Consider the following 53,962-nt stretch of genomic DNA (forward strand, 5'->3'; position numbering starts at 1 on the left):
GCGGTTCAGGTTCCGCGCGTCGGCCGGCCACGTGGTGGGCGTCGGCATCGGCGGCTCGACGCTGCGCGCCATGGTGTCCGATCTCGGTGGCGACATCGTGGCCACCCATCGCGCGCTCAACCACGCGTCGATGCCCGCGGCGGAGCGGATCGACGCCATCGTGGAGCTGGTGTCCATCGCCGCCGCCCAGGCGGGGCTGGCCGTGTCGGAGCTGGCCGCCGTGGGCGTCGGCACGACGGGGGTGGTGGACGGCGGCGGGCGGGTGGTCAAGAGCGTCGTGCTGCCCGGCTGGAGCGGCTTCGACCTGCAGGGCGAGCTCGGCCGCAGGCTGCCGGCCCCCGTGCTGGTCGAGAACGACATGCGGCTGGCCGTGCTGGCCGAGCACTGGCGCGGCGAGGCCAGGGGCCACCAGGACGTGGTCTACCTGTTCGCCGGGGACCGGCTCGGCCTGGGCCTGCTGATCGGCGGGCGCCCGCACCGGGGCGCGCACGCCGCGGCAGGGGAGATCGGACGGCAGTCCGGCGACCACTGGCAGGCGTTCAGGCACCTGACCGACTACGCCATGGCCGCGGAGCCGGGCGAGCTGCGCACCCACCGGCAGGTCGCCGAGTTCGCGGTGTCACGGGCACAGGAGGGCGACGAAGCCGCGGCCAAGGCCGTCGAGGCGTTCGCGAGCCACCTGGGCGAGGGCCTGCTCACGCTGGTCAACCCGCTCGATCCGGAGCTGGTGGTGATCGGCGGCGGCCTGTCCAGGGCGGGCGGCCTGGTGGTCGGGCCGATCCAGGCGTTCTTCGACGACCGGTGCCTCTACCCGCCCAAGGTCGTCGCCTCCAGCCTGGGCGGCGAGTGCGTCACGCTGGGCGCGGTCAGGTGGGCATTGGATCACGCCGAGCAGGCCCTCTTTATGTAGACAGCTTGAATAATTCGGTCACTCAACAGGACATGAGATTTCGTACGGCATGGCCGTACAGGGGGAAAGAGGACAAGTGGAAGACCTACGCCTCGGAGTCGTCGGCCTCGGCCTGCGCGCCAGCCTGGCCCTGGCCGCGCACCGGCCCGGCCAGGGTTCCGTCGTGACCGCCGTGTGCGACACCGACCCGGTGACGCTCAAGGAGCAGGCCGCGCGGTTCGGCGCCCCCGTGGCGGTGCCGGACCACCGAGAGCTGCTCGACCGCGACGACCTCGACGCGATCATCGTGCTGACGCCCGACGACACGCACGAGCGCGTCGCCGTCGACTGTCTCCAGGCGGGCAAGGCCGTCTACCTGGAGAAGCCCCTCGCCATCACGGTGGACGGCTGCGACAACGTCCTGCGCGCCGCCCGCGACACCGGGACCCGGCTGTACGTGGGCCACAACATGCGCCACATGGGCGTCGTCAGGCTGATGCGCGACATCATCCGGCGCGGCGACATCGGCGAGCCGAAGACCGTCTGGGTGCGCCACTTCGTCTCGTACGGCGGCGACTACTACTTCAAGGACTGGCACGCCGACCGCACCCGCACCACCGGCCTGCTCCTGCAGAAGGCCGCGCACGATCTCGACGTCATCCACTGGCTGGCCGGCGGCTACACCACCCGCGTGAACGCCCTCGGCGACCTCATGCTCTATGGCGACCTGCCACGCCGCGAGCCCGGCACGCCGCGGCCCGAAGGCTGGCTGCGCGACTTCGACTGGCCGCCCACCCGGCGCGGCGACCTCAACCACGTCATCGACGTCGAGGACGTGTCGGTCATGAACATGCGGCTCGACAACGGCGTCATCGCCGCCTACCAGCAGTGCCACTTCTCCCCGGACTACGTGCGCAACTACACCGTCATCGGCACGGAGGGCCGTCTGGAGAACTTCGGCGACGGCCCCGGTGACACCGTCAAGGTCTGGAACACCGGCCCCACCGGCTATCGCGCCGACTGCGACATCGCCTACAGGGTCCCCCATGCCACCGGCATCCACGGAGGCGCGGACACCGAGATCATCGCCGAGTTCTGCCGGTTCGTCAGGGAAGGCGGCCGTACCGACACCTCACCGGTGGCCGCCCGCATGAGCGTGGCCGCCGGCTACATGGCCACCATGTCGCTGCGCGACGGCGGCATGCCGTACGACATCCCCCCGCTGGACGCGGAGTTGGCCGCCTACTTCGACAACAGCCAGCGCTGACCCCGGTCCCATCGCGTGGGCGCTTGCCCGGAAGCGTCCACGATGCCAACACTCTACGTAGTCATGGCGAGACTTTTAGTTGGAATCCCAAGCTTGGAAGGGGCGTACTAACTGTGCAACACTGTTGCAAGGTTGGTACATGGTGGGTCGAGGAAGACATCAGGACAACGAGATCAACGCGGCCTTCAAGAAGGTTCGCAGGATCCAGGGATTGACAGTGGTGGAGATCCGCAAGGGCCACTGTTGGGGGTGGGTCGCATGCGTTTGCGGAGTGAAGCCCTACAGGGTGTGGTGCACGCCACGCAACCCGGGAGATCACGCCAAGGGGATCCTGCAGTGGATCTCCGACCACACGGAGTGCGGCGAGAGCGAGGAGACGTCATGACTACGTGGAACTTCCGAGTAACGCTGAATCGGGAGCCCACCGACGACGAGGCTGACGCACTCTACGAAGCCGGCCTGGATGACTGCGCGATCGCGGGAGGGCCTCACGGGAGCATCGGCCTGATGTGCGACCGCGAGGCCGAGAGCCTGATCGAGGCGGTCATCTCCGTGCTCGTCCAGATCAGAGCCGTCGAAGACCTGTGGGCCACGAGCGTTGGCCAGGGCGACGGGGTGACGCTGGGCGACGCGGCTCGCCGGCACGGAGGGCGCACACAGGCCAGCCTGCGGCAGTTGGCCAGCGGCCAGCGTGGCCCCGGAGGGTTCCCCGCGCCGATCATCGAGGCCGACAACATCAGCGTCTACTCCTGGTCGGAGATCGCCGAGTGGTTGCGCACCGAAATGGGTGATGACATCCCACCGGTGGACCGGGCCCTGGCGGTGGCGGACGCGGCGGTCAAGCTGGTCTGCCGGGCGAGGCGCGTGCACCGCGAGAGTGAGGTGCGCCGCCTGGTCGAAGTCGCCTGAGACGAAGGCGTGCCATCCGACAACACCCATCGTGCGAAACGCCGGCTGCGCGTAACGCGGGCACGAAAACGCCCACCGCGGGAAAGCGGCGGGCGGGTTCGGGGGCCGGCTCAGCGGTCGGTCTGGCGCGGTTCCTTTTCCAGGTCAGGGAAGGGGGTCGGCTCGTTGACGGCCTGGGTGAGCTGGCGGGGGCCGTTGGGGCTCTCGGCTTCCTGGGCGTCGGCGACGGCCTCGGCCGCCGCCTCGGAGGCCTTGGCGATCTCGGCGTCCATCGCCGAGGTCTCCGGCACCTCGTCGCGGGTCGCGGCCGAGCGGGGCAGGACCTCGGTGAAGGCCTTGGAGACGCCCTGCAGGGCCGAGGTGACCTCGCTGGGGATGACCCAGAAGGTGTTGTTCTCGCCCTGGGCGAGCTGCGGCAGCACCTGGAGATACTGGTAGGCGAGCAGCTGGGGGTCGGGGTCGTTGCGGTGGACCGCCTGGAAGACCTGGTCGATGGCCCGGGACTGGCCCTCGGCCTCCAGGATGGCCGCGGAGCGGGTGCCTTCGGCGCGCAGGATGCGGCTCTGCTTGTCGCCTTCGGCGGTGAGGATCTGCGACTGGCGCTGGCCTTCGGCGTTGAGGATGGCGGCCCGCTTGTCGCGCTCGGCCCGCATCTGCTTCTCCATCGCGTCCTTGATGGTCTTGGGCGGGTCGATGGCCTTGACCTCGACGCGGTTGACGCGGATGCCCCACTTGCCGGTGGCCTCGTCGAGCACGCCGCGCAGCTGGCTGTTGATGGTGTCACGGGAGGTGAGCGTCTTCTCCAGGTCCATCGAGCCGATCACGTTACGCATCGTGGTGACGGTGAGCTGCTCGATCGCCTGGATGTAGTTGGCGATCTCGTAGGCCGCCGCCCTCGGGTCGGTGACCTGGAAGTAGAGCACGTTGTCGATCTCGACGACCAGGTTGTCCTCGGTGATGACCGGCTGCGGGCGGAAGGTCACGACCTGCTCGCGAAGGTCGATCATCGGGTAGACGCGGTCCACGTACGGGATGACGAAATTCAGGCCGGGCTTGAGCGTGCGGTTGTAGCGGCCGAGGCGCTCGACGTTGCGTGCTCTGGCCTGCGGGACGATGCGTACGGCTTTCAGTACGGTGAAAACTGCGAAGAGTATGACAAAAAGGCCGACAATGAGCAGCGGATCCATGGGTCACTCCCGGGGATATACGAGGGCGGTCGCTCCGTCGATTTCGATGACGTCGACGGTGGCGCCGGTGGGGATCACTAGAGTCTCGTCGTAAGCACGCGCGGACCACTCCTCGCCGGCGAGGCGGATCCTGCCATCGCGACCGGTGACTTCGGACAGCACATAGGCGGGCTTGCCGACGAGGGCCTCCACCCCGAAGCGGCGCACCTGCGGCTGGCGGATGTGACGCTGGGCCATGGGCCTGATGACGACCAGTCCCGCCGTGGACGACAGGGCGAACACGAGCAGTTGCAGGGGCACCGGCAGCCCTATGGCGGCGGTCGCCGCAGTCAGGAGTGAGGCGACCCCGAGGAGTCCAAGGGCGGCGGTGAGGGTGAAGATCTCGGCCACGCCGAGGACGACTGCGAGGATTACCCAGATGATCCATTCATCCATGCTCCGCCTCCTATAGGGATAACGGCCATGGATACGCAACCGTTCCCCTCCTACACCGTAATGCCGGATTTACTGCTACGGCAGGGGGTGTGACGGCTTTCGCGCGGCCGAAACCAGAGCGCTTCCGCTGCGCCATTTCTCCCACGGGAGTTGCCAATAGCCCCAGCCGTTGTGCCATTCGAGCTCGCGGGTGGTGCCGGTGATCGTCACGGGGTCGCCGCGCAGCGAGTTGGCGTAGAACCAGGCCGCCTGGTCGGGGCGGGCGTTGATGCAGCCGTGGCTGACGTTGGCCCTGCCCTGGGCCCACACGTTCTCCTTGGCGTGCACGTACTCGCCGCTGTTGGAGATGCGGACGGCGTGGTCGATCAGCAGGTCGTAGAAGCCGGGTTCGCCCTCGACGCGGCCGGGGGAGATCATGCGGACCGGGTTGCCCTTGTCCATGGTCAGGTGGACGCCGCTGGTCGTGGTGTATTCGTGGGTGGTGGCCATGCCGGCGCTGATGGCCATGTCCTGCACCGTCTGGCCGTCGCGCCGGACGGTCATCCGGTGGGTCTCGGCGTCGACCGCGGAGGTCTGCTTGCGGCCGACGGCGAAGGTGAACGTCTGGTCGGCGACGCCGTAGACGCCGGTGGCGGGGCGGATGCCGGCCAGATGGGCGGTGACCGTGACCCGCTGCCTGGCGGGCCAGAAGTGCCTGGTGCGGTAGACCGCCTGAGTGTCGCTCGTCCACCGCCAGGCCCCTTCGACGGGGGTGGCCGTCTTGACCTCCAGCGCCCGCTCGACGGCGGCCTTGTCGCGCACCGGGGTGTCGAAGTCGAGGATGATCGGCATGCCGACGCCCACGGTCTCGCCCGGCAGCGGCGCGGTGGCCGCCAGGCCGAACGTGCTCTCGGCCGTACGGGTGCGAAAGCGGCCCATGGCGACCGTCGTGGGTCCGCTCGGCCCCGCCGCCATGACGGTCACGGTGTATTCGGACCCCGGCCTGAGGGTCCAGTCGGAGCGCCAGGTGGTGCGGGCGGCGTCGAGCGTGCCGGACACCGGGCTGCCGGCCGCGTAGGCGAGGACCTTGCCGAGCGTGCCGCCCTGGGCCCTGACCACGAGCCCCTGCTCGGGGCGGGCCCGCTTGGCGTCGAAAGGCGGGGAGACGTGCACCACGGGCGGGCTGGGCGGCGGGCCCTGCGCCGTCACGGAGCCGCAGCCGCCTGTGGTGAGCAGGGCGGCCAGGCAGATCGTCGCGGCACGCCGCAGCATGTCACTCCTGCTTTCCTGGGGACGGGGACCCTCAAGATTAGCGGGGAGTCATGCGACAGGCACCCTGAGTCACTTATCCGATGGTTCCGGAAACCTCCCCGAGGGTGATCTCGCCCGCGGTGGCGCGGATGGTCACGGTGTCGCCGTCCTGAAGGAACGTCCTGGTGTCGCCGTTGGCGAGCTTGATCGGGTCGGTGCCGTTCCAGGTGAGCTCGATGAGCGAGCCCCGCTCCTCGCGCTGCTCGCCGGAGACCGTCCCGCTGGCGAACAGGTCGCCCGTGCGCAGCGACGCGCCGTTCACGGTCAGGTGGGCGAGCATCTGGTCCGGCGTCCAGTACATGCCCCGGTACGGTGGGCGGGAGATGACCTCGCCGTTGAGCGACACCTCCAGGGTGAGATCGAGCCCCCAGTCGTCGTGCCTGCGCAGGTAGTCCAGCGGCGCGGGGTGCTGTGCTCGGCCGGCAGTCCTGGGCAGCGCCTCCAAGGGGGTGATCCACGGCGAGATCGAGGTGGCGAACGACTTGCCCAGGAACGGCCCGAGCGGCACGTACTCCCACCCCTGGATGTCGCGTGCGCTCCAGTCGTTGACCAGCGTCACGCCGAACACGTGCTCCTCGAACGGGCCGGCGGGGGAGCCCTGCTCGGACGGCGCGCCTACCACGAACCCCAGCTCGGCCTCGATGTCGAGCTTGGCGGACGGGCCGAACACGCCCGCGCCGAGCTGGCCGTGCGGCCGCCTGACCGGGGTGCCGGACACCACCACGGTGCCCGCCCTGCCGTGGTAGCCGACCGGCAGGTGGCGCCAGTTGGGCAGCAGCGGCTCGGCGTCCGGCCGGAAGATCCTGCCCAGGTTGCTCGCATGCTCCAGCGAGCAGTAGAAGTCCGCGTAGTCGGCCACCTCGAACGGCATGTGCAGGCGCACCCCGTCCAGCGGGATCAGGTGGGACTCGGCGACGGACAGGTCGCTGGAGAGCTTGTTCTGGACGACCGTCCTGGTGTCGTGCCAGGCGGTGCGCCCGCGGGCCAGGAACGGGTTGAGCGTCGGCGCGGCGAACACCTCGTCGTGCAGCGCGGCGGCCAGGTCGAGCACTCTGTCGCCGTAGCGCACGCCGACTCTGGGCGCCTCGCCCCGCCGGGAGAAGACGCCGTACGGCAGGTTGTCCAGACCCCAGCTCACACTTCCCCCTCGATCAGTCCCAGAGCGCGCATGTCCTCGATGGGCGTCACCGTGCTGCACGAGCCGTAGCTCACCAGCAGGTGGCGTGCCCGCTTGGCGGTCTCCTCCGACACGGCCTGCGCCATCCGCACGAGGTGGCCCACGTCGGTGGAGCGCAGGACGGGCGCCGGATCGCGGTGCTCGACGGCCTCGCAGACCGCCAGCAGCAGGTTGAGGAAGCCGTGGCGGTCGACGCCGAGCGACGGGTCGAAGTGGCGGACGGCATGGTGCAGCCCGGCCGTGGCCTTGAACGGGATGTCATTGTCCACGCAGAACCGGATGAACCCGGCGAGCTGCTCCACGGGCGGGAAGGCGCCGGCCTCCAATCCGCCGCAGCGCACCTTCAGGCCCACCCCCTCCGGCACGTCGGGGACGTACTTCCTGGGCGGCACCTCGACGAACAGCCGCACGCCGGGCGGCAGTTCGCCCAGCTCGCGGGCGACCTGGTCGACGCCGCGGTCCTCGGGCGGGCGCACCTCGACGAAGTCGACCGGCAGGTCGTCGAACGGAGGGATGTGCTCGGTGTCGACGATCAGGCCGATCCGCCGAGGCAGGAACGGCTCGCGGCGCAGCCCGTCGAGCCGGCTGGCCGGGCACAGGAAGCGGTGGGTGAGTATCAGGGTGCCGCGCTCAAGGTCGCGTTCGTGGCGGCCCAGAGCCTCGGACATGTGCAGCGAGGTCGGCGGGAACAGGCCCGCGTCGTCGACCAGAGCGGTGTAAAGAGTCATCGTGACCAGGTCCAGGCGTAGCCGGGGTCTTCGCAGGACAGCGCGCCCTGCCCGAGGTCGAGCGGCCGGAAGGTGTCGACCATCACCGCCATCTCGCTGGTGGTGGTGACGCCCTTGGCGACGGCGTCGATCACCGCCTCCACCGCTCCGGGCTGCGGTCCGTGCGTGAAGCCGGCCGGATGCAGCGAGATCGAGCCTACGTCGATGCCGGAGCCCTTGCGCGCGGAGTAGTCGCCGCCGACGTAGAACATGAACTCGTCGGAGTCCACGTTGTGGTGGTTGTAGGGGATAGGTATGGAGTCCGGGTGGAAGTCCAGCGGGCGCGGGCAGAAGGAGCACACCACGAATCCCGGCCCTTCGAAGGTCTGGTGGACCGGCGGTGGCGCGTGGGTCCGCTTCACGATCGGCTCGAAGTCGTCGATGTTGAACGCGTACGGGTAGAGGCAGCCGTCCCAGCCCACCACGTCGAAGGGGTGGTGGCGGTAGACGAGCCTGGTCAGCCCGCCCCGGGTGCGCACCAGCACCGGCACCTCCTCGCCCTCGACGGTCAGGGGCTCGGCGGGACCGCGCAGGTCGCGCTCGGAGTAGGGGGCGTGCTCCAGGAACTGGCCGTACTGCGACAGATAGCGCTTGGGCGGCCTGATGTGCCCGGACGCCTCGATGGCCAGCACGTTGACCTGCCCGTCGGGCACCCACCGGTGGATGGTGCCGGTCGGGATGACGACGTAGTCGCCGGGGCCGGCCTCGATCACGCCGTAGGTGGACTCGAAGCGGACGCTGCCCGCCTGTACGTACACGCACTCGTCGCCCATCGAGTTGCGGTAGAGCTCGCTGGGCCGGTCGCTGGTGGCGTACGACAACCGGACGTCGCCGTTGCCGGCCAGCAGGACCCGTCCCGAGACCAGGTCACCCGCGCTGGACAGCTGCTGGGTCCGGAAGTGGCGGGGCGACAGGGGCAGGTTGGGCTCGAGCCGCGTGTCGGCGGTGGCCGTGACGGCCTCGGCCTTGACGATCGCGGTGGGCAGATGGCGGTGGTAGAGCAGCGAGGAGTCCGACGAGAAGCCTTCCTCGCCCATCAGCTCCTCCGCGTAGAGCCCGCCGTCGGGCCGCCTGAACTGGACGTGGCGCTTTCGAGGCACCTCTCCCACGACGCGGTAGTACGGCATCTACCCCTCCACAGGCTGTCCGTTTATCGGACGTTTCTGTCCTCTATGTGTGACAACGTTCCGTCATCGCCCTGGACATGTCAACCCAGGGCCTCGGCCAGCTCGGCCGCGGCCGCGACGACCCGCGCGCCGGTGGACTCCTCCAGCGGCCCGAACGTCACCACCCCGACCGAAGCCTCCAGCCAGGGCAGCCCCGTCACCGGCGCCGCCATCCCCCGCGCGCCCTCCTGCAACTGCCCCTCGGTCAGCAGATAATCGGCCCGGCCCTCGCGCAGGGCCAGGATCGCCCGCCCGGCAGCGCCTTTCGCCAGCGGATGGCGCGACCCCTCGCGGTAGGCCACGTGCATGTTCGTCCAGGACGGCTCGACCACCGCCACGGCGAGCCCGTCGTCGCCCTCGGCCACGGTGAGATGCGCGGTCGCGCCCACCTGCTCGGCCAGCCGTCGCAGGGTCGGCAGCGCCGCCGCGCGCAGCAGAGGCTGTACGGCCTGCGCCAGCGCCAGCACCCCGAACCCCAGATGCACCCGGCCTTCGGCGTCGCGGCGGACGAACCCCTCGTTGAGCAGCGTGGTGAGGAGCCGGTACACCACGGGACGGCTCAGCGACAGCTCGGAGCTCAACTCGGTGGGCGTCCGGCCGCCCTTGCCGTCGGAGAGCAGCCTCAGCAGGCGGAGCCCGCGCTCCAGGGTCTGGGCGGATTCAGCGACCATGGTCCCGATTATCTATGCGTGAGTTCGGGGTGACGCTACGCGGTGAAAGGGGTACGTACCGGTACAGAAGCACCGGGGGGTAAAGATGCGGCAAACGTGGATACTCCTGGTTGCCGGTTTGGCCATGTGCGCCCTACTCCCCGCCCTGCCGTCCACCGGCACGAGGGCGATCTACATGGCCCGGGGCGTGCCTGCGGCGACCCCGTCCGAGCGGCTGGTGGAGGACACCTTCTATGTCACCGAGGGGATCGAGGTGATCAGTCGCCTGCTGCCCCTGGAGAAGGGGGTCGACGTCCGGGCCGCGACCGAGCTCGTGCCGGGCGTCGGGGTCGACGCGAGCGGCAGGCTGTACGGCACGCCGGACCGGCCCGGCACCTACAGCGCGGCCATCCGGCTCTGCGCGGGGCGGGTCTGCGCGGAGGAGCAGGTCACGTTCGTGGTGCTGCGCAACGTGCCGTGGAGTCCCCGGGCGCTGACCTTCCCCGGCAGGACCGGTGAGCCGCTGGAGGGCCGGATCCAGATCGCCGGCGGCCCCTCCGGCGTGCTGCCCACCTTCAGCGTGACCGACTACGACACCCTGCCCGCCGGCGTGAGCATCGGCCCGGACGGCAACGTGGGAGGGGTTCCCACCGCGCCCGGCGTCTCCCGGATCCCGGTGCAGATCTGCGTGGCGGGGAACTGCGCGGGTGTCGTGGTGACGCTCATCATTGTCTGAACTCTTGCGGCAGGCAGGCTCCTGCGGCCACCGTAATCCCATGAAATCGGTCATCGTGGTCGGGGCAGGTATCTGGGGATCGTCGCTGGCGTTGCGGCTGGCCGAGACCGGCTGGCAGGTGACGCTGGTCGAGCAGCACAGGCCAGGACATGTGCGGCAGGCCAGCGCGGGTGAGACCCGGCTGATGCGCTGCTCGCACGGTGGCGAGGAGTGGTACGCCCGGATGGCGTGGCGGGCGAGGGACGGCTGGCGGCGGCTCTCGGAGCGGGTGGGCGAGGAGCTTTACCTCGAGGCGGGCATGATGTGGTTCGCCGGGACGCCGGACGGCTGGGAGAGCGCCAGTGCCCGAGTTCTGAAAAATCTGGATATTCCGTGTGAGGTGCTGGACCCGGAGGACGGCGCCCGGTTCTTCCCCGAGTTCCGCGGTGACGACCTGAGCTTCCTGCTCTGGGAGCCGAAGGCCGGGGTGATCAGGGCCCGGCGGGCCACCCAGGTGACCGCCGGCCTGGCCGAGGCCGCAGGAGTGCGCCTGGTCAGAGGGCGGGCGGTGCCGATGGCGGGGGACGGCACACCGTACCTGAGCGGGGTGCAGGTGGGCGGCGAGGTGCTCACCGCCGACCGGGTGGTGTGGGCGTGCGGAGCCTGGCTGCCCGAGCTGTTCGACGCGCCGCTGACCGTGACCAAGCAGGACACGCTGCACTTCGCGGTGCCCGCCGAGTGGACCACGCCGGGCACGCCCGCCTGGGTCGATCACGCCGCCGCCGCCTACGGCCACGGTGACGTGGACGGCGTGGGCATGAAGGCCACCTCCGACGTGGAGGGCGCGCCGTACGAGCCGGAGCATGGCGAGCGGACCGTGGACGAGGCCGGCGTCGCCAGCGCCAGGGCCTATCTCGCCCGACGGTTTCCCTCGCTGGTGTCGGCGCCGGTGCTCTTCAGCCAGGTCTGCCAGTACGCGCTCACGCCCGACGCCGAGTGGATCATCGCCGAGGTCTCGCCCGGCGTGTGGCTGCTGGGTGGCGACTCCGGACACGGGTTCAAGCACGCCCCGGCACTGGCCGAGTACGTGGTGGACGTCCTCGACGGCGTCCAAGAGCCGCATGCGCGGTTCGGGCTGCACGAGCGGAAGCTCTCGCGCGGGCTGCGGACCAGCGGAGAGGCCGGGTAGGGCGCGCACTACCTCCGGTTCGGCGGGTGACGGGAATGCCCGAGCAGGGGGGCGGAGAAGACTTCTCGTACTACGAGACGAGGAGCCAGTCATGATCAGCACCGTCGCACCGCCCGCCCACGTGCCGCCGATCGACACCCCGAACACCGTGCACGCCGCCGCCGCCATCCTGTGGGTGGTGGCGGTCGCGGCCGGGATCTTCCGCAGGAGTTGCTCTTCGGCGGTAGCAGGGTGCTGCACGTGCTGGCCGTGCTCGGGGCGATGGTGCTGATGTTCCAGCCGAGGGCCGGGGCCTACTTCCGCCCTGCCCTCCGCTCAGCCTGACGCCGGCTGCGGCACGGGGGCGCGCAGGTTGCGCACTCCGGGGGAGAGCAGGGCGGCGCAGGTGGACAGCACGATGAGGACGCCGCAGCCGATCAGCGCCGCCTCCACGCCGACCAGCGCCGCCACCGGTCCCGCCAGCATGAGCCCGAGCGGGCCGAACATCAGCGAGCCGAGCGCGTCGTACGAGCTGACCCGCGACAGCGACTCCGCGGGCACCTCCCGCTGCATGGTCGTCTGCCAGAGCACGCCGAAGACGTCGAAGCAGATGCCGAGCAGGAACGAGCCCGCCACGCTCGCCCACAGCGGGGCCCCCGACCCGAGCAGGAAGTACGGCAGCGCGGACGGCAGGCAGAGCAGGGTGCCGACCAGGATCGGCCGGCGCGGGCGCACGCGCAGGGAGACGAAGACGCCGACGATCGTGCCGACGGCCTCACCCGCGAGGAACGCCGACCAGGCCGCGGCGCCGCCCAGGCTCTCCTTGGCCAGCAGCGGGCCGAGCACGCCGTGCCCCGCCTGCAGGGCGGCGACGAGCACCGAGAACTGCGCGACCACCACCCAGATCCACTGCCGGGAGCTGAACTCGCGCCACCCCTCGCGCAGATCGGACAGGACCGAGGTCGGCTCGCCTGCCGGGCGCTCGCCGGGCGTCAGCCGCAGCACCGCGAGCAGCAGGCCGGCCAGGGCGAACATGCCACCGCTCACGGCCAGCGCCCAGCCACCCCCGACCAGCACGACCGTGCCGCCGCCGAGCACCGCGCCGGCCACCCGGGAGACGTTCGCGCCCAGGCCGAGCAGCGCGTTGCCGGTCTGCAACCGGTCGGCCGGCACCACCTCGGGGATGATGCCGGTCAGTGCGGGGTAGAGCACCGACATCGCCACGCCGCTGAAGGCCGCCGCCACCGCCATCGCTAAGAGCGGGGTCCAGCCGGAGAGCATCATCGCACCCAGAGCGAAGAACGCCAGCGCGTTGACCCACTCGCCGACCATCATCACCCGGTGGCGCGGCATCCGGTCCGCGATCACGCCGCCGAACAGCATGAACAGCACCATCGGCAGCGCCTCCGCGGTGAGCACCACGGACAGCGTGGTGGCGTCCGCGCCGGGCAGGCCGAGGATGCCGAAGGCCAGGGCCACGGGCGCGAAGGCGGCGCCCAGCACCGAGATGGTCCTTGCCGCCAGCAGCAACGAGAAGCGCCGATCCCGGAGCAGCCCGAGATCCCCCAGATAACTACGCACGCCAACGGCCCCCTTGAAACGCCCAAAACAGGAACCAGTCTGCCCGTACCGCTCCCGGCTGTCGTCCCCATTTCCGGCCGAAGGTCATGCCGCCGACAACAGCGGTCCCGGCCTGCACGGGGCCCGGCGGAGGCGGGCCCGTGAGCCTGATGCCTGTCGAACCGGCTCGACTCGGATGACGACTGCGCGTGGAACGCTGGGTGAAGAAGGGCCTCGATCTCATTGAACGATACTGATCACCCCGATATTGTGCGATATGCCCGACGATCACCCCCTCGGAAGTTAGGCGCCATGAGACTGCGGCAGATCTTCGTCATCGGACTCGCCCTCTCAACACTCGGCATAGGCGTCCCCGCGTGGTCGCAGGACGATCCGCGCAGCTGCGACGACCTGATGTCCGAGGACGCCCCCGCCTACGTCGTCTGCCACTGGATGGCGACACCCGACGAAGCCGCCGACATCGCCAGGTTCTGGCTCGGCAACGACGGCCAGAACATGCGGGACACCGGGCCGATGGACGGCAACGTCGTCGACTGCACCCAGCCCGGCAACGAGTGCCCCGACTTCGACGCCGAGGGTGACGGCGAGATGCACGACATCGGCACGCCCGGTGTCGAGGACTCGGAAGAGGGCGGCACCCCCGAGTGCCAGACCGCCGAACCCTGCTACACCGACCCCTACGGCGTCTCCCGGGAGGAGGCCGCGCAGGCCGCCGAGACCCCCACCGGCCAGGCGGCCAAGACCGCCGCCGCCTCGGGCATGCGCGTCTGGATCGACACCGAGCTGGCCGACGACTACCGGGCGGGCAACCTCGCCGAGGCAGTCAAGAAGATCGCCGCCCAGGCCGTACAGCCCGGAGTCGTAGGCGTGCGGTTCAGCTCGAAGCTCGGCTACGGCGAGGCGTTCGAGACCGCCGACGACCTGGACAAGTTCGTCACCGAGGCGTCGGCCGCGCTCCGCAAGTCGGCGCCGGGCAAGAAGCTCGCCGTGCACACGGTGGTGCCGGTGTTCGGCTGCGGCACCAGCGAAGAGTGCAAGACCGAGATGTCCGAGAAGTACCCGCTTCTCGCCCCCGACCGCATCGGCGGCTGGCTCACCAGCGGCCTCGTCGACCAGCTCGCCCTCGACAGCGGCCACCTGACCGCCGGATACACCACCTGGCAGATCGACGCCGCCACCGCCCAGCGCAACCAGTGGATCCAGGTCCGCGCCCGCGCCTGGGACGCCTACGCCCAGATCGCCACCGAAGACGCGGGCTTCACCGCCCCCGGCGCCTCCAAGCTCACCGCCGAGCAGGCCACCAAGTCGATCACCGACCGCGTGGCGGCGCCGCTCCAGGACGACGCCGCCGAAACGGTCACCCTGTGGAGCCGCTGGCAGAACGACCAGGGCCAGATCAGCCGGGTGTACGGCGAGAAGTGGGCGGCCAACGCCACCTGGGATCAGCTCAAGAAGCTCACCACGATCCGGCCGCGCCTGGCCACCGTCTACGACCCGGCGACTCCCGAGGTGGACGCCGCGACGGACCTGAAGCACCTGTCCGAGGTCTTCGGCCAGGTCTACCTGCACACCGCGCCGTAGTTCCCCTAGCTCTCAAGAGGGAGGGCGGCGGCCTGGCGGGCGCGGAGGGCGATCTCCAGCTCGAAGCGGATGTCCGGGTCGGCGAGCTGGTCGCCGTAGAGCTCCTCCAGCTGCCGCAGGCGGTAGCGGACGGTCTGCGGGTGCACGTGCAGCCGCTCCGCCACCTCGCCCGCGCCTCTGCCGTGCCGTAGCCAGGCCAGCAGGGTCTTGGCGAGCCGGTCCTGCTGGGTGGGGCGCAGATGTGCCAGGGGTGCGAGCCTCGCTTCCGCCAGCGCGTCGACGAGTTGCTCGTCCTTGAACACGATCAGTGTGGACAAGTGGTCGGCGCAGTGGAACAGGCCGTCCGGGAGGATGCCGCGCCGCGACAGGTCGAGAGCTTCGGTGGCCCAGCGCAGGGACGCGGCGGCGGAGGTCAGCGGGACGGCGGGGCCGATGGCGGCGCGGCGGCCGCGGAGCGCGCTGTCGAGCATGCGGTCCTGGCCCGGGCCGGCGGGGTCGGGCACGAGCAGGCACGGCGTGCTGCGGTCATGGCCCGCCAGCACGTCGGGGGGCATGGTGGGAACGCGGCCGGGGCCGGGCCGGTCGTCGAGGGCGACGCAGGCGACCGTCTTCGGCAGCCGCCACCCGGCTGCCCTGGCCAGGTCGGAGACGGCCTCGGCGCCGGCGGGTGGCTGGGTGAGCAGCAGGTCGAGCAGCCGGGCGCGGCGCCGTTCGATCTCGCCGGTGGCGTGCGCCCGGGCCGCGGCGAAGCCCTGGGCCGCCGCGTCGGCGAGCTCGTCCAGGTAGACGAAGATGGCCTCGCCCAGGTCGTACAGGTACTGGGGGGTGAGTCCGAGCGGGGTGGCGAGCTCTGTGAGGCGGCGCCAGCAGACGCGGGCGCCGATCCGCATCGCGGTCTGGAGCGGCTCCAGGTTGCGGCCCTCGGCGGCCTCGCCCCTGCCGATCATGCGGAAGGGCTCGGGGTCCCAGGGGGCGCCGGGGAACTCGATGCGGTCGAGGAAGCCGTCGATGGCCTGCTCGACCGCGGTCCTGATGACCTTGATGTAGAGCTCGTTCGACGGCCTGGCATACTCCGGGATGCGGACCTGGATCTCCGCGACGACCTCGGTCGAGACCCCGCCGACCCCCTTCCTGAGGGTGTCGACGATGTGCCCGGGGGTCCGGATCTCACGAGTGTCAGCCATCGTCCCTCCTGTCGCCCATTGTGACGCAGGCAACAGAAGTTGTGTAGCAAGTGCTTGGTTTTGTGTCAGGGATGCAAGTAGGCGCTGAACTCCTTGAGGTCGATGAGGCCGTCGCCGTCCTGGTCGAGCCGGCGCACGCCCTCCTCCGCCGCCTCCAGCGTGATGGGCTGGCCGAGCGCCTCCATCAGCCGCACCAGCTCTACCGCGGAGATGCGGCCGTCCTTGTCGGCGTCGATCAGGTCGAAGGTGATCGCGTAGTCGCTCATGGGTCGCCCTTCTAGTGGATCGTGTCGGTCAGACCTTAGTGGCGATTTGTCGGAGTGCGTGAACAAATGCTGTGACTTGTGGGCTGGTGTTGCCGGTCCGCCAGGCGATGGCGAGCCGGCACGGGGGCAGGCCGGTGACCGGCCGGTAGACCATGCCCGGCCGTTTGTAGAGCTGGGCGTTGCCCTCGGAGACCAGCACCACGCCGAGGCCGCCGGTCACGGCCTCGAAGACCTCCTCGGGACTGCTGGCGGTGACCCCGATGGAGGGCTCGCCGTCGCGCGCGTCGAGGCCGAGCCAGTAGTCCCGCAGCGGCCCCGCCGCCGTGGGCAGCGCGATGAAGGGCTCGTCGCGCAGCGCGGCGAACGGGATCTCGGCCAGGCCCGCCAGCGGATGGTCGGCGGGCAGGACCACGCACCTGCGCTCGGTGGACAGCACGTACGTGTCCAGGCCCGCCGGTGCGGGCAGCCAAAGGAACGCCACGTCGGAGCTGCCGTCGGCGAGGCCGCCGGTGGGGTCGTGCCAGCTCACCAGCCGCAGTGCCACCTCCCAGCCGGGCATCGTCGCGCGGAAGCCGCGCAGCGCCTCGTGCTGCAGGCCGCGCCCGACGGCGGTCTGCATGCCGATGACCAGCGTGCCGGTGGCCGAGGCGGCCCGGATGCTCTCGTAGCCGGTGCCCCACCGGTCGATCAGGTCCCTGGCCACGGGCACCAGCGCCTCGCCCTGCCGGGTGAGCGCCACCCCGCTCGGAATCCGGTCGAACAGCAGGCAGCCGAGCTGCCGTTCCAGCGCTCTGAGCTGCTTGGAGAGGGCGGGCTGCGAGACGAACAGTCGCTCGGCCGCCCGTGTCACGTTCAGCTCCTCGGCGACCGCCACGAAATACCGCAGATCTCGCAGATGCACATCCATAGCTGATGGTTATAGCAAAAGCTCTTGGACGTGGGTGGAGCCGCAGCATCATGATCGAGTTATGAAGACACGCGAACTCGGCAGCTTGAAAGTCCCCGCCCTGGGTTTCGGGGCCATGGTGCTGTCACCCGGCGTCTACGGCGAGATCGACGACAGCCGTGCGGAACGGGCGCTCGGAGCGGCGCTGGACGCGGGCGCCGCCCATGTGGACACCAGCGACGCCTACGGTGCCGACGGGCACAACGAGCGCCTGGTCGGGCGGGTCGTCAGGGGGCGCAGGGACGAGGTCGTGCTGGCGACGAAATTCGGACTGGCCGTGCCCGAGGGCGAGCCCAGCAGGCCGTATCCGGTCGGGTTCAGGTTCGGCGAGCTGCGGGTGAACACCGAACCCCGGATGGTACGCCGCTACGCCGAGCGGAGCCTGCGCAACCTGGACACCGACGTGATCGACCTCTACTACGCCCACTACATCGACCCCGGCGTGCCGATCGAGGAGACGGTGGGGGCCATGGCCGAACTGGTCGGGGACGGGCTGGTCAAGCACCTCGGCCTGTCGAACGTGACCGCCGCCCAGCTCCGCAGGGCGCACGCCGTGCATCCCGTCACCGCCGTGCAGAACGAGTGGTCGATGTGGCGCCCGATCGACCCGCCGCTGCTGGCGGCGGCGAGCGAGCTGGGCGTGGGGATCGTGGCGTGGAGCCCGCTGGGCAGCGGCTTCCTGACCGGGTCCGTCCAGGCGCTCGGCGAGGGAGACTTCCGGCACAACGCCCCCCGCTTCTCCGCCGAGAACCTCGCCGCCAACAACGACCGCTACGCCCCGATCAGGAGCCTGGCCGAGCAGCTCGGCATCACCCCGGCGCAGCTCGCCCTGGCCTGGCTGCTGCACCAGGACGACCACGTGGTGGCCATCCCCGGCAGCCGCACCCCCGCGCACATCGAGGAGAACACCGACGCCGCCGACATCATGCTCCACCCGGACACGCTCGCCAGGATCGACGAGACGCTGAGCAGGTTCGAGGTGACGGGCGCCACCCTGCTCTAGTACGACGCGGCATTTGTCCGGCCGCTGCGGGTAGCGGGCATCCATGCGACTGACCAACACCAGCGACCTGTGGTGGAAGAATGCCGTCATCTACTGCCTGGACGTGGAGACGTTCAAGGACGGCAACGGTGACGGCATCGGCGACTTCCGCGGGCTCACCCAGCAGATCGACTATCTGGCGAACCTGGGGATCACCTGCCTGTGGCTGATGCCCTTCTACCCCACCCCCAACAAGGACGACGGTTACGACGTCACCGACTTCTACAGCGTCGACCCCAGGCTCGGCACGCTGGGCGACTTCGTGGAGTTCATGCGCACCGCCCACGACCGCGGCCTGCGGGTCATCGCCGACCTGGTCGTCAACCACACCTCCGACCAGCACCCCTGGTTCGTGGAGGCGCGATCGAGCAAGGACTCGCCGCTGCGCGACTGGTACGTCTGGTCCGACACCCCCGAGCCGGAGCCCGCGCAGGTCGTCTTCCCCGACAAGGAGGACAGCGTCTGGGAGCTCGACGAGCCCACCGGCCAGTACTACCTGCACAGCTTCTACCGCCACCAGCCCGACGTGAACATGGGCAACCCCGAGGTGCGCGACGAGATCACCCGCATCCTCGGCTTCTGGATGGAGCTCGGGCTGTCGGGGTTCCGGGTCGACGCCGTGCCGTTCCTGATCGAGAACGTCGCGCCCAAGCTGGCCGACCCGCACGACGTGCTGGCCGACCTGCGCGCCTTCATGGCCCGGCGCAAGGGCGACTCGGTGCTGCTGGGCGAGGTCAACGTGCAGTACAAGGAGCTGCTCAGCTACTTCGGCGAAGGGCTCGGCGACCAGCTCAGCATGTGCTTCGACTTCATCGGCATGCAGCGCGCCTGGCTGTCGCTGGCCCGCGGCGAGGCCGCGCCGCTCGCCGCCGCGCTCAAGGAGCGGCCCGCGCCGCCCAAGGACTGCCAGTGGGCGATGTTCCTGCGCAACCACGACGAGCTGACCCTGGACAAGCTCACCGACGACGAGCGCCAGGAGATCTTCGAGGCGTTCGGCCCCGAGAAGGACATGCAGATCTTCGACCGCGGCCTGCGCAGGCGGCTGCCCCCGATGCTCGGCGGCGACATGCGGCACGTCAAGCTGGCCTACAGCCTGATGTTCTCCCTGCCGGGGACGCCGGTGATCTTCTACGGCGAGGAGATCGGCATGGGCGAGGACCTTCGCGCCGAGGGCAGGATGGCGGTCCGCACGCCCATGCAGTGGACGAAGGACGGTGGCTTCTCCCGCGCCGAGCCGGCCCGTGACATGCCTGCAGGCGACTTCGGCCCCGCCCGGGTCAACGTGGCCGACCAGAGGCGGGACACCTCGTCGCTGCTGCGCTGGTTCCAGCTCCTCATCGAGCGCTACCGGGAGTGTCCCGAGCTGGCCTGGGGCACGTACACGGTGCTGGACTCCGGCCGGCCGGCGGTCTTCGCGCACCGCTGCGACGCCGACGGCGCCACGGTGGTCGCGGTGCACAACTTCGGCGACCGGAACGAGGACGTCGAGCTGGCGCTGGACGGCCTGCAAGGCTGCGAGCTCACGGATCTCCTGGAGAACGGCACGGTCGAGGTGCCGGAGACGGGCCGGGTGAAGCTGAGCCTGGACGGCTACGGCTCCCGCTGGATGCGCGTCTCCGCGCCCGAAGTCCCCCCGGAGGACGCCTCGGTCAAGTCGCACTGACGGCCGGCCAGGCCAGCATGGCCAGTTCGGCGACCCGCTCCAGCTCCTCCCGGCCCGTGCCGTCGCGGGCCTGGGTGGACATGCCCTGGATCACCGCCGCGTAGTAGGCGGCCAGGGCGGCGGTGTCGGTCTCCGGGGGGAGCAGCCCCGCCGCCATGTCCCCGTCGATCCGCGCCCGGATCGCCGCCTTCGACGCCTCCCTGCCCTGCCGCAGCCCTTCCTCCACCTCGGCCGACTCGGGCCCGCAGTTGACCGCGGCCGTGATGATCAGGCATCCGGGCGGATGGCCAGGATCGGTGTATTCGCTCGCCGCCTCCCGCAGCACCCGTTCGACCGCCTGCCTGCCGGTGGGCTCCTCGGCGAGCGCTCTGGTGCTGAAGGACCCGTAGACCTCCTGGTAGCGCCGCACCACCTCCTCGAAAAGCCGGCGCTTGTCCCCGAAGGCCGCGTACAGGCTGGGAGGCCTGATCCCCATCGCCGCCGTGAGCTCGGCGACGGAGGTCGCCTCATAGCCGTGCCGCCAGAACGCCAGCAGCGCGTTCTCCAGCGCCGCGTCCCGATCGAAGGCTCGCTGTCTCGCCATGGATCCATTCTATAGCGATCGCTATGTTATTGTGCTGTATCGATCACTACAGAAAAGGATTGTGCCCGTGAAGACTGCCCTGGTCACCGGTGCCAGCAGGGGGATCGGCCGCGCCGTGGCGCTGCGGCTGGCCCGCGACGGCTTCCGTGTCGCGGTGAACTATTCGGCGAGCGAGGCGGCGGCGAAGGAGGTGGTGCGGCTCATCGAGGAGAGCGGAGGCAGTGCCTTCGCCGTGCGGGCCGATCTCGGGGTGCTGGAAGAGGCGCACGCCCTGGCCGAGCGGATCCGGCGGGAGGCCGGCGTCCTCGACGTGCTGGTCAACAACGCGGGCATCGGTGCGTCCAGCCCCATCGAGCAGGAGACGCCCGAGGCGTACGACCGCCTGTTCGCGGTGAACGTCAGGGGCTTGTTCTTCCTCACCCGGCGCCTGCTGCCGCTGATTCCGGACGGGGGCCGCATCGTCAACATCACCTCCGGCGTCGCCCGGATCGCCTTTCCCGAGGGCATCGCGTACTCGATGACCAAGGGTGCGGTGCAGGTCTTCACCCTCGCCCTGGCCAAGCAGCTCGGCCCGCGCCAGATCACGGTCAACAACGTCGCCCCCGGCATCATCGACACCGACGTCAACGCGGGCTGGCTGCGCGGCAACCCCGAGGGGGAGGCGTACGCGGCCAGCAGGCACGCGCTCGCGCGCGTCGGACAGGTCGACGAGATCGCCGGTGTCGTCGCCTTCGCGGCCTCGCCGGAGGCGAGCTTCATCACCGGCACCACCCTGGACGCCACCGGCGGCGGAAACCTCTGAGCGGAGAAGAAGATCCATGCCCACCATCGAGCACGAGCGCGGCACCGTCCACTACGACCGGGCGGGCTCCGGTCCAGGGCTGGTCCTGGTGCACGGCACCGGCGGAGACTCCGTCACCAACTACGCACACCTGGTGCCGGGGTTCACCGACATCCGCACCGTCATCACCCCGGACTACGCGGGCAGCGGCCGGACCACCGACCCCGGCGGCGACCTCACCCTCGACCTCCTCGCCGACCAGGTGGCCGCCACCTTCCCGGGCCCGTCCGACCTCGTCGGGTTCTCCCTCGGCGCGGCCGTGGCGGTCACGGTCGCCGCAAGGCATCCGTCCCTGGTCAGGCGGCTGGTCCTGATCGCCGGCTGGACGCACGGCGACGACCCGCGTCTGCGCCTCGGCCTGCGGACCTGGGCCCGCCTGGCCGCCACGGACCCCGAGTCCTACGCCGCCTACGGCCCCCTGGTCGGCTTCAGCCCCGGCTTCGTCAGCGGCCTGGGCGAGGAGGGACTGAAGGCCATGATGTCCGGCGAGCCCGCGCCCGGCACGGTTCGCCAGATCGAGCTGGATCTCCGTCTCGACCTGCGGCCCCTGCTGCCGCTCATCACCGCGCCCACGCTGGTCGTCGGCAACTCCCTCGATCACCTGGTCCCGGTCGAGCACGCCCGTGCCCTGCACGCGGCCATCCCCGGCAGCGCGTACGCCGAGCTGGAAAGCGGCCATGTCGTGGTGCACGAGCGTCCGGCCGAGATCACGGAGCTGATCCGTAATTTCATCGTGTCCTGACCGTTTTGCACGCTTTGGGGCACTTGTAATCATCCAGCAATGCGACCCGGTTACTGTCCGGTCGCATGCAGACCAAGAAGCTCGCCGTCGGGGCGGCCGCGCTGATCGCGGTCGCCCTGGTCGCACCCCCCGCGCACGCAACCGGCGGCAAGACCGTCACCGTCACCGTGATGGGCACCTCCGACCTCCACAGCAACGTCCTCAACTGGGACTACTACCTGGACGCCCCCTTCAGCGACCGGGCCGGCAACGTCGTCGGCCTGGCCAAGGTGTCCTCGCTGGTCAACAAGGTGCGAGCCGAGCGCGGAGCGGAGCGGACGCTGCTGTTCGACTCCGGTGACACCATCCAGGGCACGCCGCTGGCCTACTACTACGCCAAGGTCGAGCCGATCACCCGGACCGGCCAGACGCATCCCATGGCCAAGGCCATGAACGCCATCGGCTACGACGCCGTCACCCTGGGCAACCACGAGTTCAACTACGGCCTGCCGCTGCTGGCCACCTGGGTGCGCCAGATGAAGGCCCCGGTGCTCGGCGCGAACGCGGTGCACGCCAGGACGGGCGTGCCCGCGTACAAGCCCTTCGTCATCAAGACGATGAAGGTCAAGGGCGACAAGCCGGTCAGGGTCGGCGTGCTCGGCCTGACGAACCCCGGCGTGGCCATCTGGGACAAGGCCAACGTCGAGGGCAAGCTCCGCTTCACCGGCCTGGTGGACTCGGCCAAGAAGTGGGTGCCCGTCATCAAGGGCCTCGGCGCGGACGTGGTCGTGGTCACCGCGCACGCCGGCGACAACGGCATGTCCTCCTACGGCGGCGACCTGCCCGTCGAGAACGCCTCGGCGATGGTGGCCGAGCAGGTGCCGGGGATCGACGCCGTGCTGTTCGGGCACGCGCACAACGAGGTGGCCCAGCGGTTCGTCACCAACAAGGTCACCGGCGAGCAGGTGCTGCTCACCGAGCCCAGCAAGTGGGGCCAGCGGCTCAGCGTCATCGACTTCCAGCTCGCCAAGCAGCGCGGCAAGTGGACCGTCACCGGCAAGTCCTCCACGACGCTCAACACCAACACCGTCGAGGACGACCCCAAGATCGTCAATCTGCTGAAGCCGCAGCACGACACGACCGTCGGCTACGTCAACAAGGTCGTCGCCCAGTCGTCGGAGTCGCTGGCGGCCACCGAGTCGCCGTACAAGGACACTCCGATCCTCGACTACATCCAGCAGGTCCAGGTCGAGACCGTCAAGCAGGCGCTGCCCGGCAACGAGCTGCCCGTGCTGTCGATCGCGGCCCCCTTCAGCCGCACCGCCGTCTTCCCCGCCGGCGACATCCGGGTGCGCGACGTGGCCGGCCTGTACGTGTTCGACAACACGCTGATGGCGGTCAAGCTGAACGGCGCGCAGATCAAGGAGTATCTGGAGTACTCGGCCAAGTACTTCAACCAGCTCGCCCCCGGCGACCCGGTGAACGTCGACACGCTGACCAACGCGGGCAACACCCCCGACTACAACTACGACCAGCTCTCCGGCGTCTCCTACGACATCGACGTCGCCAAGCCGGTCGGCCAGCGCATCGCCAACCTGGCCTACGACGGCGTGCCGGTCGCCCCGGACAAGGAGTTCGTGGTGGCCGTCAACAACTACCGCCAGTCCGGCGGCGGCGGCTTCCCGCACGTCACCGGCGCGGAGGTGGTCTACAACGCGCAGGTGGAGATCCGCCAGGCGCTGATCGAGTACGCCACCGCCAAGGGCACCATCGACCCGGCCGACTTCGCCGCCCCCAACTGGCGCCTCACCCGTGACGGGGCGCCGCTGTTCTAGCTCGCCGCAGTGGCCGGGGGAGGCTCCCCGGCCACGGTCAGAGGTAGGTGGGGCCCGTGACGCGGTGCCTGAACGTCCACCACACCCAGGCCTGCGACGCCACCAGCAGCGGCATCATCACCAGGATCACCGGCACCAGCAGCGGCCCGGACGTCCCCGCCTCCAGGGGGAGCCGCAGGCCCGCCAGCACCCCGACGGCGGCCAGCGCGGTCGCCGTCAGGGCGATGGTGCGCACCTCGCCCGCGCCGCCCGACAGCACCGCCGCCCGCTCGCGCAACACCCCGCGCAGCCGCAGTGCCGCGAACGCCAGCCCGTGCGTGCCGAACAGCGCGGCCAGCACCAGGGCCGGCAGCAGCGCGAGCGGGCCGTGCATGCCGAGCAGCACGTCGCTGAGCAGCACCCCCCAGCTCAGCGCCAGCCCCCAGCTTCCGGCGACGACCGCGCAGTCCCACGCTCCCTGCCAGGCCCGGCCCGGCACCCTGCCCCGCAGCCACAGGCCCATGTCGCGGACCACCCACGACAGCAGCAGCACCACGATCAGCGTGTGATTCGCGCCCAGCAGCTCGCCCTCCAGCTCGGGGAAGAGCCCGGCGAGCACCCCCGCGGTGGCCACCAGCCACACCTCGTTGCCGAGGAAGAACGGCGCGATCGCGGCGATCGCCTCCCGCCGCTCGTCCGGAGTGCGCCCCAGGTACGGCAGCAGCATGCCGACCCCGATGTCAGCCCCGGCCAGCACCAGGTAGCCGAGCGCGAAGAAGGCCAGAATGAAGATCTCCATGTCCGCTCCTCAGAACGTCGGGACGGGGGTGGCCGTCTCGATGGGGCGATCGCCCAGGGTCACGGCGCCCGGACCGCGCCGCGCGGCCCTGGCCAGCAGCCAGTAATTGATCACGATCAGTACGGCGAACACCGAGGTGAAGGCGATCAGCGAGAACCGCATCTGCCCCGCGGTCACCGGGGACATCGCGTCGGCGGTCGTCAGCAGCCCGTGGACCGCCCACGGCTGCCGTCCCATCTCACGGAAGATCCACCCGGCCAGCATGGCCACGAACGGCACCGGGATCATCGCGGTCAGCAGCCAGTGCCAGATCCGCAGCCCGCGCACCACCGGCCGGAAGAGCATGAGCAGGAAGCTCAGCCCCGAGAAGAGGAACATCAGCACGAACAGGATCAGCATCGTCAGCGCCCCGCCCTGCACCCAGCCCACGGGCGGCAGGTAGTCGCCAGGCCCGTGCAGCGCCGCCATCTCCGCCTGCACCGCGGCCAGTCGCGTGCTGTCGCCCGTCCAGGCGGCGATCTTGCCCGGCTGCAGTGTCTCGAACCCGATCCCGCCGAACGTGGCGGTGACCAGCGTGGCGGGCAGCGCCACCGCGATCCCGATCCGCAGCGACTTACGGAAGAAGTCCTGCTCGGCCGTCCGCTTGCGCAGGTGGTAGGCGCTCACCCCGGCCATGAAGAACCCGCCGACCACCAGCGAGCCGCTCAGGATGTGCCCGAACGCCACCAGCGCCGCCGGGTTGCCCACCATCGCGCCGAAGTCCTCCAGGTGCAGCACTCCGCCGTCGATCCGATGGCCGACCGGGTTCTGCAGGAAGCCGTTCGAAACCATGATCCAGAACGCCGAGGCGTACGCGGTGAGCGTGACCACCCAGATCAGCGCGAGGTGCGCCCACCGGTTCAGCTTGTTCCAGCCGAAGATCCACAGGCCCAGGAAGGTCGCCTCGATGAAGAACGCGACCATCGTCTCGAGCGCCAGGGCCGAGCCGAACGCGTTGCCGGCGAACTCCGTCAGGTCGCTCCACGACAGCCCGAGCTGAAACTCCATGACCAGCCCGGTGACGATGCCCATCGCGTAGTTGATGATGTAGAGCTGCCCCCAGAAACGCGTCATCCCCATGTGCACCGGGCTGCGGCCGAGCGTGGCCCTGGTCTGGATGACGGCCACCAGTGTCGCCAGGCCGAGCGTCAGCGCGACGAAGAGGAAGTGCGCGCCCGCCGTGAGCGCGAACTGCAGGCGGGCGAGATCGACGGTTTCCAGCACGGGATCCATGCCGAGCAGCATCCGGTCACGGCTCGCCCCGGCGCGTCAGTCCAGAGCGGGCACCTGGTGTACACCCCCGGTCACATGGCTGACCTCGGTGTACGACTCAGGAGGTAAGCCACCCCGGCGTGATGACCCCGGCCTCGTAGGCGAGCACCACGAGCTGGGCCCGGTCGCGCACCCGAAGCTTGCTCATGATCCTGCTGACGTGCGTCTTGGCCGTGGCGGGGCTGAGCACCAGCTTCGCCGCGATCTCGTCGTTGGACAGCCCGCCCGCCACCAGCGCCATGACCTCGCGCTCCCGCTCGGTGAGCGCGTTGAGCTCGGGCCCCGGCTCCGGGCGCTTGACCCGGCCGGCGAACTCCGCGATCAGCTTGCGCGTGACGGACGGCGCGATCAGCGCGTCGCCCCTGGCCACCACCCGCACGGCATGGATCAGCTCGGCCGGCTCGGTGTCCTTGACCAGGAAGCCGCTGGCGCCCGCGCGCAGCGCGCCGTAGACGTAGTCGTCGAGGTCGAACGTGGTCAGGATGATCACCCTGACCTGCTCCAGCCGCGGGTCGGCGATGATCTGACGGGTCGCCTCCAGCCCGTCGAGCTGGGGCATGCGAATGTCCATGAGCACCACGTCGGGCCGCGTCTCGCGGGCCCTGGCCACCGCTTCTACGCCGTTGGCGGCCTCGGCGACCACCTCGATGTCGTCCTCGTCGCTGAGGATGGACCGGAATCCGGCCCGTACCAGGTTCTGGTCGTCGGCGAGCAACGTGCGGATCATGACGCTCCGTTCAGCGGTAGTGCGGCGACGATCTGGAAGCCGCCCTCGGGCCTGGGGCCCGCGTCGAGCGTGCCGCCCAGCGCGGTGGCACGCTCGCGCATGCCCTGCAGGCCGAAGCCGCTGCCCTCGGTGAACCTCGCTCCCGGCCCGTCATCCTCGACCCGGATCATGATATTTCCGGATGCGTTGCTCACGGTCAGCGTGGCCTCCCTGGAGCCGGAATGCCGCGACACGTTCGTCAGCGCCTCGCGGATGATCCGGGCCGCGGCCAGATCCACCTCGACCGGCACCTCGTCCAGCGGTCCCGACAGCTCCGTCCGCACGGCCAGCCCGGACGCCTCCACGAGCGCCTCCACCCGCGCCAGGCTCCCGGCGGGAGCGGTCGGCGCGTCCTCGTCCACCTGACGCAGCACGCCCAGCGTGGTGCGCAGCTCGCGCAGCGTCTCCTTGCTCGTCTCCTTGATCGTCCGCAGGGCCGTCTCGGCCTCCTCCGGACGCTTCTTCAGCCCGTGCAGCGCCGCCGCGGCCTGAACGTTGATCATGGAGATGTTGTGCCCCAGCACGTCGTGCAGCTCCCTGGCGATGCGCAGCCGCTCCTCGCTCGCCCGCCGCCTTGCCTCCTCCTCCTTGCCGTGCTCGGCGTCGAGCACCCGCCGCTCGGCCTCCTGCAGGAAGGCGCGGCGGTTGCGGGTCACGCCCCCTGCGGCGATGGCGGCGGTCACCCAGCCGGCGATCATCACGAACGTGCTGTCGTCCACGTGTCGCGTGCCTCTGGTCTCGCCGAGCCCCATGGCCAGCAGCGAGGCCGCGCCGGTGGCGATCGCGGCGATCAGGTGCCCCCGGTCCGCGGCGGTGTAGAGGACCACGAACGGCAGCAGGATCAGCGGCCCGTCGAGCCTGGCGAAGGGATAGTAGGCGGCCACGGCGGCCGACACGACGACCAGTGCCACCACCGGATAGCGCTCACGCAGGAGCACCCCCGCCGCCGCGACGAGCGGCAGCAGCACGTCCAGGACGTTGGGCTGCCTGTCGGCACGGACCATCCACGTGACGGTGAGGGCGGCCAGGACCACCCCGACCACGGCGAGCGACGTGATCGTGCTCGTCGTCAACCTGCGCATGCCGTCCATTCTGTACGGCCCACGTGCGGTGCGGCCATACGCCCCTGGTGGTACCCGAGTCGCACGCGGGTAGTTCTGGAGGATGAGCACTGAAGACGACCTTCGCGAACTCGACCAGGAAATCGCGAAGTTGAAGCAGGACAACCAGGATATGCGCAGCCAGATCCGCGACATGGGCGCGACCGACCAGTTCGAGATCTCCGCCATGATCGCTCAGGCCGACGAGCAGGAAGGGCTCATCGCCGAGCTGGAGCAGCGCAGGGAGACCCTGCGACAGCGGCTGGAGGGAGGCGGCTGATCGCTCCGAGGGCGGCCACGGGCCGGCCCTCGAAGCGGGTCAGCGCAGTGCCGCGCCGACCTCGTGCAGGTGGCCGAGCGCCTGGCTGTAGGACTTGACCAATCCGGTCTCGAGGTAGCTGACGCCGATCTCCTCGCAGTAGCTCCGGACGATCGGCTGGGCCTTGCGCAGGTTGGGCGCCGGCATGTTGGGGAACAGGTGGTGCTCGATCTGGTAGTTGAGCTGGCCGAGCGCCACGTCGGTGAGCACGCCGCCCTTGACGTTGCGCGAGGTCAGCACCTGCTTGCGCAGGAAGTCGAGCTTGTCCTCGGCGGTCAGGATCGGCATCCCCTTGTGGTTGGGCGCGAACGAGCAGCCCAGGTAGATGCCGAACAGGCCCTGGTGCACGATCAGGAACGCCACCGCCATGCCGAACGGCAGCACGGTGAAGATCAGGCCGAAGTAGAGGACGAAGTGGATGGCCAGCAGCGCCCCTTCGGTGCCGCGGCGCTTGGCCGTGGGCTTGAACAGCTCCTTGACGCTGGCCACGTGCAGGTGCCAGGCCTCCAGCGTCAGCAGGGGGAAGAACCAGTAAGCCTGGTATTTGGCGAGGAACCGGGGCAGGCCGGTGCTCTTCTCCACCTGGTCCTCCGACCAGACGATCACCGCGGGGGAGACGTCCGGGTCGTGGTCCTCGTGGTTGGGGTTGGCGTGGTGGCGGTTGTGCTTGGTGTTCCACCACCCCCAGCCGAGCCCGATGCCGAGGTTGCCGAACAGCAGCCCGGCGATGTCGCTGGCGCGGCGGGTCCGGAAGACCTGCCGGTGGCCGACGTCGTGAGAGACGAACCCGATCTGGGTGGAGATCACCGCGAGCAGGACCGCGACGAGCATCTGGAGCCACGAGTCGCCGACCCAGACGAAGAGCGCCCAGGCGGCCAGATAGGCGGCCATGACGAGGCTCATCCGGATCGCGTAGTAGACCGGACGCCGGTTCAGCAACCCGGCTTCGGTGATCTTGGTTACGAGTCTGGCGAAGTCGCTGCCTCGGGTTTCGAGCGTGACGGGATCGGCCACTGGTCTCCTCATGTTCGCGGTGGAAGCTGCCCCCACATTGGCGCATTCCCCGCGAATGCGGAAGATCGAACCTGGCGCTTGTGTGTAGCAGCGGCTGTATGCGTCGCCGCACTGCTCCTACCACACTACGCACGTAACTTAACAGCGCGAGCCACGGAGAAGATCACCTGTTGTTTACGCCTGCTTGGTCAGGAGAAAACTCGCCGTCCCATCCGGAAAACCGCCAGCGGATGACGCAGCGCGGTGATGTCGGCGAGCGGATCACCCGCGACGGCGAGCAGGTCCGCGTCCATCCCTGCCGCGATCCGGCCCTTACGGTCTGTGACCCGGCACACCCGCGCCGCCACCGAGGTCATCGAGCGCAGCACATTGATCGGCGCATACCCCAACTCGACCAGAATTTTGGCGCCGTGCGGGAGCAGCCCGTGCGGTTTGCGCGGCCCGATCCCCGCGTCCGTGCCGATGACGAAGTCGACCCCGGCCGCGTACATCGCCCGCGCCCCCTCCAGGATCCCGGGCATGAGCGCGACGAAGCGTGGCGGCGGCACGCCGGGAACGGGCACGTTGCCGATGCTGAGTGAGACGACGATCTCGGCGGCCGCCAGCCGGGCGATCAGCCCGTGGTCCAGCTCGACGGTGTCTCCGGTGATGAACGAGCAGTGCTCGATCGAGTCGAACCCCGCCTCCAGGGCGAGCGCGATGCCGTCGGCGCAGTGAGCGTGCCCGGTGATGGGCAGGCCGAGCGCGTGCGCCTCGTCGGCCGCCGCCCTCAGCTCGGCCGCGCCGTACTGCCGCAGGTGGGAGTGACTGCCCTCGGTCAGCTCACCGCCGGTGACCATCATCTTGATCACGTGCACACCGCGACCGGCGTGCTCGCGCACGGCCTGCCGTATGGCCTCCTCGCTGTCGGCCTCGCCGCCCAGCCACCAGCAGTGCCCCCTGGTGGTGGTGATCGGCGGCCCGGCGGCGAGGATCTCCGGCCCCTTCAGGCCCAGCCCGAGGTCGAGTGCGAGGTAGTCGCGGTCGCCCAGGTCGCGGACCGTGGTGACGCCCGCGGCCAGATGCCGCCGCGCGGCCTCGCGCATCCGGCCGGGCAGGCCCGGCGCGTCCAGCATGGCCACCGGGTCGGGGCCGGCGTCGAAGGCCAGGTGGACGTGGCAGTCGATGAGCCCGGGCAGCAGGGTGGCATCCCCCAGGTCGACGGTGGCGCGGGTGCCGGGGGAGACCTCGCGCACGCGCCCGTCCGCGATGGTCACCACCTGGTCGTGGCGCATGTCCCGGCCGTCGAACAGGCGAGCGGTCCGCACGGTGAACATGCCGTCACAGTGCCATGGCCGCCCCGGCCCTGCCAGCCCTCACTCACCTGCGAACACCCGGAGTTCGCCGCCCACTACGCCGAGCAGCTCAAGCGGCTGGTGGAGCACCTCGGCGACGTTCCGGCTCCGTAAGCTCGGGGCGCGCCCGCGGGGTGTTGGATCGGCGGCATGCGTGTATCGCTCGCCGGTTCGGCCTGCTTCATCGGCGGCCACATCGGCCAAGCGTCAGCGCACGAAGTCCCGGCCGGGTGTCAGCCTGCGGAGGCTGGGCCGGTCTGCGGAGAGGCGGTCGGGCGTCAGCCTGCGGAGAGGCGGTCGAAGAGAGCCAGGGCCGCTTGGCGGACGTCCTCGGGCGACAGCCCGTCGAGTGTCTGCCTGGCCTGCGCGACGTCGCGCGTCGTCGCCAGCGTGATCGCCACGGACGCCGCCGCGGCGCGGTCGAGCGATCCGGCCGGTGCGTCGTCGGCGAGCTGCTGGGCGTTCGCGGCGAGGTCGAGGTTGTCTCTCAACGGGTCTCCTCGGGTGTGTGTCGGCCCATTGCATCACCTGGGGTCATGCTGCATCCACCATTCGGTGAATTCCCGGCACCTGCCGTCGGGAGCGAATCGGATCACCCAGAGGTTGCTATACGTTTTGTCCGGATATGTCGTGACTCCCTGGATGACGCTCACGTCGCCGGTCACGCACACCGGATGCCACTCGAACGTGGTCTCGCCAGGCTTGTCCTGCCGGGACAGCCAGTTTGCGACGATCTCGTCCCGCCCGCGCGCGGGCAGGCTGTACGGCTCGTTGTAGTAGACGGCGTCCTCGGTGAACAGCGCGTTGATCTCGTCGGGATCGTTGGACTCCCACGCCCTGAGATAGCCGTCGATCCACGAGTGCGGCTCGACCATGGCGCTACGCCCGGAGCGGATCGTGGCCGACGGACATGAGCAGGTGCCTGGACTCGTCCTCGGTCTTGTCGCCCAAGGTCTCCACCAGCTCGACGACCCGCCCCATCGTGTCCCAGTCGTCCTTGGTCAGGTCCACCTTCCGCTTGCTCAGCACGTGCAGCACGTCCCGTCCGAGCTCGTCGACTCCCAGGTCAGGGCCGTCGGGGAAGGCCTCCTCACCGGAGGCGTCGGCCAGGAGGTAAGCGCGCAGCTCCTCGGACGTCATGTTCACCATGCGGTGGAACTCGTCCCAGAGCATGTCCGTCTCGATACCCTCAGTCATAAGCCAGCGCCTACCCGCCCGGCCTCGCGTTACGCCCCCGGGACCGCCAGCCCCGACTCGTAGGCGGCGATCACCGCCTGCACCCGGTCGCGCAGCCCGAGCTTGGTGAGCAGGTTGCTGACGTGCGACTTCACGGTGTGCTCGCTGACCACCATGACCTCGGCGATCTCCGCGTTGGACAGCCCGCGGGCGATGAGCTGGAGCGTCTCGCGCTCTCTCGCGGTCAGTACGGCCAGCGCCCCCGCAGCCCCCGCGGCCGGCGTGGCGGCCGGCCTGGACGTGAACTCGCGGATCAGCTTCGTGGTGACCGCGGGAGCCAGGAGCGACTCGCCCCCGGCGACCACCCGCACGGCGCGCACCAGGTCGTCGCGGCGCACGTCCTTGAGCAGGAACCCGCTCGCTCCGGCCCGCAGCGCGTCGTAGACGTAGTCGTCCAGGTCGAACGTGGTCAGCATGAGCACCCGGCAGCGCGCCTCCGCGCACACGATCCTGGCCGCCTCGATGCCGTCCATCCTGGGCATGCGGATGTCGAGCAGCAGCACGTCGGGGTCGTGCTCGCGGACCGCGGCCACCGCCTGCACGCCGTCGCCCGCCTCGGCCACCACGTCGATGTCCGGCTGCGCGTCCAGGATCATCGCGAACCCGCCCCTGACCAGCTCCTGGTCGTCGGCCACCACGACCCGCACGACCGGCTCGGGCCCGGTCATGCCCTGGCCACCGGGAGGCGTACCGAGACCCGGAAGCCGGGACCGTCCTGGCGGGGACCCGCGGTGGCGGCGCCGCCGCAGGCGGCGGCGCGCTCGCGGACGCCGATCAGCCCGTGACCGCCCGAGGGCAGCGCCCGGCCCGAACCCTGACCGTCGTCGGTGATGTCGATCATCAGAGTGTCGTCCTCCCAGATGAGCCTGATGTCCGCGCGGTTCGCGCCGGCGTGCTTGACGATGTTGGTGAGCGCTTCCTGCGTGATCCGGTAGGCGGCGACCGCGCAGTCCGGCGTCACCGGGCGTGCCTCGCCCTCGGTGTGGAAGGCCACGTCCAGGCCGATCCCCGAGACCTGGCCGGCGAGCTCCGGCAGGTCCTCGATGGTGGGCTGGGGAGCACGCGGCGCCTCGTCCTCCTTCAGCGCGCCGAGCATGCGCCGGAGCTGCACCATCGCGTCGCGCCCCGCCCCGGCGATGGCGTCGAAGGCGGCCTCGGCCCGGTCCGGGTCCTTCCTGACGGCCACCGGCCCGGCCTCGGCCTGCACGACCATGAGGCTGACCGCGTGGGCGAGTATGTCGTGCATGTCGCGGGCGATTCTGGCCCGTTCGCGTTCGGCCGCGCGTTCGGCTTCCATCTGGCGTTCCCTTTCCAGCCTCGCGGCCCGCTCCTCCAGCGCCGCCGCGTGGGCGCGGGAGGTCGCCGCCGCCCTGCCGATGGCGTACGCGGCGACGAACAGCACGATGCTGCGCAGCGCCGTCTCCGACGAGCCGACGAGCAGCAGCAGGCCGGCGGTCGTCAGGACCAGCGCGGTGATCCGGGTCAAGGGGGCTGAGTAGGCGGCGACGGTGTAGAGGGCGACGAGCGAGCCGTACCAGACGGGCTGGTCCGCCACATGGTCGGCGACGTCGTACAGCATCCCGACGCAGAGGTTCACCAGCAGGACGGTCACCGGGGCGCGGCGGCGCCAGATCAGCGGCAGCGACGCGGCGACCGCGACGACGTAGCCCCACCAGTCCCACGGCACGCCGCTCACGCTCTTGCTGGAGAGCAGTGGCCAGAGCTGCGCCAGCGTGATCAGCGCGGTGAGCGCTCCGTCCACCTGCAGGGGAGGGAGCGCTCGGACCCGCCGGCGCAGCACGGCGATGAGCGGGGGATCGGGCACAATGTCCCATCTTTCCGCATGATCACGCATGGGCGAGGGAGACCTCTGGCCGCTTGTCCTCACGCGTCGCCAGCGGCAGGAAGGCGACCATCGCGAGGAGCGAGCCGACGGGGATGAGATCCAGTGACGCGAACGGCAGCAGGACCTGGAGCAGCACGAGCACGGGCACCCAGAGCCGGACCTGGCGCTGGACGGCGAGGTGGATCACCAGGGCGAGCTGGGCGACGTAGAAGAGGATCGGTCCGGCCTCGTAGACCAGCAGCGACACGCCGGGCACGGCCTGCACCTGGTCGAACAGCGGTCCCATGGCCTCGTGGTCGGCGGCCATGAACCCGACCACGATGTCGATCGCGAACTGGACGAAGGTGAACGCGATGCCGGCGAGCCCCACCACCAGCGTGACGGTGGCGACCCGGCCGCGGCCGAGCATCCCCCACATGTCCCGAAATACCGCGATGAAGAGCACTAGAGCGCCCATGAAGGCGAGATGTCCGAGTGTCCAGGCCGGTCCGGGCCCTCGGACGCCGTCGAACCCGTCGACGACGCGGAGCACTCCGTAGACCAGGGCGAGGGCGGGGGCGGCGAGATAGGCAGGGCGGATCCGCATGACGTGATCTCCTCAGGGGCGACCCCGGCTGCCCGGGGGACGGTGTCCCAGCGATTCGGCTGATGCCCCTAATACTCGGATTTTCCGCCCCGGATGGGATCGCCGCGAGGAGCGATCCTCCACCTCACTCTCAGGAGCGAGTCGCCTCGCCAGCACGAGCGGGTCACGGAGAGTTTCGATGTCGGTGAGGGCCTCGGCCATGGCGCCCCGCCGACGACGTGTGTCCTGCCGCCGGAAGGTCAGGTCTCGCCGTTGGCGAGCTTGGCCACCGTGTCGGCGACGCGGCGCTGCCTGGTCTCGGCCTTCTTGGCGCCCTCGACCAGCAGCACGTAGCGGCTCTGGCGGGAGTAGGACAGGCTCTCGAAGAACTTCTTGGCCTCCGGCGCCTGGTCGAGCGCCTCGGCCAGGTCGGGTGGCACGCTCACGGCGCGAGGCTCGGTGTCGAGCTCCAGGCCGACCTCGATCTCGTCGCCGGCGGCGGCGCCCGCGCCCTCCCGGTTCGCGGCGCTCAGGGGGACCATGAACCGGCCGCCCATGGGCGCCACCGTGCTGCGGTAGGAGTATCCGTTGATCGTGACGTGGACGGCGGGCCGCTTGCCCGCGCCCAGCTCGGCGACGACCTCGGCCGGGACCTCGAACCCGGTGGCGGTCTTGCCGCCCAGCTCGACCGTGGTGCGGAAGATCATTGGAAGAATCCCTTCAGAACCGGGGCCAGAGCCTGCGGCTTGACCATGTGCGTCTGGCCGTCGAGCGTGCGGTGCTCGGCGTTGGGCAGCACCCGCGCCAGGTCCTTCACGCCGTTGCGGATCCAGGCGGGGCTCTTGCCGCCGTCGACCGCGAGCGTGGGCACCTTGATCGAGTCCCACTGCCCGTCGGGCAGCGGCTTGCCATGCTCGAAGTCGGTCACGAAGGCCGCGTCGTACGGCAGCGTGCGCGCGACCTCCTTCATCCCCGACCAGCCGGGCATGAAGCGCATCATGGCCACGATCGGGGCGGGCAGGTTGACGCCCTTGCGCATGAAGTAGCCGATCGCCTTTCCGGGCTGTCCCGCGGCCAGGAAGGCCTCGATCCGCTCGGTGTAGTCGCCGGGGATGGGCGGGCGGGTGCCGTCGACGACGAACGGCGGCTCGTACACCGCCAGCCTGCTCACCGGGAGCCCGCTCTCCACGGCGGCCAGGGCCAGCCCGGCGCCCGAGGAGATCCCGTACAGGAAGACCGGCGCGCCGGCCTCCCCGATGAGGGCGGCGAGGTCCTCGATCTCGCGCTCCGGCGCGAACGGCGCGGTGTCGCCACTCTCGCCGCGGCCGCGGCGGTCGTAGGTGTAGACCGTGAAGCTGTCGGCCAGCTCCTTGGCCAGCGGCCCGTTGGGGCCCGAGGCGCGGTAGCACATGGCGCCGTCGACGAGGATGACCGGCGGGCCCTGGCCGATGCGCTCGTAGGCGATCGTGGTGCCGTCCTTGGAGGTGACCGTTCTCGTGTTCATGCCCGGAGCCTCTCACCGACAAATAAAATTGTCAAGAAAGGGGGCGGCTCCCGGTTACCTGTCAGGTAATCGCGGTGCGCACCTCCACCTGGCAGGGTTGTCCCCACTGATCACCTTTGGGGGAGACACCATGACCACGCGTGAAGTCGTCGAAGAGCTGCTGAGCCGGATCGGGGCGGGCGACCCAGGCCGCATCGCCGAGATGTACGCCGAACACGCCGACTGGAAGCTCGACTGGCCGGAATCCGAGCACGGGCGCGCCGCCACCCCGTGGATCCGCCATCGGGTCACCCGCGCCGACGCCGCGGAGCACTACCGCCAGATCGCCGAGCACCACGTGCCCGAGGAGGTGGCCACCGAGGTCGAGCGCGTCCTCGTGGACGGTGACCACGCCGTCGTGCTCGGCGAGATCCGGCAGACGGCCCGCTCCACCGGCCGCGCCTACCGCTCCCGCTTCGCCCTGCACCTCACGGTCGAAGACGGCCTGGTCACCCGGCACCACGTCTACGAGGACAGCCTCTCCGTCGCCCAGGCCTTCGCATAACGGGTTGACGCCCGCCGCCCGCCAGGAGCACCCTCCAGACCGGAGGCTCCCATGACCCGTCACCGCTTCGGCATGGCCTGCGCGATCGCCATCACCCTCGCCTACCTGGCCTACCTGCTGGCGATCCCCTTCGGCCTGGTGCCCGACAACCACCGGCTGGAGCTGCACGAGGTCGCGCTGGCCGTCGTGCTCCTGGCCGGCGTCGCCTTCGCCGCAGGCCCGTACTCCATCACCGATCTCACCATCGGCGCGGGTGGCGTCAGCGCCCGGCTGGCCAGGTACGAGGCCAAGCAGCGCCATCTGGAGTCCGACCTGCGCGCCCTGCAGGTGGCGCTCACCGGCGTCGTCACCAAGTACGAATGGGACCACCTGCGCAACCTGGCGCGCGGGGGTCCCGTGCCGGCCAGATTCCGGCACGACAGGAAGTTGCAGCTGGAGCTCGAACGGCTGGACGCGATGGGGTTCGTGGAGCCGGTCGATCCCCGTGGCCTCAACGCCATCCCCGAGGACCACGGCGCGCACGACGGCGAGTTCGACCTGGCCCACTACGTTCGCGTCACGGCCGAGGGGCGCGAATATCTGGCCCTGCGCGACGCACTGAAGCCCGGAGCGTGACGGCATCCTGGATGTGGGCAGCCGTCTGGTGCACACCGGGAGGACCACATGGCCGACAAGCCGCAGGCCAGCAAGAAGCTCGGCCGCAAGGCGTACGAGGAGGAGCTTTTCCGGCTGCAGGGCGAGCTGGTGAAGCTGCAGGAGTGGGTGCGCGCCGAGGGCAGGCGGGTGGTCGTGATCTTCGAGGGCCGCGACGCCGCCGGCAAGGGCGGCACGATCAAGCGGGTGGCCGAATACCTCAACCCGCGCGTCACCCGGATCGTCGCCCTGCAGGCCCCGACCGAGCGGGAGCGCACCCAGTGGTACTTCCAGCGCTACGTCGAGCATCTGCCGTCGGCCGGGACCATCGTCCTGTTCGACCGCAGCTGGTACAACCGGGCGGGCGTCGAGCGGGTCATGGGCTTCTGCACGCACGAGGAGTACACCAGGTTCCTGCACCAGTGCCCGATCTTCGAGCGGCTGCTGGTCGAGGACGGGATCCTGCTGCGCAAGTACTGGTTCTCGGTCAGCGACGCCGAGCAGGAACGGCGCTTTCGCGCGAGGCTGGCGGACCCGATGCGCCGCTGGAAGCTGTCGGAGATCGACCTGGAGTCGATCGCCCGCTGGGAGGAGTATTCACGCGCCAAGGACGAGATGCTGATCCACACCCACATCCCGGAGGCGCCCTGGTATGACGTGGAGAGCGAGGACAAGCGGCGGGCGAGGATCAACATGATCACCCACCTGCTGTCGACGATCCCCTACCGGGAGGTCGAGCGCCCCACTCTCAAGCTCCGCCGCCGCCCGCCGGGCACCGGCTACCGCCGCCCCCCGAGACTGGAGACCTTCGTCCCGGACACCACGGCCGGCCTCTGAGTCAGGAGACTTTGGCGACGGTGAGGAGGGCGGCGGAGTCCTCCAGGGCCTCCAGGCTGTGGCGAGCCTGCGGGATCACCAGGAAGTCGCCGGTCATCCCGTCCCACGAAGTGTCGCCGCTGCGCAGCCGCACGCGGCCGTGCAGCACGACGAGGGTGGCCTCGCCGGGGTTCTCGTGCTCGCTCAGCGAGCTGCCCGCGGTCAGGGCGATGAGCGTCTGGCGGAGGGTGTGCTCGTGGCCGCCGTGCAGCGTCTCGGCGCTGCGTCCGGTCGAGGCTTCGGCGGCGCGCTTCAGGTGCTCACGTACGAGGGCGTCCAAGGAGGTCTTCTGCATGTCATCGAGTCTGTCACCCGGGACGACTCGGCCCTCGGGCCGGGGTGTTGGCCGGTAGTGGTAACGGCCTGGCTTCAAGGTGGGATTTAGTACTACAGAGACGTCATAATCCTGTCCAGCTCGTGGGGGAAGATGTCAGAGCCGGGGAGGCGGTACAGGATGGCCGGAAGAGCCGGGAGGGCCGCGTCAGCGGGCGCTGCCGTGGCCGCCGCCTGCCGGGGAGCCGGGTGGCAGGGGTGACCCGGGCGCACGTGGCCAGGGGCGTGGCGCTCGCGACGGCGGTGCTGTCTCCGGCGCTCGAGGTGGCGGCCCTGCTGATCTGGGCCGGGCTGCCCGAGGAGTGGCTGCCCAGGGTAACCGCGACCCCCCAGTCGGCCGCCGCGCTGACGTTCCCGGCAGTTGGAGCGTTCCTCATCTTCCACCGGCCGCGGCTGAACATGGCGTGGCTGATGTGCGCGGGCGGGCTGGCGGCCGGGATCAGCGACGTCACGCACGGGCTGGTGATGCGGGTCGCCGCCGACGGCCACCTCGTCCTGGCCGGTTACCTGCGCTTCCCGAACCTGCTCGGCTGGGCGGTGTGCGGGGTGACCCTGACGCTGCTGCTCACGCTGTACTCGCCCGACGGCCGGTTGCCTTCGCCGCGCTGGCGAGTGGTCCTGTTCGCCGGCGCCGGCGCCCTGACGGCCGAGATGCTGCGCGGCCTCTTCCGTCCCGACCCTCCGTTGGCGCGTTATCGGTACCCCGCCGTCATACCGAACCCCCTGGAGATCCCCGCACTCGCGCCGTACATGACCACGATCGGGACGATCACCTGGACGGTCATCTACATCTCGCTGGCGCTGGCGGCCCTTTCCATGGCCACGCGGATGCGGGGCGCCGGTCCCGTGGTGAGGCGGCAGATCGGATGGCCGCTGTTCGCCTTCGCCGGGTACGTCGTCTTCCTGGTCGTGGGCGCGTTCGCGCCCGAGCTGACGTGGCTGTCGATCACGTGGGCGGCGCTCGTCCCGGTCGCGATCGCGTTCTCGATCACGCGCTACAGGCTGTACGGGATCGACACCGTGATCAGCCGGACCTTCGTGGCCGCCGGGTTGCTGGCCGTCGTCAGCGCCGTCTACTTCGGCGTCGGCGCGGTGTCGAGCCTGGTCGTGTCCGAGTACGACCAGGTCGCCGGGCTGGTCTCCGCGCTGTTCGCCGGGGCGTTCTTCCAGCCGCTGCGGCGGGTGTTGCAGCGGGCCGTCGACCGGATGCTGTACGGCAGGGTGGGCGACCCCGGCCTCCTCGCCGAGCGGCTGACCCAGGCGATCCGGCGCGGCGACCCGGCCGAGGCGCTGACCTCGGTGGTCGGCGTGCTGCGTGACGGGCTCGCGGTCGAGGGGGTCGCCGTGGAGGTGGCCGACGGCGAGCCCCGCTACGTCGAGAACGGCCGGGTGGGGGAGCAGGCCCGCAGGGTGCCGCTGGTCTGGCACGGGGAGCAGGTCGGCCGCCTGCTCGTCGGCGCCCCCGGCCCGCGCCGGTTCCCCGCCGCGCACAACGAGCGGGTGCTGGCCACCCTCACGCCGTACGTCGCGGACGTGGCGCACGCGGTCCGCATGGCGGCGGACCTGCAACGATCCAGGGAGCGCATCCTGACCACGCGGGAGGAGGAGCGGCGGCGCCTGCGGCGTGACCTGCACGACGGGCTGGGCCAGAGCCTGTCGAGCATGGCGATGATCATCAACATCGCGCGCAGCCGGTTGAAGGACTCGCCCGACTCCGCCGACGAGCTGCTGCAGCAGCTCCGCTCGGGGATGGACGCGGTCGCGGGCGACATCCGGCAGCTGGTGTACGGCTTACGCCCGCCCGCCCTCGACGACCTGGGCCTGGCGCGGGCCGTACGGGACCTCGCGGGGCAGTCGTCGCCGGAGATCGCGATCGAGGTGGATGTCGAAGGAGACCTGTCGGAGCTCCCGGCGGCCGTCGAGGTGGCCGTCTACCGGATCGTCCAGGAGGCACTGACCAACGTCCGGCGGCACGCCCAGGCGAGCAACGCCGCCGTGGTCCTGCAGCGGGAGCGCTCGGTGCTGCGGATGACGATCAGCGACGACGGCCGCGGGCTGCCGGAAGGCCATCGGTCCGGAGTGGGCCTGGGATCCATGCGGGAGCGGGCGGCCGAGCTGGGCGGCATCTGCGTGGTCAGCGGGGCGCCCGGATTGGGGACGCGGGTCGAGGTGATGCTGCCGCTGCTGCCGGCCGGGGTGGACGGCGGCGCCGCCCCGACGCCCATCCCGGCCGAACCGCGCTGACCGTTCCCAGGACTTCCCGCGAGCACGAGACGAGCCACCGGTCGCGGCGGCTCGTCCGCTACCGGTCAGGACTCAGCACTCACCCCGCCAGGTGACGGCGGTGATGATCCGGATGGAGTTCGGCGGGGCCGGGATGTTGCCTTTTGCCCTCCGTCGGGCCGTAGTGGTAGCAGCGGGTTCCCACGCTCGTGATCTTGACGTTGACGTGGTCCTGGCCTTCGTAGGCGTAGGCGTTGTTGAAGTAGGAACGGCCGTAGTTGTGGCCGGTCCAGTTCTTGTTGGTCTTGAACGAGATGCCGTCCGTCTGGTTGTAGCCGTAAGCAGATGTACCCCTTCGGGCAGCTCTCGGCCTGAGCCGCGGTGGGCGCCAGGGGGACCACGCCGAACGCGAGCGCCGCGGCCGCCGCCGTGAGAAGTCGAACACGCATACGAAAACCCTTCAGTCTTGCCCCCATATGTCAGGAGATGGCCCTGACAAGACGTTCACCGTGATCGTGCCTGCGCGCCGCCGCGAGGTGTACCTGTCGGCCTACAGGGTGTGCGCCCGCGCCGTCACCTGGTAACCGTTGACGGAGCGGGCCGAGCAGGTGAGGGTGGGCAGGAGGCCGCAAGCAGGGGGGTGTGATGGAGGGCGCCGTCGCCGTCGTGACCGGAGCCGCGCGCGGGGTCGGACGGGGCATCGCCCTGGTGCTCGGCGAGACCGGCGCGACCGTGTACGTCACCGACCGCGAGAGCCGCCACCACCGCCACTCGGCGCTGCCGGGCACCGTCGAGGACACCGCCGAGCAGGTGAGCGAGCGCGGCGGCCGGGGCATACCGGTGCGCGTCGACCACCACGACGACGCGGCCGTCGAGTCGCTGTTCGACCGGGTCCGTGACGAACAGGGCGGCCTGGACCTGCTGGTGGCCAACGCCTGCAACGGCAACGCGCTGCCGTTCGAAGGCGGCCCGTTCTGGACGCTGCCGCTGGAGCACTGGCACAACATGATCGACATCGGGGTCCGGAGCCACCTGGTGACGGTCCACTACGCGGCGCCGCTGCTGATCGAGCGGCGAGGGCTGGCCGTGCTGACCGGATACGCCGATCCGGAGGCCGAGGTGATCGCCGGCCATCTCTTCTACGACCTGGCGATGACGAGCGTCAGCCGCCTGGCCCACTCCATGGCCCACGATCTGCGCCCGCACGGCGTCACCGCGCTCGTCCTCTCCCCGGGGTTCACCCGCACCGAGGCGATCATCGCGGTGCTCGGCGAGGACGTCCCGGGCGGCGACTCGGTCGAGTTTCCGGGCCGGGCCGTCCGCGCCCTGCTGGAGGACCGGGACGTGGCCAGGCACGCCGGCCGCACTCTCACCGTCGCCGACCTGGCCGGGGAGTACGGGTTCAGCGACGTCCGAGCCTCCTGATCCGTGGCCTCGCCGATACGCCCGCAGGTGTAGTCCGCGATCGTCTCGCCGGCCGATGCGCCGGGCCCCGGGGACGGCGACCCTGAATGAGCAGGCCAAGCCCACGGGGGAAGGAACCGCCGCTCATGACCGCCACCCTCGAGACCCCGGCTCAGGAAACCGCCGCGCGCGAGCGCGTGCCCGCGCGCGGCCGGCCGACGCTGCCCCGCCGCTGGCGCAGGCCCATCCTCATGGTGCACGTCATGGCCTCGCTCGGCTGGTTCGGCATGACGATCGTGCTCGTCGTCCTGACGGTCGCCGCCCTGGACCTGACGGACGTCACCCAGCTCCGCTCGGCGTACCAGTTCCAGCGGCTGCTCATCACGACCGTGATCATCCCCTCGGCCGTGGCGACGCTGCTGACCGGCCTGGTGCTGTCCCTGTTCACCCACTGGGGACTCGTCAAGCACTGGTGGCCGCTGCTGAAGCTGATCGCGACCGTGGGGACGATCGCCTTCACCGTCAGCCACTCGCCCGATCTGGTCGCGTACGCGATCGGCAACGCGGGCAGCTCGGACGCCGCGTACAAGACCGTGCAGGACAACCTGGTCGTGCTGGCGGTGCTGCACCCCGTGGCGCTCGGCGTGGTCACCTGGATGTCGTTCTACAAGCCGTGGGGTCGCATCCGCCGGCGGCGTGATCAGCCCTGATCCGACAGAGGCACGCGCCGCACGGGCCGGAGCTCCCGCCAGTGCGCGGGCCGGGACGCCCACGCGATGGCCGCCATGATCGCCAGGTGCAGGGGCGCCGAGACGCTCTCGTAGATCGGGTCCTGGTTGGCCACATGCGTGACGACCGCCCCGACGAGGACGACCACCAGCGCGCCCGCTCCGAGGAACCTGGCCCGCCTGCGCGGGACGACCAGCAGGATGGCGCAGATCAGCTCCACCCCGCCGATCACGAACCGGAACCACGACGGGTAACCCCAGTCGGCGAACTTCACCGAGTATGCCGGGCCGAAGACGGTCTCGCCGGGCGCGAACTTCGTCATGGCGCCCAGGACGAACTCGGCCGCCAGGAACCAGTAGAAGCCGATGAGCAGCCGCCGGGGCCAGTCGCGAGACGAGGTCTCAGACATGATCGTTTCCTCCTGTGAGCATCGCCCTGAATCGGGATCACGGCTTTGACACCCGGTGGGGAGGAAGTGTGACGAGCTATCTGCCGATCGTTTCGAGCGTCCTCGTCATGAACACGCTGTTCGGGTCCGGCCGGTAATCCGCGAACGGCTCGCAGTAGTCGAACCCGAACTTCTCGTACAGCTTCCTGGCAGGCAGGAAGTGCTCGTCCGAGCCGGTCTCCAGGCTCAGCCGGGTCAAGCCCATCCGCCCGGCCTCGGTGATGATGTGCCCCAGCAGCAGGGACGCGACCCCGCTGCGCTTGCGCACCGGCCTGGTGCGCATCGACTTCACCTCGGCGTGCTCCGCGTCCAGCCTCTTGATCGCGCCGCAGCCCACCAGGGTGTCCCCGTCGAGGACCGTCCAGAAAGTGACGTCAGGCTTGCGGAGCGCGTCGAGGTCGAGGGCGTGCTTGCTCTCCAGCGGCGTGATGGAGCGCATCTCCTGGAGGTGCTCGTCGAGGAAGGCGGCGATCTCCGGACCGGAGAGGTCATCGACGATGATCTTCATGGATGGGTCCCCTTGCCATTTTCACCGTTGCCCGCTCTGACCATGCCCGGCACGAGGGCGGGCGGCTCGGATGCTAGCAAGGGCCCACGTGGTCGTCGTCTGCGGCCCCGAGGCCGCAGGATGTGCGATCCCGGCCGAGCCGGCGCCGGCCTGTGAGGTGAGTCTTGGGCCAGGTGCCGGGCGAGCGGGATGCCTCGGATGTCGATGGACGCCGCCCGATTCGTCCCCTAGATTGTTGCCTGATCATTAACGGCCGGTATCTCGCGTCGCGCGATACCCTCCCGACGCAGCGCCCTCTGCGCGTGGGATCACCGCGCCGAGGGTCATCTCGGCCGAGTAACGGAAGGTGTACCGCGTGCCTGACCCTGCCTCCACCGAGCCGACATATCGGGATTCGTCCGCGAGCCCGTCCAAGAACCCGTCGACCGGTCCATCCTCCTCGGTGCTCAGCCCCTGCCCGCACACCCCCGCCTGCCCCACCGGCCCATGCTTGCCCGCGAGCCTGCGGTCCAGCGGGAGCGTCGCCCCGCCTCCGCGGGACGGTTCCCCGGAACCCGCTCCCGCCAGTGCTGGCAAGGACGGTGTCGAGTACGCGACGGACAAGATCATCACCTTCACCGAAACGATGGTGACGACGGCCGCGACGGTCGGTCAAATGGCGGCGGTCACGCCCAGCTTCGGTGGTTGGAACTGGCTTCCTGGCGCGGGCGTCCCCGCCATCGGGGCTCCATTTGTCAGCAGGTTCGATGCCCTGTCCGACATCTGGGCAGACTGCGCCGGAATCCTGCGGGAGGTTCTGGAGAAGGACCGCGGGAAGCTCGTCCAGGTGGCAGTGAACTACCGCACAGCCAACGAGGAATCCAAAGTCGCCGTTGATCGGGTTCAACTCTGAAGGGTACGACAATGCCGAATTCCTCGGGTGGACCGTCCAAGCTGCATGTACCGGGCGCCCCTGGGCCCGCCGAATCGCGCACACTGTATGTCACCCAGAATGGTCGTACCGTCGCCCGGACCGTCACCGTCGGTCCGCGGGCTCCGGACCCCGGTTTCTTCAAGAGGGCGATCGAGCAGATCAAGCGCTATGACGGGCCGATCACCCTCGGGCTGAGCATGTCGAATGCCGGGAAGGTCGGATGGATGATACGGGGGGCCGTTCTCGTCAACGTCGGCAACCCCTGGCTCTTCTCCGATCGCCGGGACGCCTGGAAAGAGATACATGGCCACATGAAGGGCAACGCGTGGGACATCTGGTACGCGTACTTCGACCACATATCGCCAAATTGGAAGGGCCGCGCGGTCGACACGCTCCAGCAGTATCTGAGGTTCAAGTTGATCGGCATGTTCGACCAGCTCGGTAACCTCTCCAAGGAGATGAGCGGCACCATGCAGAACCAGTACAACGAGGTGGCGCAGTATGACGCGGCAGCCGTCGGTCTCTGGACCATTGAGGGCCCCGTCTTCAAGGCTCTTACCAAACTGGCCGCGACTCCTGCGGGCAGGATCGCCCTCATGGCGCAGTCCACCGTTTTCCTCACCATGTCCTGCACTCTCCTCACGCAGTTCTACGACGTCTACCGAAAGTTCGAGGGTGAGCTCAACGGCCTGGACCTGAAGTTCATGGATCTCAAGGGCGCCTTCTACCTCAGCGGCGATCCGGCCCGTGGGCCCCGTGACCTGCACATGGACCAAAGGGTCACCGACTCCGACTACTGGAGCGCCGTCACCAAGGACAACCAGTGAAGCCCCTCGACCCGTTCGACATCGGCGGGGGGGAGGACGTACTCAAGCTGGTCAGCGAGGTCCAGGGCTGGGTCGACTCGCTGGCCGGTGTCATGCGAGAGCTGGAGGAGCAGGAGCTGACGGGTGCCGACGAGACGGGCCGGGTGGTGGCCACGGTGTCGGGCTCGGGCCGGTTGCTGCACCTGGCGATCGCTCCACCGGCGATGCGCGATCTCGACCACGTCGCGATCGGCCAGGCCATCCAGGATGCCATCGGCGCGGCCCGCGCGGCGATGGGCGAGGCGCTGACCCAGACGATGGAAACGCTGAGTGACGGCCGGCCATGGCCCGCTGAAGACCCGTTCGCGTCCTACTTCGACATGATCCTGAAGGAGACGTGACCATGGACGACCTGCGCAAGCTCTCCGAGCAGATGGAGGCGATGTCGGCCAGGGCCGAGACGGTGGCGGAGGAGTGGAGCGAGCGGGAGTTCACCGGCAGTGCCGACAACGGCGGCGTCGTGGCCACCGTCGACCCGGTGGGAACGCTGAAAGCACTCGACATCAGCCCCCTGAGCAAACGCAGGAACGACGGCGTGACCCTCGGCGACGCGGTCGTGGCGGCCATCCACGCCGCCGAGCAGGCCGCGGCGGAGGCCAAGGACGCGATGATGCGCGAGCTGGGCGCGGGTGCGGGGCTGACCGGCCTCATGGACCAGGCGCAGCGTGACTTCGAGAGCCGCGCGAATCTCGGCTCACGGCAGGACCCCTCCCAAAGGTGACATCCCGCCGTTGAGACGCTCGTCCGCGGGGGTGGCTTGCCCGGCATGCTCCGGGCGCCGCTCGACGAACACGGAGCGATGTTCCGCCAGCTCCCATACGGCCTCCGTATCGCTCTCGACGAACGTCGGCGGGGAGCCGAGCAGCCGTTCGTACCACTCCAGGGCCGCTGGGTAGTCGGCGACCGGAATCCCGGCGTACAGGTCGAGGGCCCTGCCACGGCATAAGGGAGGGTCACCCGGTGATCACCGGGTCTTCGCCTGCCCAGCCTTCGGTGTTGTGCCACGCGACATCCGTGCCCCGTTGACTGCCCTGGCAAGGATCAAAGCGAACAAAGGACGCACATGCGCCGAAAGTCCCTCTCCGTCGTTGCCGTGGCCGCGACGGTGATGACCGCCCCGCTGGCCGCGCCCGCCGCCGGGGCCACGCTGCCCGGCGAACGGCTGCCGGCCGGCGCACAGTCGCAGACGACCACCGTGGCGCCCGGTGTGACCCTGACCTCGATCTCGCTCGGAGCGCAGGATGCCGACGACTTCTGGACCGTGCACGTCTACCTGCCGGCCACGGCCGACGGCCCGCTCGACACGGCCGGCACCGCCTTGGGATCGAGGGAGATCGCCGACCGGGTCGCCGGCGCTCTGCGGGAGAAGGGCTTCGACCCGCGCATCGAGCAGGTCGACTCGCCCGCGTACGCCGACCACCCGGCGGGCGTCCTCGGCTGGATCGTACGGATCGGCCGGTATCAGGCTGACGGGGACGCGACGGCGATGCTGGGCAGGATCCGTGCCGCGGGCTTCGCGGGCGGCACCCGCTACACCGCGCAGGACGGTGCCGACGCCACCGCCCCGCAGAAGGTCCACCTGCTCCGGGTCGACTTCCGCGAGTTCCGCGGGACCGTCGGCTCCGACTTCGGCCCGACCCTGAGCGGCACCGAGAAGCTGACCGACCTGGCCGCCGCCGCGAACGCCGTGGCCGGCGTCAACGCGCAGTGGTTCTACAGCGGCGCACCCGCCGGCCTGTACGTCAAGGACGGCAAGCTGATCGGCACCGCGACCCAGGGCCGTGGCGGCATCAGGATCACCCGGGGCGGCCGCGCGGTCGACGTGGACGCCTACACCGCCCACGTGACGGTCCGGGCAGGCCGGGAGAAGGTCGAGCTCGACGGCGTCAACCGCGTACCCGGCGAGGTCTTCAACTGCGGCGGCGTAGGCGGGGACGCGCCCACCGAGAAGCCGCAGCACGACCTGAAGTGCACCGACGGCAGCGAGCTCGTCCGCTTCACACCCGAATGGGGTACCCCACCGACCGGCGCCGGGGCGGAAGCCGTACTCGACGCCCGCGGCAAGGTCATCGCGCTGAACACCACGCGCGGCGCGAGCGTGCCCGCAGGCGGATCCACCATCCAGGCCATCGGCGACAGCGCCGCCTGGCTCCAGGAGCACGCCAAGGTCGGCCAGAAGCTGACCATCACCGAACGCGTCGAGGACAGCCGCGGCCGCAAGATCGCGCTGACCCGCGACACCACGATCCTTCAGGTCGGCCCCACCCTGGTCCGCGACGGCAGGGTGTCGGTCAACGCCGCCGCGGACGGCCTGATCCGCGAAGGCACGGACCAGACGTTCACCTACAACTGGGCCGTACGCAGCAACCCGCGTTCGATGATCGGCATGGACGACAAGGGCAGGCTGATGCTGGCAGTCGTCGACGGACGCCAGGCCGGCTACAGCGAGGGCCTCGGGATCGCGCAGACCGCCGAGCTGATGAAGCGACTCGGCGCCCGCGAGGCGATGAACCTCGACGGTGGCGGCTCCAGCGTCATGGTCACCCCGAACGGCATCGTCAACCGGCCCTCCGACGCCACGGGCCAGCGCTCCCTCGGCAACGTGCTGCTCGTCCGCCGCCCATGAACCCCCTTGGTGAAGGCCACGTCAGCGGTCCGCCGCACTGCCGGCATGGCCCGCTCGACCCGCCTTGCGCGAGGCTGCTCGCAGCGAACAGCTAGTCGTCGGCCGGGCGGTCGCGGGAGTTGTTGATGCGCAGCGCCTCGGCGAGCTGGTCTTCCAGGATGATGATCCGGCAGGCGGCTTCGAGAGCGGTGCCCTGGTCGACCAGTTCGCGGGCCCTGGCCGCCAGGCGCAGTTGGTAGCGGGAGTAGCGGCGGTGGCCGCCGTTGGAGCGCTGCGGCTCGATCAGTTTGGCGGCGCCCAGGCTGCGCAGGAAAGCCGCGCTGACACCCAGGATCTCCGCGGCCCGGCCCATGCTGTAGGCGGGGTAGTCCTCATCGTCGAGTTTGGCCTCGGCGCCGGCATCCGCCGCCGTGTCGGAGCGGGCCAGGATGCGGGCTTGGGCTTTGTCGCCGTAAGCGGCGCTCGATGCAAGCGTGGAAGTAGCGGCTGTGGCCTTGGGCTTGCTATCAGACCCGGTGGCCAACGCTGTCGATTTTTGATCCATGTAACCTCCCGAACGCGGACGAGGGCCCCGGCGCCATGATGCGCCGGGGCCCGCAACTAGGTTGTGTAACACCATCTACCGGCCAAGAGGCCGAATTGCCGTTTCCGCAACAGCCGCCCGCTGAGGGCGGGGATGCGGGGATCGCGTAAGCGTGACCGTAGACCACCTTCCCGTCTGTGGAACTGCGGTACCCGCCCGGCGAAACTCCACCGGTGGCGGGCGATCCTGATGGCGTTCAACACTCCCTTCGCTATCTGTGCATCTTCTGATTCCATGACATGGACGACCTCCGATGGCCGCCACGACAGCGCGTCCACGCGTCGGGCCCCGTCAACTGCCTGGCCCTGCACGTCCGACCTTCTGCCGATCACTCCGTACTGCATGTGGCAGCGCGTCCACGCGTCGGGCCCCATCAACTGCCTGGCCCTACACGTCCGACCTTCTGCCGGTTACTTCTGCGGGTATTGCTACGGCCCGTATGGCCGCTTGGCAGCGTGTCCACGTGTCGGGCCCCGTCAACTGCTCGGCCCTGCACGTCCGACCTTCTGCCGATCACTCCGTACTGCATGTGGCAGCGCGTCCACGCGTCGGGCCCCATCAACTGCCTGGCCCTACACGTCCGACCTTCTGCCGGTTACTTCTGCGGGTATTGCTACGGCCCGTATGGCCGCTTGGCAGCGTGTCCACGTGTCGGGCCCCGTCAACTGCTCGGCCCTGCACGTCCGACCTTCTGCCGGTCACTCCTGCTATCCACGCTCGTCCGGGCGGCTCGTCGTGACGCCGGTATCTCGTGTGCCGCCCTCGTGGATCCGTTCCTTGCGATGTCAGAAACACTAGCCCCAACCACAACGAATGTCTACCCCAGTCACTACAGATTTTCGATCCCGGACGCGGCAGTCTCTTTCGGACCCGCCCCTGGCGAGGAGCTCGAGGTCCGAAGCTCCTAGGGCTGCTGACCGGCCAAAGCGTGGATTCCAGTGCTCAGCTGCAGGTGAAGCCGTGTGGTGCGGCGCGGCAGAAGTCGCGGAAGGCGCGCAGCCACTCGGAGCTCGCCGAGTAGTTGAGGTCGAGATCGGTGCGGTGAAGCTCGTGGGTGTCGGGATCGGTGGTGACCGTGCCGTCCAGCCGGACGCGGCCGTCGGCGGGCAGGCCGTCGAGATAGGTGCCGAGGAACTCCGCGATCCGGGCGGCCTCCTGGCCGGTGAGGGGGATGTGCCCGTTGAGGCCGAGCAGGGCCGCGGTCTCGGCGTCCAGCACGCCGGCCGTTTCCAGCAAGGTCAGGGTCGGGCGCCAGTTCCACGCGTTCACGTACAGGCGAGCCCCTTCGGGGGACTCCAGGGTCCAGCTCACGTCTCGTCCTCTCCGCAGGCCGTTTCCTCGCTCGGGGCGCTTGGGGGATGGGAGTGCCCGCCTGTTTGACCTCGTCGCCTCGAACCTCGTGCACGACGGGCTTGCAACCCGGCATCCCCCGAGACTCCATGCAGTATGAGGCCGGCCGCACGGACGTGCCCTTCACCACTGTGGTGAAGGGCAAAGCCGACTATCGCACCTCTTCGTGCCCAAGGTGGCCGCCCTTGCCGGGCTTGGAGGCGTACTGCTTCGGGAGCTTGAACCCACGCTCGGACATGACCTTCCGCAGCCGGTCCGGGTAGTCGGTGATGATGCCGTCGACGCCGTCGTCGATGAGCTTGTTCAGGGTCGGCTCGTCGTCGATGGTCCAGGGGATCACCTTGATGCCCAGGCTGTGCGCCTGGCCGACCATCTCCTTGGTGACGTACGGCTGGTAGCCGGGGTCGGTGATCTTGCCGTTCTGGGGGAAGCCGTGCACGGGCGAGAAGGCGTCGGCCTCGAAGGACTTGATCGCCTTGAGCGGGTCTCCGCCGAAATCGTCGATGTCGATCCCGCCAAGCCACGGCGAGGAGCCGGGCTGTCCGGTCTGCAGGAAGTCCCGGTTCGTCAGGGCCACGATCGGCAACCGCGGCTCCAACTCGCGCATCCGCATCAGTGCACCCCAGTCGAAGCTCTGGATGGTGACCTGCCGCCGCATCCCGGCCCGCGCGATCTCCTGCCGCGTGACCTGGACGAACTGCTCCCTCGGAGCCGTCTGCTCCGGAGCTCCGGCCTCGACCTTGGTCTCGACGTTGAGCATGACCTTGTGCGCGCGATAGCGCCTGACCAGGTCGAACACCTCGCGCAGCGTGGCCATCGTCGCCCCGGGGACCGCTCGCTGCCCGGGGAACTCGGCCAGCGTCCTGGTGCCGCAGTCCATGGTCCGGATCTGCCGGAGGGACAGCGTGTGGATGTACTTACCGACATAGGGGAACTCGGGGTCACCCGTGAACGCGGGCGCGGTGTCCGCGCACTTCTTGTCGCTGATCCGGCGGTCATGCGTCACGACCGCCTGCCCGTCCTCCGTGATCTGGACATCGAGTTCCAGCGTGGTGACCCCGAGCTCCAGCGCGTTGGCGAAGGCCGGCAGGGTGCTCTCGACCACCAGACCCAGGCCGCCTCGATGGGCTTGCAGGTCGAGAGTGTGGCGGGGCCTGTCGTGAATCTCATCCGCGCCGGCCACTCCGGGCAGCGCCGCCGCCATGGTGGCACCGGCGATCGTGACCGCCGCTACCTCGCGCCATCGGCTCATCTGACGTCCGTCCCTTTCCTTGTCCGGATGCTCCAGCGGGGGACCGGCTCGGGCCGGTCGCCTTGCCAAAGATCGGGCACGGACACGTACGGGGAGGGGACGGGAGTTGATCGTGGGGCGAAAGTTTCGTGCGCCTGCCCCCGCCTTCGGTCCTTTGCAGATGGCGCCGACTGGCGGCTACGTTCCCTCCGTGACAGTGGTACACGAGTGGCGAGGCCGCTTCGACAACAAGGCGCTCAACGCATTGCATGCGGAGGGCTTCAACCATGAGCCCTCGCAATATGACTGGTGGGATCAGGTCAACCGGCACAGTCTCGCGATACCGCCCATGGACGACGAGTCCGGGATACGCGTCCTCGGCAGGGAACCCCATCGACGCTCCGCCGATCATCCAGACCTCACCGACTGTGACGATGCCGGGGGTGAACTGCTCGACGCCCTTGGGCCCATGTTCGAGCGGATCCGGTAGGTCAGCTCGTCGATGGGGTTGGCGGCCACGAAGCCGTCATCGCCGTATGGCTCCTTGATCTCGAAAATGCCCTGTGCGTATTCCCGTCCACGAGAGCACGAGCGTCCGGTCCTCGCCGGTGAAGCGCTCGGCGAGGAGCTCGACCACGGTCTGTCCGCCGTTCAGGCGCTGGGTGAAGACGAAGGCGTCCATGGCCGCCGAGAAGCGCATCTCGCCGACCAAGATATGCCTGGTTGGCGGAATCACCCTGTCGCTAAGTTCGGCCGTTCAGGGTGTCGAGGAAGCGTTGTTCGAACGCGGCCGTGTCGGCCGCCGTCCCGTACCTGAGCAGCCGCCCCGTAGGCGACAGAACGGTGCGCCCGGCCGAGGGTCCGTCCACCACCACGTCGATCCGCCCGGACGTGAAATCCACCTGCCCGGGATGGATGGCGCTCATCGCCGCCAGCGGGTCCCACCAGTAGAGCAGGCTGGCGGCGATCAGCGGCTGGACCTCGGGGTGCGAGACGATCTCCAGGACGATGTCGGCGGCCGGGGTGCCGTGGTCGGCGCGGAGGCGGTCGAGGAACGTGTCGGTGATGAGTACGTTGTTGGCGGCGTCCAGCGACACCATGCGCACGGCCCCGCGGCTCCGGGTGAGCGCCGCGCGCGCGGCCGGGGGGTCGAGCCAGTAGTTGAACTCCTGGGTTCCGTCGAACTCCGGCGGGGTGCCGCAGCACAGGTTGCCGCCCACGTTGACGGCTCCGCCCATCGAGGTCAGGCGGGAGGCGGAGTGCGGCAGGGCGGCGGCCACGTTGCTGAGGGGGCCGGTGGCGATGATCTGCGCCGAGGGGTCGGCGCGCAGCACCTTTTCGATCAGGTCGGGGGCGCGCAGCCGCGAGGGCGTCTCGTCACCTGAGCAGCCGGGCGTCGCCGCGGTGAGCACCCGGTCGAAGAGCTGTCTCAGCTCGGCTGGGAAGGAGTTGGGCGCGGCGGACGAGGCGTCGGCGATCCGGACATCGCGCAGGCCAAGGCGTTCGGCCAGGCATCTGGCGTGCCGGATCGCCCTGCCCGGCAGGCCGGCGCCGTTGTTGGTGACGGTGATGGCGCGTAAGTCGATGCGGCCGGCCTGGTGCTCCTGGGCGAGGTAGGCGAGCGTGGCGGCGTCGTCGAAGTCCATGTCGGTGTCGAAGATGACCGCGGGTGGACGAGCCTGTGCTGCCGCGGGCAGCGGTGCCGATGTCGCGATGGCCAGGACGAGGGCGAGCAGGATGCTCTTCATGAGTTTCCCGGATGGGAGGCGACAGTCCAGGATCTAGTAAACCCCGATTCGTCACGCTCGCGTAGTACAAAGGGTTTGCGCCCGCGTCACCAGCCGGGATGGGTGGTGCCGCACCGCCTCGTCGGGGAGTACGTCACTCATCGCGGAGGAACATGGTCATGGCTGACTTACACGGCACCTGCGATCCCCGATTCGACGCCGTACGTACCGTGTTGGAGCGGAACGTGGCCTCCGGCGCGGAGCTGGGCGCGTCCCTCGTCGTCGACGTCGACGGCGTCCTCGCCGTCGACCTGTGGGGCGGCTACCGCGACGAGGCCCGCACCATCGGGTGGGACGAGCACACCATCACCAACGTGTGGTCCACGACGAAGGCCGTCACCAGCCTCGCGGCGCTCATGCTCGTCGACCGCGGCGACCTCGACGTGTACGCGCCGGTCGCTCGCTACTGGCCGGAGTTCGCGGCGAACGGCAAGCAGGACATCGAGGTGCGCCACCTGCTCGCGCACACCTCCGGGGTCTCGGGTCTCGACCAGCCGGCCGTGGTCGAGGACCTCTACGACTGGGAGAGGTCCATCGCCCGGCTGGCCGCCCAGGCGCCGTGGTGGACGCCGGGATCGGTCTCCGGCTACCACGCCGCCAACTTCGGGCATCTCGTCGGTGAGGTCGTACGCCGCGTGAGCGGGAAGAGCCTGAAGCGGTTCGTCGCAGAGGAGATCGCCGGCCCGCTGGGCGCCGACTTCCAGATCGGGGCCGCCGAGCAGGACTGGGACCGGATCGCGGACGTGGTCCCGCCGCCGCCGCTGGCCATCGACTTCGCCGCCCTCGGTCCGGAGAGCCTCGTCGTCAAGACCTTCACCGGGCCGGTCCTGGAAGCCGGTTACGCCAACACCCCGGGCTGGCGCCGCGCGGACCTGGGCGGCGTGAACGGTCACGGCAACGCCCGCTCCGTCGCGCGCATCCTGTCGGTGATCGCCCGCGGCGGCGAGGTCGACGGTGTCCGGCTGCTCGGCGGGAAGACGATCGACCTCATCTTCGACGAGCAGTCGAACGGCGTGGACCTGGTCCTCGGCGTCCCCCTGCGGTGGGGGATCGGCTATGGGCTGCCCCAGCAGGACACCATCCCGTACATCCCCGACGGGAGGATCTGCTTCTGGGGAGGCTGGGGCGGATCGGTCATCCTCATGGACCTCGACCGCCGCGTGACGATCTCCTACATGATGAATCGGATGGCGCCCGGCATCATCGGCTCAGACCGGAGCGGCGCGTACATCACGGCCATCTACGACGCGCTCGGGTAGCGCCGCCCGGCTT

General features: G+C 69.9%; 62 protein-coding genes (1 of these 62 running past the window's edge). 27 read left to right on the forward strand and 35 right to left on the reverse strand.

The window, feature by feature from the left end; genetic code table 11:
- From V5E28_RS27820 to V5E28_RS27830, 3 genes are all read left to right on the forward strand, one after another.
- Window positions 1-910, forward strand: partial view of an ROK family transcriptional regulator gene (locus V5E28_RS27820; RefSeq protein WP_336210799.1) — the 3' portion only. 233 nt of this gene lie to the left of the window's left edge; 910 of the gene's 1,143 nt are visible here — the last part of the coding sequence; its start codon lies off the left edge, out of view; its stop codon occupies window positions 908-910.
- Window positions 911-986: 76 nt separating this feature from the next.
- Window positions 987-2,156, forward strand: coding sequence for a Gfo/Idh/MocA family protein (locus V5E28_RS27825; RefSeq protein ID WP_336210801.1), 1,170 nt, complete (start codon window positions 987-989; stop codon window positions 2,154-2,156).
- A 381-nt stretch (window positions 2,157-2,537) separates the two neighbouring features.
- The gene (locus tag V5E28_RS27830) at window positions 2,538-3,065 is read left to right on the forward strand and encodes a hypothetical protein (RefSeq protein ID WP_336210803.1); all 528 of its coding nucleotides are present in this window, start codon (window positions 2,538-2,540) and stop codon (window positions 3,063-3,065) included.
- Window positions 3,066-3,175: 110 nt separating this feature from the next.
- Here V5E28_RS27830 and V5E28_RS27835 read toward each other — a convergent pair whose 3' ends face one another.
- The 7 genes from V5E28_RS27835 to V5E28_RS27865 all read right to left on the reverse strand — a co-directional run bounded on the left by V5E28_RS27835 (window position 3,176) and on the right by V5E28_RS27865 (window position 9,758).
- Window positions 3,176-4,252: an SPFH domain-containing protein gene (locus V5E28_RS27835; RefSeq protein WP_336210806.1), complete on the reverse strand. Its 1,077-nt coding sequence runs from the start codon at window positions 4,250-4,252 to the stop codon at window positions 3,176-3,178.
- A gap of 3 nt (window positions 4,253-4,255) precedes the next feature.
- Window positions 4,256-4,687 carry an NfeD family protein gene (locus V5E28_RS27840; protein ID WP_336210808.1) on the reverse strand — a complete coding sequence of 144 codons (432 nt, stop codon included), beginning with the start codon at window positions 4,685-4,687 and terminating at the stop codon, window positions 4,256-4,258.
- Between the two features lie 75 nt (window positions 4,688-4,762).
- Window positions 4,763-5,938: a L,D-transpeptidase gene (locus V5E28_RS27845; protein WP_336210811.1), complete on the reverse strand. Its 1,176-nt coding sequence runs from the start codon at window positions 5,936-5,938 to the stop codon at window positions 4,763-4,765.
- A gap of 73 nt (window positions 5,939-6,011) precedes the next feature.
- Complete coding sequence (gene fahA / locus V5E28_RS27850; protein ID WP_336210813.1) at window positions 6,012-7,115, reverse strand: fumarylacetoacetase; 1,104 nt, start codon at window positions 7,113-7,115, stop codon at window positions 6,012-6,014.
- Window positions 7,112-7,882, reverse strand: coding sequence for a hypothetical protein (locus V5E28_RS27855; RefSeq protein WP_336210816.1), 771 nt, complete (start codon window positions 7,880-7,882; stop codon window positions 7,112-7,114). Before V5E28_RS27855 ends, fahA begins: the two co-directional genes overlap by 4 nt.
- Window positions 7,879-9,048: a homogentisate 1,2-dioxygenase gene (locus tag V5E28_RS27860; protein WP_336210818.1), complete on the reverse strand. Its 1,170-nt coding sequence runs from the start codon at window positions 9,046-9,048 to the stop codon at window positions 7,879-7,881. The genes V5E28_RS27855 and V5E28_RS27860 overlap by 4 nt, the downstream gene beginning before the upstream one ends.
- Before the next feature lie 80 nt (window positions 9,049-9,128).
- The gene (locus tag V5E28_RS27865; protein ID WP_336210821.1) at window positions 9,129-9,758 is read right to left on the reverse strand and encodes a helix-turn-helix domain-containing protein; all 630 of its coding nucleotides are present in this window, start codon (window positions 9,756-9,758) and stop codon (window positions 9,129-9,131) included.
- A gap of 124 nt (window positions 9,759-9,882) precedes the next feature.
- Between V5E28_RS27865 and V5E28_RS27870 the strand changes: the two genes are divergently transcribed.
- From V5E28_RS27870 to V5E28_RS27880, 3 genes are all read left to right on the forward strand, one after another.
- Complete coding sequence (locus V5E28_RS27870; RefSeq protein ID WP_336210824.1) at window positions 9,883-10,473, forward strand: hypothetical protein; 591 nt, start codon at window positions 9,883-9,885, stop codon at window positions 10,471-10,473.
- Between the two features lie 40 nt (window positions 10,474-10,513).
- Window positions 10,514-11,641, forward strand: a complete 1,128-nt coding sequence (locus tag V5E28_RS27875) for an NAD(P)/FAD-dependent oxidoreductase (protein WP_336210826.1) — start codon at window positions 10,514-10,516, stop codon at window positions 11,639-11,641.
- Window positions 11,642-11,732: 91 nt separating this feature from the next.
- Window positions 11,733-11,912 carry a hypothetical protein gene (locus V5E28_RS27880; protein ID WP_336210829.1) on the forward strand — a complete coding sequence of 60 codons (180 nt, stop codon included), beginning with the start codon at window positions 11,733-11,735 and terminating at the stop codon, window positions 11,910-11,912.
- 44 nt (window positions 11,913-11,956) lie between these two features.
- Here the strand turns inward: V5E28_RS27880 and V5E28_RS27885 are convergent, their stop codons facing one another.
- Window positions 11,957-13,201, reverse strand: coding sequence for an MFS transporter (locus V5E28_RS27885; RefSeq protein ID WP_336210830.1), 1,245 nt, complete (start codon window positions 13,199-13,201; stop codon window positions 11,957-11,959).
- A 291-nt stretch (window positions 13,202-13,492) separates the two neighbouring features.
- On the opposite strand from V5E28_RS27885, the gene V5E28_RS27890 reads away from it, so the two are divergent.
- Window positions 13,493-14,782 (forward strand): hypothetical protein, encoded by a 1,290-nt coding sequence (locus V5E28_RS27890; RefSeq protein ID WP_336210833.1) that lies wholly within the window; start codon window positions 13,493-13,495, stop codon window positions 14,780-14,782.
- A 5-nt stretch (window positions 14,783-14,787) separates the two neighbouring features.
- On the opposite strand, the gene V5E28_RS27895 is transcribed toward V5E28_RS27890, so the two are convergent.
- From V5E28_RS27895 to V5E28_RS27905, 3 genes are all read right to left on the reverse strand, one after another.
- The gene (locus V5E28_RS27895; protein WP_336210835.1) at window positions 14,788-15,966 is read right to left on the reverse strand and encodes a helix-turn-helix domain-containing protein; all 1,179 of its coding nucleotides are present in this window, start codon (window positions 15,964-15,966) and stop codon (window positions 14,788-14,790) included.
- Between the two features lie 65 nt (window positions 15,967-16,031).
- Entirely contained in the window at window positions 16,032-16,232 is a 201-nt protein-coding gene (locus tag V5E28_RS27900) for an EF-hand domain-containing protein (RefSeq protein ID WP_336210838.1), read from the reverse strand.
- A gap of 28 nt (window positions 16,233-16,260) precedes the next feature.
- Window positions 16,261-17,139: a LysR family transcriptional regulator gene (locus V5E28_RS27905; protein WP_336210840.1), complete on the reverse strand. Its 879-nt coding sequence runs from the start codon at window positions 17,137-17,139 to the stop codon at window positions 16,261-16,263.
- 61 nt (window positions 17,140-17,200) lie between these two features.
- Here V5E28_RS27905 and V5E28_RS27910 point away from each other — a divergent pair, with 61 nt between their 5' ends.
- Both V5E28_RS27910 and V5E28_RS27915 read left to right on the forward strand, forming a co-directional pair.
- Window positions 17,201-18,181, forward strand: coding sequence for an aldo/keto reductase (locus V5E28_RS27910; RefSeq protein ID WP_336210842.1), 981 nt, complete (start codon window positions 17,201-17,203; stop codon window positions 18,179-18,181).
- Window positions 18,182-18,224: 43 nt separating this feature from the next.
- Window positions 18,225-19,883 (forward strand): alpha-amylase family protein, encoded by a 1,659-nt coding sequence (locus tag V5E28_RS27915; protein ID WP_336210843.1) that lies wholly within the window; start codon window positions 18,225-18,227, stop codon window positions 19,881-19,883.
- Here the strand turns inward: V5E28_RS27915 and V5E28_RS27920 are convergent.
- Window positions 19,870-20,466, reverse strand: coding sequence for a TetR/AcrR family transcriptional regulator (locus V5E28_RS27920; RefSeq protein WP_336210845.1), 597 nt, complete (start codon window positions 20,464-20,466; stop codon window positions 19,870-19,872). The genes V5E28_RS27915 and V5E28_RS27920 overlap by 14 nt on opposite strands.
- A gap of 67 nt (window positions 20,467-20,533) precedes the next feature.
- Between V5E28_RS27920 and V5E28_RS27925 the strand changes: the two genes are divergently transcribed.
- The 3 genes from V5E28_RS27925 (at window position 20,534) to V5E28_RS27935 (ending at window position 23,863) form a co-directional block, all read left to right on the forward strand.
- The gene (locus V5E28_RS27925) at window positions 20,534-21,268 is read left to right on the forward strand and encodes an SDR family NAD(P)-dependent oxidoreductase (protein WP_336210847.1); all 735 of its coding nucleotides are present in this window, start codon (window positions 20,534-20,536) and stop codon (window positions 21,266-21,268) included.
- Window positions 21,269-21,284: 16 nt separating this feature from the next.
- Window positions 21,285-22,049, forward strand: a complete 765-nt coding sequence (locus V5E28_RS27930; protein WP_336210850.1) for an alpha/beta fold hydrolase — start codon at window positions 21,285-21,287, stop codon at window positions 22,047-22,049.
- A gap of 65 nt (window positions 22,050-22,114) precedes the next feature.
- Complete coding sequence (locus tag V5E28_RS27935; protein WP_336210853.1) at window positions 22,115-23,863, forward strand: bifunctional metallophosphatase/5'-nucleotidase; 1,749 nt, start codon at window positions 22,115-22,117, stop codon at window positions 23,861-23,863.
- A 37-nt stretch (window positions 23,864-23,900) separates the two neighbouring features.
- Here V5E28_RS27935 and V5E28_RS27940 read toward each other — a convergent pair whose 3' ends face one another.
- From V5E28_RS27940 to V5E28_RS27955, 4 genes are all read right to left on the reverse strand, one after another.
- On the reverse strand, window positions 23,901-24,641 hold the full coding sequence (locus V5E28_RS27940) for a cytochrome d ubiquinol oxidase subunit II (RefSeq protein WP_336210856.1): 741 nt from the start codon (window positions 24,639-24,641) through the stop codon (window positions 23,901-23,903).
- Window positions 24,642-24,650: 9 nt separating this feature from the next.
- Window positions 24,651-25,913 carry a cytochrome ubiquinol oxidase subunit I gene (locus V5E28_RS27945; protein ID WP_336210858.1) on the reverse strand — a complete coding sequence of 421 codons (1,263 nt, stop codon included), beginning with the start codon at window positions 25,911-25,913 and terminating at the stop codon, window positions 24,651-24,653.
- A gap of 97 nt (window positions 25,914-26,010) precedes the next feature.
- Entirely contained in the window at window positions 26,011-26,679 is a 669-nt protein-coding gene (locus V5E28_RS27950) for a response regulator transcription factor (protein ID WP_336210860.1), read from the reverse strand.
- The gene (locus V5E28_RS27955) at window positions 26,676-27,800 is read right to left on the reverse strand and encodes a sensor histidine kinase (RefSeq protein WP_336210862.1); all 1,125 of its coding nucleotides are present in this window, start codon (window positions 27,798-27,800) and stop codon (window positions 26,676-26,678) included. The genes V5E28_RS27950 and V5E28_RS27955 overlap by 4 nt, the downstream gene beginning before the upstream one ends.
- A gap of 82 nt (window positions 27,801-27,882) precedes the next feature.
- Here V5E28_RS27955 and V5E28_RS27960 point away from each other — a divergent pair, with 82 nt between their 5' ends.
- Complete coding sequence (locus tag V5E28_RS27960) at window positions 27,883-28,098, forward strand: hypothetical protein (RefSeq protein WP_336210864.1); 216 nt, start codon at window positions 27,883-27,885, stop codon at window positions 28,096-28,098.
- A gap of 39 nt (window positions 28,099-28,137) precedes the next feature.
- On the opposite strand, the gene V5E28_RS27965 is transcribed toward V5E28_RS27960, so the two are convergent.
- Together V5E28_RS27965 and V5E28_RS27970 are read right to left on the reverse strand one after the other, a co-directional pair.
- Complete coding sequence (locus tag V5E28_RS27965; protein WP_442945876.1) at window positions 28,138-29,073, reverse strand: fatty acid desaturase family protein; 936 nt, start codon at window positions 29,071-29,073, stop codon at window positions 28,138-28,140.
- Window positions 29,074-29,339: 266 nt separating this feature from the next.
- Complete coding sequence (locus tag V5E28_RS27970; RefSeq protein ID WP_336210866.1) at window positions 29,340-30,467, reverse strand: amidohydrolase family protein; 1,128 nt, start codon at window positions 30,465-30,467, stop codon at window positions 29,340-29,342.
- Between the two features lie 9 nt (window positions 30,468-30,476).
- On the opposite strand from V5E28_RS27970, the gene V5E28_RS27975 reads away from it, so the two are divergent.
- The gene (locus V5E28_RS27975) at window positions 30,477-30,599 is read left to right on the forward strand and encodes a hypothetical protein (protein ID WP_336210868.1); all 123 of its coding nucleotides are present in this window, start codon (window positions 30,477-30,479) and stop codon (window positions 30,597-30,599) included.
- Window positions 30,600-30,763: 164 nt separating this feature from the next.
- Here the strand turns inward: V5E28_RS27975 and V5E28_RS27980 are convergent, their stop codons facing one another.
- From V5E28_RS27980 to V5E28_RS28015, 8 genes are all read right to left on the reverse strand, one after another.
- Complete coding sequence (locus tag V5E28_RS27980; protein WP_336210870.1) at window positions 30,764-30,976, reverse strand: hypothetical protein; 213 nt, start codon at window positions 30,974-30,976, stop codon at window positions 30,764-30,766.
- Between the two features lie 33 nt (window positions 30,977-31,009).
- On the reverse strand, window positions 31,010-31,360 hold the full coding sequence (locus V5E28_RS27985) for a nuclear transport factor 2 family protein (RefSeq protein ID WP_336210871.1): 351 nt from the start codon (window positions 31,358-31,360) through the stop codon (window positions 31,010-31,012).
- A 4-nt stretch (window positions 31,361-31,364) separates the two neighbouring features.
- On the reverse strand, window positions 31,365-31,682 hold the full coding sequence (locus V5E28_RS27990; protein WP_336210873.1) for a DUF3140 domain-containing protein: 318 nt from the start codon (window positions 31,680-31,682) through the stop codon (window positions 31,365-31,367).
- A gap of 29 nt (window positions 31,683-31,711) precedes the next feature.
- Window positions 31,712-32,389 carry a response regulator transcription factor gene (locus tag V5E28_RS27995; protein WP_336210876.1) on the reverse strand — a complete coding sequence of 226 codons (678 nt, stop codon included), beginning with the start codon at window positions 32,387-32,389 and terminating at the stop codon, window positions 31,712-31,714.
- Window positions 32,386-33,546: a sensor histidine kinase gene (locus V5E28_RS28000; RefSeq protein WP_336210879.1), complete on the reverse strand. Its 1,161-nt coding sequence runs from the start codon at window positions 33,544-33,546 to the stop codon at window positions 32,386-32,388. The genes V5E28_RS27995 and V5E28_RS28000 overlap by 4 nt, the downstream gene beginning before the upstream one ends.
- 22 nt (window positions 33,547-33,568) lie before the next feature.
- Window positions 33,569-34,153: a hypothetical protein gene (locus tag V5E28_RS28005; RefSeq protein ID WP_336210881.1), complete on the reverse strand. Its 585-nt coding sequence runs from the start codon at window positions 34,151-34,153 to the stop codon at window positions 33,569-33,571.
- Window positions 34,154-34,392: 239 nt separating this feature from the next.
- Window positions 34,393-34,839, reverse strand: a complete 447-nt coding sequence (locus tag V5E28_RS28010) for a YdeI/OmpD-associated family protein (protein ID WP_336210884.1) — start codon at window positions 34,837-34,839, stop codon at window positions 34,393-34,395.
- Window positions 34,836-35,636: an alpha/beta fold hydrolase gene (locus V5E28_RS28015; protein ID WP_336210886.1), complete on the reverse strand. Its 801-nt coding sequence runs from the start codon at window positions 35,634-35,636 to the stop codon at window positions 34,836-34,838. Before V5E28_RS28015 ends, V5E28_RS28010 begins: the two co-directional genes overlap by 4 nt.
- Before the next feature lie 130 nt (window positions 35,637-35,766).
- Between V5E28_RS28015 and V5E28_RS28020 the strand changes: the two genes are divergently transcribed.
- The 3 genes from V5E28_RS28020 to ppk2 are packed head-to-tail and all read left to right on the forward strand — an operon-like array spanning window position 35,767 to window position 37,650.
- On the forward strand, window positions 35,767-36,180 hold the full coding sequence (locus V5E28_RS28020) for a nuclear transport factor 2 family protein (protein WP_336210889.1): 414 nt from the start codon (window positions 35,767-35,769) through the stop codon (window positions 36,178-36,180).
- A 51-nt stretch (window positions 36,181-36,231) separates the two neighbouring features.
- Window positions 36,232-36,795: a hypothetical protein gene (locus V5E28_RS28025; RefSeq protein ID WP_336210892.1), complete on the forward strand. Its 564-nt coding sequence runs from the start codon at window positions 36,232-36,234 to the stop codon at window positions 36,793-36,795.
- Window positions 36,796-36,843: 48 nt separating this feature from the next.
- The gene (ppk2, locus tag V5E28_RS28030; RefSeq protein ID WP_336210894.1) at window positions 36,844-37,650 is read left to right on the forward strand and encodes a polyphosphate kinase 2; all 807 of its coding nucleotides are present in this window, start codon (window positions 36,844-36,846) and stop codon (window positions 37,648-37,650) included.
- A 1-nt stretch (window position 37,651) separates the two neighbouring features.
- On the opposite strand, the gene V5E28_RS28035 is transcribed toward ppk2, so the two are convergent.
- The gene (locus V5E28_RS28035) at window positions 37,652-37,984 is read right to left on the reverse strand and encodes a cupin domain-containing protein (protein WP_336210895.1); all 333 of its coding nucleotides are present in this window, start codon (window positions 37,982-37,984) and stop codon (window positions 37,652-37,654) included.
- A 227-nt stretch (window positions 37,985-38,211) separates the two neighbouring features.
- On the opposite strand from V5E28_RS28035, the gene V5E28_RS28040 reads away from it, so the two are divergent.
- A complete protein-coding gene (locus V5E28_RS28040; RefSeq protein WP_336210899.1) occupies window positions 38,212-40,266 on the forward strand; it encodes a sensor histidine kinase in 2,055 nt (684 codons plus the stop codon).
- A gap of 79 nt (window positions 40,267-40,345) precedes the next feature.
- On the opposite strand, the gene V5E28_RS28045 is transcribed toward V5E28_RS28040, so the two are convergent.
- Complete coding sequence (locus V5E28_RS28045; protein WP_336210902.1) at window positions 40,346-40,690, reverse strand: hypothetical protein; 345 nt, start codon at window positions 40,688-40,690, stop codon at window positions 40,346-40,348.
- A 200-nt stretch (window positions 40,691-40,890) separates the two neighbouring features.
- On the opposite strand from V5E28_RS28045, the gene V5E28_RS28050 reads away from it, so the two are divergent.
- Both V5E28_RS28050 and V5E28_RS28055 read left to right on the forward strand, forming a co-directional pair.
- Entirely contained in the window at window positions 40,891-41,670 is a 780-nt protein-coding gene (locus V5E28_RS28050) for an SDR family oxidoreductase (protein ID WP_336210904.1), read from the forward strand.
- 125 nt (window positions 41,671-41,795) lie between these two features.
- Window positions 41,796-42,359: a hypothetical protein gene (locus tag V5E28_RS28055; RefSeq protein ID WP_336210906.1), complete on the forward strand. Its 564-nt coding sequence runs from the start codon at window positions 41,796-41,798 to the stop codon at window positions 42,357-42,359.
- Here the strand turns inward: V5E28_RS28055 and V5E28_RS28060 are convergent.
- Entirely contained in the window at window positions 42,350-42,787 is a 438-nt protein-coding gene (locus V5E28_RS28060; RefSeq protein WP_336210908.1) for a DoxX family protein, read from the reverse strand. The two genes, V5E28_RS28055 and V5E28_RS28060, sit on opposite strands and share 10 nt — an antisense overlap.
- A 76-nt stretch (window positions 42,788-42,863) precedes the next feature.
- Window positions 42,864-43,334 (reverse strand): GNAT family N-acetyltransferase, encoded by a 471-nt coding sequence (locus V5E28_RS28065; RefSeq protein WP_336210911.1) that lies wholly within the window; start codon window positions 43,332-43,334, stop codon window positions 42,864-42,866.
- A gap of 490 nt (window positions 43,335-43,824) precedes the next feature.
- On the opposite strand from V5E28_RS28065, the gene V5E28_RS28070 reads away from it, so the two are divergent.
- The 5 genes from V5E28_RS28070 to V5E28_RS28090 all read left to right on the forward strand — a co-directional run bounded on the left by V5E28_RS28070 (window position 43,825) and on the right by V5E28_RS28090 (window position 47,739).
- On the forward strand, window positions 43,825-44,226 hold the full coding sequence (locus V5E28_RS28070) for a hypothetical protein (protein WP_336210914.1): 402 nt from the start codon (window positions 43,825-43,827) through the stop codon (window positions 44,224-44,226).
- An 11-nt stretch (window positions 44,227-44,237) separates the two neighbouring features.
- Window positions 44,238-45,074 carry a hypothetical protein gene (locus V5E28_RS28075; protein WP_336210917.1) on the forward strand — a complete coding sequence of 279 codons (837 nt, stop codon included), beginning with the start codon at window positions 44,238-44,240 and terminating at the stop codon, window positions 45,072-45,074.
- Window positions 45,071-45,454 (forward strand): YbaB/EbfC family nucleoid-associated protein, encoded by a 384-nt coding sequence (locus V5E28_RS28080; protein ID WP_336210919.1) that lies wholly within the window; start codon window positions 45,071-45,073, stop codon window positions 45,452-45,454. Before V5E28_RS28075 ends, V5E28_RS28080 begins: the two co-directional genes overlap by 4 nt.
- Before the next feature lie 2 nt (window positions 45,455-45,456).
- Window positions 45,457-45,834, forward strand: coding sequence for a YbaB/EbfC family nucleoid-associated protein (locus V5E28_RS28085; protein WP_336211115.1), 378 nt, complete (start codon window positions 45,457-45,459; stop codon window positions 45,832-45,834).
- A 342-nt stretch (window positions 45,835-46,176) separates the two neighbouring features.
- On the forward strand, window positions 46,177-47,739 hold the full coding sequence (locus V5E28_RS28090; RefSeq protein WP_336210921.1) for a phosphodiester glycosidase family protein: 1,563 nt from the start codon (window positions 46,177-46,179) through the stop codon (window positions 47,737-47,739).
- 91 nt (window positions 47,740-47,830) lie between these two features.
- On the opposite strand, the gene V5E28_RS28095 is transcribed toward V5E28_RS28090, so the two are convergent.
- The 3 genes from V5E28_RS28095 to V5E28_RS28105 all read right to left on the reverse strand — a co-directional run bounded on the left by V5E28_RS28095 (window position 47,831) and on the right by V5E28_RS28105 (window position 50,924).
- Complete coding sequence (locus V5E28_RS28095; protein WP_336211117.1) at window positions 47,831-48,091, reverse strand: helix-turn-helix domain-containing protein; 261 nt, start codon at window positions 48,089-48,091, stop codon at window positions 47,831-47,833.
- 1,173 nt (window positions 48,092-49,264) lie between these two features.
- Window positions 49,265-49,633 carry a hypothetical protein gene (locus V5E28_RS28100; RefSeq protein ID WP_336210924.1) on the reverse strand — a complete coding sequence of 123 codons (369 nt, stop codon included), beginning with the start codon at window positions 49,631-49,633 and terminating at the stop codon, window positions 49,265-49,267.
- Window positions 49,634-49,823: 190 nt separating this feature from the next.
- Window positions 49,824-50,924 (reverse strand): glycerophosphodiester phosphodiesterase family protein, encoded by a 1,101-nt coding sequence (locus V5E28_RS28105; protein ID WP_336210927.1) that lies wholly within the window; start codon window positions 50,922-50,924, stop codon window positions 49,824-49,826.
- A 190-nt stretch (window positions 50,925-51,114) separates the two neighbouring features.
- On the opposite strand from V5E28_RS28105, the gene V5E28_RS28110 reads away from it, so the two are divergent.
- On the forward strand, window positions 51,115-51,393 hold the full coding sequence (locus tag V5E28_RS28110; protein WP_336210929.1) for a hypothetical protein: 279 nt from the start codon (window positions 51,115-51,117) through the stop codon (window positions 51,391-51,393).
- 36 nt (window positions 51,394-51,429) lie between these two features.
- On the opposite strand, the gene V5E28_RS28115 is transcribed toward V5E28_RS28110, so the two are convergent.
- Window positions 51,430-51,615, reverse strand: a complete 186-nt coding sequence (locus V5E28_RS28115) for a hypothetical protein (protein ID WP_336210931.1) — start codon at window positions 51,613-51,615, stop codon at window positions 51,430-51,432.
- 31 nt (window positions 51,616-51,646) lie between these two features.
- Entirely contained in the window at window positions 51,647-52,651 is a 1,005-nt protein-coding gene (locus V5E28_RS28120; protein ID WP_336210934.1) for a nucleoside hydrolase, read from the reverse strand.
- A gap of 158 nt (window positions 52,652-52,809) precedes the next feature.
- Between V5E28_RS28120 and V5E28_RS28125 the strand changes: the two genes are divergently transcribed.
- A complete protein-coding gene (locus tag V5E28_RS28125; protein WP_336210937.1) occupies window positions 52,810-53,949 on the forward strand; it encodes a serine hydrolase domain-containing protein in 1,140 nt (379 codons plus the stop codon).
- The last annotated feature ends 13 nt before the right edge of the window (window positions 53,950-53,962 follow it).

Origin of the sequence: Nonomuraea sp. LPB2021202275-12-8 (assembly GCF_037044575.1) — a bacterium.
Lineage (GTDB): Bacteria > Actinomycetota > Actinomycetes > Streptosporangiales > Streptosporangiaceae > Nonomuraea.

Bases quoted from the DNA above. Each gene is read 5' to 3' on its own strand.
- V5E28_RS27900 (WP_336210838.1), bottom strand. From the start codon at position 16,232: ATGAGCGACTACGCGATCACCTTCGACCTGATCGACGCCGACAAGGAC.
- ppk2 (WP_336210894.1), top strand. From the start codon at position 36,844: ATGGCCGACAAGCCGCAGGCCAGCAAGAAGCTCGGCCGCAAGGCGTAC.
- V5E28_RS27920 (WP_336210845.1), bottom strand. From the start codon at position 20,466: ATGGCGAGACAGCGAGCCTTCGATCGGGACGCGGCGCTGGAGAACGCG.
- V5E28_RS27875 (WP_336210826.1), top strand. From the start codon at position 10,514: ATGAAATCGGTCATCGTGGTCGGGGCAGGTATCTGGGGATCGTCGCTG.
- V5E28_RS27890 (WP_336210833.1), top strand. From the start codon at position 13,493: ATGAGACTGCGGCAGATCTTCGTCATCGGACTCGCCCTCTCAACACTC.
- V5E28_RS28015 (WP_336210886.1), bottom strand. From the start codon at position 35,636: ATGAACACGAGAACGGTCACCTCCAAGGACGGCACCACGATCGCCTAC.
- V5E28_RS27860 (WP_336210818.1), bottom strand. From the start codon at position 9,048: ATGCCGTACTACCGCGTCGTGGGAGAGGTGCCTCGAAAGCGCCACGTC.
- V5E28_RS27855 (WP_336210816.1), bottom strand. From the start codon at position 7,882: ATGACTCTTTACACCGCTCTGGTCGACGACGCGGGCCTGTTCCCGCCG.
- V5E28_RS28060 (WP_336210908.1), bottom strand. From the start codon at position 42,787: ATGTCTGAGACCTCGTCTCGCGACTGGCCCCGGCGGCTGCTCATCGGC.
- V5E28_RS27935 (WP_336210853.1), top strand. From the start codon at position 22,115: ATGCAGACCAAGAAGCTCGCCGTCGGGGCGGCCGCGCTGATCGCGGTC.
- V5E28_RS27995 (WP_336210876.1), bottom strand. From the start codon at position 32,389: ATGACCGGGCCCGAGCCGGTCGTGCGGGTCGTGGTGGCCGACGACCAG.
- V5E28_RS28125 (WP_336210937.1), top strand. From the start codon at position 52,810: ATGGCTGACTTACACGGCACCTGCGATCCCCGATTCGACGCCGTACGT.
- V5E28_RS27835 (WP_336210806.1), bottom strand. From the start codon at position 4,252: ATGGATCCGCTGCTCATTGTCGGCCTTTTTGTCATACTCTTCGCAGTT.
- V5E28_RS28020 (WP_336210889.1), top strand. From the start codon at position 35,767: ATGACCACGCGTGAAGTCGTCGAAGAGCTGCTGAGCCGGATCGGGGCG.
- V5E28_RS28025 (WP_336210892.1), top strand. From the start codon at position 36,232: ATGACCCGTCACCGCTTCGGCATGGCCTGCGCGATCGCCATCACCCTC.
- V5E28_RS27865 (WP_336210821.1), bottom strand. From the start codon at position 9,758: ATGGTCGCTGAATCCGCCCAGACCCTGGAGCGCGGGCTCCGCCTGCTG.
- V5E28_RS28005 (WP_336210881.1), bottom strand. From the start codon at position 34,153: ATGCGGATCCGCCCTGCCTATCTCGCCGCCCCCGCCCTCGCCCTGGTC.
- V5E28_RS27930 (WP_336210850.1), top strand. From the start codon at position 21,285: ATGCCCACCATCGAGCACGAGCGCGGCACCGTCCACTACGACCGGGCG.
- V5E28_RS27840 (WP_336210808.1), bottom strand. From the start codon at position 4,687: ATGGATGAATGGATCATCTGGGTAATCCTCGCAGTCGTCCTCGGCGTG.
- V5E28_RS27830 (WP_336210803.1), top strand. From the start codon at position 2,538: ATGACTACGTGGAACTTCCGAGTAACGCTGAATCGGGAGCCCACCGAC.
- V5E28_RS27990 (WP_336210873.1), bottom strand. From the start codon at position 31,682: ATGACTGAGGGTATCGAGACGGACATGCTCTGGGACGAGTTCCACCGC.
- V5E28_RS28105 (WP_336210927.1), bottom strand. From the start codon at position 50,924: ATGAGCCGATGGCGCGAGGTAGCGGCGGTCACGATCGCCGGTGCCACC.
- V5E28_RS27940 (WP_336210856.1), bottom strand. From the start codon at position 24,641: ATGGAGATCTTCATTCTGGCCTTCTTCGCGCTCGGCTACCTGGTGCTG.
- V5E28_RS28050 (WP_336210904.1), top strand. From the start codon at position 40,891: ATGGAGGGCGCCGTCGCCGTCGTGACCGGAGCCGCGCGCGGGGTCGGA.
- V5E28_RS27985 (WP_336210871.1), bottom strand. From the start codon at position 31,360: ATGGTCGAGCCGCACTCGTGGATCGACGGCTATCTCAGGGCGTGGGAG.
- V5E28_RS28075 (WP_336210917.1), top strand. From the start codon at position 44,238: ATGCCGAATTCCTCGGGTGGACCGTCCAAGCTGCATGTACCGGGCGCC.
- V5E28_RS27970 (WP_336210866.1), bottom strand. From the start codon at position 30,467: ATGTTCACCGTGCGGACCGCTCGCCTGTTCGACGGCCGGGACATGCGC.
- V5E28_RS28095 (WP_336211117.1), bottom strand. From the start codon at position 48,091: ATGGGCCGGGCCGCGGAGATCCTGGGTGTCAGCGCGGCTTTCCTGCGC.
- V5E28_RS27905 (WP_336210840.1), bottom strand. From the start codon at position 17,139: ATGGATGTGCATCTGCGAGATCTGCGGTATTTCGTGGCGGTCGCCGAG.
- V5E28_RS28085 (WP_336211115.1), top strand. From the start codon at position 45,457: ATGGACGACCTGCGCAAGCTCTCCGAGCAGATGGAGGCGATGTCGGCC.
- V5E28_RS27895 (WP_336210835.1), bottom strand. From the start codon at position 15,966: ATGGCTGACACTCGTGAGATCCGGACCCCCGGGCACATCGTCGACACC.
- V5E28_RS27910 (WP_336210842.1), top strand. From the start codon at position 17,201: ATGAAGACACGCGAACTCGGCAGCTTGAAAGTCCCCGCCCTGGGTTTC.
- V5E28_RS28090 (WP_336210921.1), top strand. From the start codon at position 46,177: ATGCGCCGAAAGTCCCTCTCCGTCGTTGCCGTGGCCGCGACGGTGATG.
- V5E28_RS27870 (WP_336210824.1), top strand. From the start codon at position 9,883: ATGTGCGCCCTACTCCCCGCCCTGCCGTCCACCGGCACGAGGGCGATC.
- V5E28_RS28035 (WP_336210895.1), bottom strand. From the start codon at position 37,984: ATGCAGAAGACCTCCTTGGACGCCCTCGTACGTGAGCACCTGAAGCGC.
- V5E28_RS27845 (WP_336210811.1), bottom strand. From the start codon at position 5,938: ATGCTGCGGCGTGCCGCGACGATCTGCCTGGCCGCCCTGCTCACCACA.
- V5E28_RS28055 (WP_336210906.1), top strand. From the start codon at position 41,796: ATGACCGCCACCCTCGAGACCCCGGCTCAGGAAACCGCCGCGCGCGAG.
- V5E28_RS27880 (WP_336210829.1), top strand. From the start codon at position 11,733: ATGATCAGCACCGTCGCACCGCCCGCCCACGTGCCGCCGATCGACACC.
- V5E28_RS28010 (WP_336210884.1), bottom strand. From the start codon at position 34,839: ATGATCTTCCGCACCACGGTCGAGCTGGGCGGCAAGACCGCCACCGGG.
- V5E28_RS27945 (WP_336210858.1), bottom strand. From the start codon at position 25,913: ATGGATCCCGTGCTGGAAACCGTCGATCTCGCCCGCCTGCAGTTCGCG.
- V5E28_RS28065 (WP_336210911.1), bottom strand. From the start codon at position 43,334: ATGAAGATCATCGTCGATGACCTCTCCGGTCCGGAGATCGCCGCCTTC.
- V5E28_RS27950 (WP_336210860.1), bottom strand. From the start codon at position 26,679: ATGATCCGCACGTTGCTCGCCGACGACCAGAACCTGGTACGGGCCGGA.
- V5E28_RS27960 (WP_336210864.1), top strand. From the start codon at position 27,883: ATGAGCACTGAAGACGACCTTCGCGAACTCGACCAGGAAATCGCGAAG.
- V5E28_RS27915 (WP_336210843.1), top strand. From the start codon at position 18,225: ATGCGACTGACCAACACCAGCGACCTGTGGTGGAAGAATGCCGTCATC.
- V5E28_RS27955 (WP_336210862.1), bottom strand. From the start codon at position 27,800: ATGCGCAGGTTGACGACGAGCACGATCACGTCGCTCGCCGTGGTCGGG.
- V5E28_RS28120 (WP_336210934.1), bottom strand. From the start codon at position 52,651: ATGAAGAGCATCCTGCTCGCCCTCGTCCTGGCCATCGCGACATCGGCA.